This window comes from Halomonas sp. AOP22-C1-8 (assembly GCF_052378905.1).
Lineage (GTDB): Bacteria > Pseudomonadota > Gammaproteobacteria > Pseudomonadales > Halomonadaceae > Vreelandella > Vreelandella citrativorans.
Genome location: NZ_JBQSYD010000013.1, coordinates 56,741 through 111,376 on the forward strand (window position 1 = coordinate 56,741; position 54,636 = coordinate 111,376).

The 54,636-nt window shown below is 55.4% G+C and carries 53 protein-coding genes and 1 riboswitch (1 of these 54 running past the window's edge); of the genes, 32 read left to right on the top strand and 21 right to left on the bottom strand.

Features of this window, described 5'->3' with window-relative positions; translation table 11 throughout:
- Both ACT3TY_RS09045 and ACT3TY_RS09050 read left to right on the top strand, forming a co-directional pair.
- Positions 1-199, top strand: the 3' end of a protein-coding gene (locus tag ACT3TY_RS09045; protein ID WP_444627966.1) for an MFS transporter. Its footprint begins 560 nt before the window's first position; 199 of the gene's 759 nt are visible here — the last part of the coding sequence; the start codon falls outside the window, past its left edge; it ends in the stop codon at positions 197-199.
- Positions 196-564: an MFS transporter gene (locus ACT3TY_RS09050; protein WP_444627967.1), complete on the top strand. Its 369-nt coding sequence runs from the start codon at positions 196-198 to the stop codon at positions 562-564. The genes ACT3TY_RS09045 and ACT3TY_RS09050 overlap by 4 nt, the downstream gene beginning before the upstream one ends.
- A 32-nt stretch (positions 565-596) precedes the next feature.
- On the opposite strand, the gene ACT3TY_RS09055 is transcribed toward ACT3TY_RS09050, so the two are convergent.
- The 9 genes from ACT3TY_RS09055 to ACT3TY_RS09095 all read right to left on the bottom strand — a co-directional run bounded on the left by ACT3TY_RS09055 (position 597) and on the right by ACT3TY_RS09095 (position 12,792).
- Positions 597-1,376, bottom strand: a complete 780-nt coding sequence (locus ACT3TY_RS09055) for a TSUP family transporter (RefSeq protein ID WP_444627968.1) — start codon at positions 1,374-1,376, stop codon at positions 597-599.
- A gap of 31 nt (positions 1,377-1,407) precedes the next feature.
- Positions 1,408-3,720: an ATP-dependent DNA helicase gene (locus tag ACT3TY_RS09060; RefSeq protein WP_444627969.1), complete on the bottom strand. Its 2,313-nt coding sequence runs from the start codon at positions 3,718-3,720 to the stop codon at positions 1,408-1,410.
- On the bottom strand, positions 3,717-5,411 hold the full coding sequence (locus tag ACT3TY_RS09065; RefSeq protein WP_444627970.1) for a VRR-NUC domain-containing protein: 1,695 nt from the start codon (positions 5,409-5,411) through the stop codon (positions 3,717-3,719). The genes ACT3TY_RS09060 and ACT3TY_RS09065 overlap by 4 nt, the downstream gene beginning before the upstream one ends.
- Before the next feature lie 44 nt (positions 5,412-5,455).
- Positions 5,456-5,821 (bottom strand): hypothetical protein, encoded by a 366-nt coding sequence (locus ACT3TY_RS09070; RefSeq protein ID WP_193053600.1) that lies wholly within the window; start codon positions 5,819-5,821, stop codon positions 5,456-5,458.
- 57 nt (positions 5,822-5,878) lie between these two features.
- Positions 5,879-6,922 carry a histone deacetylase family protein gene (locus ACT3TY_RS09075; protein ID WP_444627971.1) on the bottom strand — a complete coding sequence of 348 codons (1,044 nt, stop codon included), beginning with the start codon at positions 6,920-6,922 and terminating at the stop codon, positions 5,879-5,881.
- Positions 6,923-6,992: 70 nt separating this feature from the next.
- Positions 6,993-7,271, bottom strand: a complete 279-nt coding sequence (locus tag ACT3TY_RS09080; RefSeq protein ID WP_444627972.1) for a GIY-YIG nuclease family protein — start codon at positions 7,269-7,271, stop codon at positions 6,993-6,995.
- 9 nt (positions 7,272-7,280) lie between these two features.
- Positions 7,281-11,252, bottom strand: coding sequence for an EAL domain-containing protein (locus ACT3TY_RS09085; RefSeq protein ID WP_444627973.1), 3,972 nt, complete (start codon positions 11,250-11,252; stop codon positions 7,281-7,283).
- 37 nt (positions 11,253-11,289) lie between these two features.
- Positions 11,290-12,282, bottom strand: a complete 993-nt coding sequence (locus ACT3TY_RS09090; protein WP_444627974.1) for a tripartite tricarboxylate transporter substrate binding protein — start codon at positions 12,280-12,282, stop codon at positions 11,290-11,292.
- Positions 12,283-12,318: 36 nt separating this feature from the next.
- On the bottom strand, positions 12,319-12,792 hold the full coding sequence (locus tag ACT3TY_RS09095; protein ID WP_444627975.1) for a YchJ family protein: 474 nt from the start codon (positions 12,790-12,792) through the stop codon (positions 12,319-12,321).
- 185 nt (positions 12,793-12,977) lie between these two features.
- Between ACT3TY_RS09095 and ACT3TY_RS09100 the strand changes: the two genes are divergently transcribed.
- Positions 12,978-13,292, top strand: a complete 315-nt coding sequence (locus ACT3TY_RS09100; protein ID WP_444627976.1) for a hypothetical protein — start codon at positions 12,978-12,980, stop codon at positions 13,290-13,292.
- A 109-nt stretch (positions 13,293-13,401) separates the two neighbouring features.
- Here the strand turns inward: ACT3TY_RS09100 and argE are convergent, their stop codons facing one another.
- On the bottom strand, positions 13,402-14,574 hold the full coding sequence (gene argE, locus ACT3TY_RS09105; RefSeq protein ID WP_444627977.1) for an acetylornithine deacetylase: 1,173 nt from the start codon (positions 14,572-14,574) through the stop codon (positions 13,402-13,404).
- Positions 14,575-14,793: 219 nt separating this feature from the next.
- Here argE and ugpB point away from each other — a divergent pair, with 219 nt between their 5' ends.
- The 8 genes from ugpB (at position 14,794) to ACT3TY_RS09145 (ending at position 22,129) form a co-directional block, all read left to right on the top strand.
- Complete coding sequence (gene ugpB / locus ACT3TY_RS09110; RefSeq protein WP_444627978.1) at positions 14,794-16,122, top strand: sn-glycerol-3-phosphate ABC transporter substrate-binding protein UgpB; 1,329 nt, start codon at positions 14,794-14,796, stop codon at positions 16,120-16,122.
- A 161-nt stretch (positions 16,123-16,283) separates the two neighbouring features.
- On the top strand, positions 16,284-17,168 hold the full coding sequence (gene ugpA / locus ACT3TY_RS09115) for a sn-glycerol-3-phosphate ABC transporter permease UgpA (protein ID WP_193053612.1): 885 nt from the start codon (positions 16,284-16,286) through the stop codon (positions 17,166-17,168).
- A gap of 18 nt (positions 17,169-17,186) precedes the next feature.
- The gene (gene ugpE / locus ACT3TY_RS09120; RefSeq protein WP_193053613.1) at positions 17,187-18,035 is read left to right on the top strand and encodes a sn-glycerol-3-phosphate ABC transporter permease UgpE; all 849 of its coding nucleotides are present in this window, start codon (positions 17,187-17,189) and stop codon (positions 18,033-18,035) included.
- Position 18,036: 1 nt separating this feature from the next.
- Entirely contained in the window at positions 18,037-19,092 is a 1,056-nt protein-coding gene (locus tag ACT3TY_RS09125) for a sn-glycerol-3-phosphate import ATP-binding protein UgpC (RefSeq protein WP_444627979.1), read from the top strand.
- 132 nt (positions 19,093-19,224) lie between these two features.
- Positions 19,225-20,442: an RNA polymerase sigma factor gene (locus tag ACT3TY_RS09130; protein ID WP_444627980.1), complete on the top strand. Its 1,218-nt coding sequence runs from the start codon at positions 19,225-19,227 to the stop codon at positions 20,440-20,442.
- Between the two features lie 105 nt (positions 20,443-20,547).
- Positions 20,548-21,390, top strand: a complete 843-nt coding sequence (locus tag ACT3TY_RS09135) for a VOC family protein (protein WP_444627981.1) — start codon at positions 20,548-20,550, stop codon at positions 21,388-21,390.
- Positions 21,387-21,764, top strand: coding sequence for a YciI family protein (locus ACT3TY_RS09140; RefSeq protein WP_172117669.1), 378 nt, complete (start codon positions 21,387-21,389; stop codon positions 21,762-21,764). The genes ACT3TY_RS09135 and ACT3TY_RS09140 overlap by 4 nt, the downstream gene beginning before the upstream one ends.
- Positions 21,761-22,129 (top strand): DUF1428 domain-containing protein, encoded by a 369-nt coding sequence (locus ACT3TY_RS09145; protein WP_193053616.1) that lies wholly within the window; start codon positions 21,761-21,763, stop codon positions 22,127-22,129. The genes ACT3TY_RS09140 and ACT3TY_RS09145 overlap by 4 nt, the downstream gene beginning before the upstream one ends.
- 77 nt (positions 22,130-22,206) lie before the next feature.
- On the opposite strand, the gene ACT3TY_RS09150 is transcribed toward ACT3TY_RS09145, so the two are convergent.
- Positions 22,207-23,853: a bifunctional metallophosphatase/5'-nucleotidase gene (locus tag ACT3TY_RS09150; protein ID WP_444627982.1), complete on the bottom strand. Its 1,647-nt coding sequence runs from the start codon at positions 23,851-23,853 to the stop codon at positions 22,207-22,209.
- A gap of 305 nt (positions 23,854-24,158) precedes the next feature.
- Here ACT3TY_RS09150 and fdhF point away from each other — a divergent pair, with 305 nt between their 5' ends.
- On the top strand, positions 24,159-27,140 hold the full coding sequence (fdhF, locus tag ACT3TY_RS09155; protein WP_444627983.1) for a formate dehydrogenase subunit alpha: 2,982 nt from the start codon (positions 24,159-24,161) through the stop codon (positions 27,138-27,140).
- Positions 27,140-27,673 (top strand): DUF1641 domain-containing protein, encoded by a 534-nt coding sequence (locus ACT3TY_RS09160; protein ID WP_444627984.1) that lies wholly within the window; start codon positions 27,140-27,142, stop codon positions 27,671-27,673. Before fdhF ends, ACT3TY_RS09160 begins: the two co-directional genes overlap by 1 nt.
- Before the next feature lie 45 nt (positions 27,674-27,718).
- On the opposite strand, the gene ACT3TY_RS09165 is transcribed toward ACT3TY_RS09160, so the two are convergent.
- On the bottom strand, positions 27,719-28,717 hold the full coding sequence (locus ACT3TY_RS09165) for a mechanosensitive ion channel family protein (protein WP_444627985.1): 999 nt from the start codon (positions 28,715-28,717) through the stop codon (positions 27,719-27,721).
- Between the two features lie 487 nt (positions 28,718-29,204).
- Here ACT3TY_RS09165 and ACT3TY_RS09170 point away from each other — a divergent pair, with 487 nt between their 5' ends.
- The 4 genes from ACT3TY_RS09170 (at position 29,205) to ACT3TY_RS09185 (ending at position 32,430) form a co-directional block, all read left to right on the top strand.
- On the top strand, positions 29,205-30,368 hold the full coding sequence (locus ACT3TY_RS09170; protein ID WP_444627986.1) for a glycosyltransferase family 4 protein: 1,164 nt from the start codon (positions 29,205-29,207) through the stop codon (positions 30,366-30,368).
- Entirely contained in the window at positions 30,331-30,870 is a 540-nt protein-coding gene (locus tag ACT3TY_RS09175) for a phosphatase PAP2 family protein (protein ID WP_444627987.1), read from the top strand. Before ACT3TY_RS09170 ends, ACT3TY_RS09175 begins: the two co-directional genes overlap by 38 nt.
- A gap of 114 nt (positions 30,871-30,984) precedes the next feature.
- Entirely contained in the window at positions 30,985-31,320 is a 336-nt protein-coding gene (locus tag ACT3TY_RS09180; RefSeq protein ID WP_444627988.1) for a hypothetical protein, read from the top strand.
- Positions 31,321-31,338: 18 nt separating this feature from the next.
- Positions 31,339-32,430, top strand: a complete 1,092-nt coding sequence (locus ACT3TY_RS09185) for a sodium/glutamate symporter (protein WP_444627989.1) — start codon at positions 31,339-31,341, stop codon at positions 32,428-32,430.
- Positions 32,431-32,530: 100 nt separating this feature from the next.
- On the opposite strand, the gene ACT3TY_RS09190 is transcribed toward ACT3TY_RS09185, so the two are convergent.
- Positions 32,531-32,701 (bottom strand): hypothetical protein, encoded by a 171-nt coding sequence (locus tag ACT3TY_RS09190; RefSeq protein WP_441678142.1) that lies wholly within the window; start codon positions 32,699-32,701, stop codon positions 32,531-32,533.
- A gap of 726 nt (positions 32,702-33,427) precedes the next feature.
- Here ACT3TY_RS09190 and ACT3TY_RS09195 point away from each other — a divergent pair.
- Positions 33,428-33,559 carry an entericidin A/B family lipoprotein gene (locus tag ACT3TY_RS09195; protein WP_087108872.1) on the top strand — a complete coding sequence of 44 codons (132 nt, stop codon included), beginning with the start codon at positions 33,428-33,430 and terminating at the stop codon, positions 33,557-33,559.
- Positions 33,560-33,564: 5 nt separating this feature from the next.
- Positions 33,565-34,101, top strand: coding sequence for an alpha/beta fold hydrolase (locus ACT3TY_RS09200; protein WP_441678140.1), 537 nt, complete (start codon positions 33,565-33,567; stop codon positions 34,099-34,101).
- 17 nt (positions 34,102-34,118) lie between these two features.
- Here the strand turns inward: ACT3TY_RS09200 and ntrC are convergent, their stop codons facing one another.
- From ntrC to ACT3TY_RS09220, 4 genes are all read right to left on the bottom strand, one after another.
- Positions 34,119-35,546, bottom strand: a complete 1,428-nt coding sequence (gene ntrC / locus ACT3TY_RS09205; RefSeq protein ID WP_444627990.1) for a nitrogen regulation protein NR(I) — start codon at positions 35,544-35,546, stop codon at positions 34,119-34,121.
- Positions 35,543-36,601, bottom strand: coding sequence for a nitrogen regulation protein NR(II) (gene glnL / locus ACT3TY_RS09210; RefSeq protein WP_441678233.1), 1,059 nt, complete (start codon positions 36,599-36,601; stop codon positions 35,543-35,545). The genes ntrC and glnL overlap by 4 nt, the downstream gene beginning before the upstream one ends.
- Positions 36,602-36,871: 270 nt before the next feature.
- The gene (gene glnA, locus ACT3TY_RS09215; protein ID WP_172117682.1) at positions 36,872-38,278 is read right to left on the bottom strand and encodes a glutamate--ammonia ligase; all 1,407 of its coding nucleotides are present in this window, start codon (positions 38,276-38,278) and stop codon (positions 36,872-36,874) included.
- 486 nt (positions 38,279-38,764) lie between these two features.
- The gene (locus ACT3TY_RS09220) at positions 38,765-39,793 is read right to left on the bottom strand and encodes an acyltransferase family protein (protein WP_172117683.1); all 1,029 of its coding nucleotides are present in this window, start codon (positions 39,791-39,793) and stop codon (positions 38,765-38,767) included.
- Between the two features lie 165 nt (positions 39,794-39,958).
- Here ACT3TY_RS09220 and ACT3TY_RS09225 point away from each other — a divergent pair, with 165 nt between their 5' ends.
- The 6 genes from ACT3TY_RS09225 to ACT3TY_RS09250 all read left to right on the top strand — a co-directional run bounded on the left by ACT3TY_RS09225 (position 39,959) and on the right by ACT3TY_RS09250 (position 45,054).
- On the top strand, positions 39,959-40,834 hold the full coding sequence (locus ACT3TY_RS09225; protein WP_406565426.1) for an alpha/beta hydrolase: 876 nt from the start codon (positions 39,959-39,961) through the stop codon (positions 40,832-40,834).
- A gap of 64 nt (positions 40,835-40,898) precedes the next feature.
- Entirely contained in the window at positions 40,899-41,204 is a 306-nt protein-coding gene (locus ACT3TY_RS09230; RefSeq protein ID WP_193053628.1) for a hypothetical protein, read from the top strand.
- Between the two features lie 232 nt (positions 41,205-41,436).
- The gene (locus tag ACT3TY_RS09235; protein ID WP_172117691.1) at positions 41,437-42,090 is read left to right on the top strand and encodes a hypothetical protein; all 654 of its coding nucleotides are present in this window, start codon (positions 41,437-41,439) and stop codon (positions 42,088-42,090) included.
- 293 nt (positions 42,091-42,383) lie between these two features.
- Entirely contained in the window at positions 42,384-43,118 is a 735-nt protein-coding gene (locus ACT3TY_RS09240) for a metal ABC transporter ATP-binding protein (RefSeq protein WP_444627991.1), read from the top strand.
- Positions 43,102-43,992: a metal ABC transporter permease gene (locus ACT3TY_RS09245; RefSeq protein ID WP_172117693.1), complete on the top strand. Its 891-nt coding sequence runs from the start codon at positions 43,102-43,104 to the stop codon at positions 43,990-43,992. Before ACT3TY_RS09240 ends, ACT3TY_RS09245 begins: the two co-directional genes overlap by 17 nt.
- 21 nt (positions 43,993-44,013) lie before the next feature.
- A complete protein-coding gene (locus tag ACT3TY_RS09250; RefSeq protein ID WP_444627992.1) occupies positions 44,014-45,054 on the top strand; it encodes a metal ABC transporter substrate-binding protein in 1,041 nt (346 codons plus the stop codon).
- Here ACT3TY_RS09250 and ACT3TY_RS09255 read toward each other — a convergent pair.
- Entirely contained in the window at positions 45,051-45,923 is an 873-nt protein-coding gene (locus ACT3TY_RS09255) for a LysR family transcriptional regulator (protein ID WP_444627993.1), read from the bottom strand. The two genes, ACT3TY_RS09250 and ACT3TY_RS09255, sit on opposite strands and share 4 nt — an antisense overlap.
- Before the next feature lie 147 nt (positions 45,924-46,070).
- On the opposite strand from ACT3TY_RS09255, the gene ampC reads away from it, so the two are divergent.
- Both ampC and ACT3TY_RS09265 read left to right on the top strand, forming a co-directional pair.
- A complete protein-coding gene (ampC, locus tag ACT3TY_RS09260) occupies positions 46,071-47,234 on the top strand; it encodes a class C beta-lactamase (RefSeq protein ID WP_444628000.1) in 1,164 nt (387 codons plus the stop codon).
- Positions 47,235-47,365: 131 nt separating this feature from the next.
- Positions 47,366-48,031 (top strand): cupin domain-containing protein, encoded by a 666-nt coding sequence (locus ACT3TY_RS09265; protein ID WP_444627994.1) that lies wholly within the window; start codon positions 47,366-47,368, stop codon positions 48,029-48,031.
- Here the strand turns inward: ACT3TY_RS09265 and ACT3TY_RS09270 are convergent.
- On the bottom strand, positions 48,028-48,393 hold the full coding sequence (locus ACT3TY_RS09270) for a DUF6164 family protein (protein WP_087108910.1): 366 nt from the start codon (positions 48,391-48,393) through the stop codon (positions 48,028-48,030). The genes ACT3TY_RS09265 and ACT3TY_RS09270 overlap by 4 nt on opposite strands.
- 1 nt (position 48,394) lies before the next feature.
- A complete protein-coding gene (gene gloA / locus ACT3TY_RS09275) occupies positions 48,395-48,928 on the bottom strand; it encodes a lactoylglutathione lyase (RefSeq protein WP_087108912.1) in 534 nt (177 codons plus the stop codon).
- Positions 48,929-49,157: 229 nt separating this feature from the next.
- Positions 49,158-49,253, top strand: a riboswitch (TPP riboswitch).
- A 24-nt stretch (positions 49,254-49,277) separates the two neighbouring features.
- Here gloA and thiM point away from each other — a divergent pair.
- From thiM to ACT3TY_RS09300, 5 genes are all read left to right on the top strand, one after another.
- Positions 49,278-50,078 (top strand): hydroxyethylthiazole kinase, encoded by an 801-nt coding sequence (thiM, locus tag ACT3TY_RS09280; protein WP_444627995.1) that lies wholly within the window; start codon positions 49,278-49,280, stop codon positions 50,076-50,078.
- Positions 50,078-50,692, top strand: a complete 615-nt coding sequence (thiE, locus tag ACT3TY_RS09285; protein WP_444627996.1) for a thiamine phosphate synthase — start codon at positions 50,078-50,080, stop codon at positions 50,690-50,692. The genes thiM and thiE overlap by 1 nt, the downstream gene beginning before the upstream one ends.
- The gene (locus tag ACT3TY_RS09290) at positions 50,689-51,609 is read left to right on the top strand and encodes a LysR substrate-binding domain-containing protein (RefSeq protein ID WP_444627997.1); all 921 of its coding nucleotides are present in this window, start codon (positions 50,689-50,691) and stop codon (positions 51,607-51,609) included. The genes thiE and ACT3TY_RS09290 overlap by 4 nt, the downstream gene beginning before the upstream one ends.
- Before the next feature lie 86 nt (positions 51,610-51,695).
- Positions 51,696-52,112: a DoxX family protein gene (locus ACT3TY_RS09295; RefSeq protein ID WP_444627998.1), complete on the top strand. Its 417-nt coding sequence runs from the start codon at positions 51,696-51,698 to the stop codon at positions 52,110-52,112.
- A 104-nt stretch (positions 52,113-52,216) separates the two neighbouring features.
- Complete coding sequence (locus ACT3TY_RS09300) at positions 52,217-52,954, top strand: DODA-type extradiol aromatic ring-opening family dioxygenase (RefSeq protein WP_444627999.1); 738 nt, start codon at positions 52,217-52,219, stop codon at positions 52,952-52,954.
- A gap of 114 nt (positions 52,955-53,068) precedes the next feature.
- On the opposite strand, the gene ACT3TY_RS09305 is transcribed toward ACT3TY_RS09300, so the two are convergent.
- Positions 53,069-54,370 (bottom strand): D-alanyl-D-alanine carboxypeptidase family protein, encoded by a 1,302-nt coding sequence (locus ACT3TY_RS09305; protein ID WP_444628001.1) that lies wholly within the window; start codon positions 54,368-54,370, stop codon positions 53,069-53,071.
- Between the last annotated feature and the right edge of the window lie 266 nt (positions 54,371-54,636).

Sequence of the window (54,636 nt, forward strand, 5' to 3'; positions counted from 1 at the left end):
GCGCACCGGAATTGCCTATTTGGCGGGCATGCTGAGCATGATGATGTTTTATATGTTCCCGGCGCAGTTGCCTTTCTTGCTTTCAGAACAGGGTGAGGTCAGCGGTTTAGCCATCGGTATTGCGCTCTCCACCGCCGCCTTTACCGCCAGCATCGTGTCGTTCTGCTATGGCTACTACAAACCCTTTTGTCGGTTATGACGATCTATGTGGCGGGCTTTGTATTGGCCGCGCTGGGCTTTCTGGTGGTGGGCCTTACGCAGAGTTATGCCATGGCGATTGTCGGTGCGGCCATTTCGGGGCTTGGCCTGGGCGCTTTTATGCCCAACACCACGGCCTGGCTAATGCGTATTACGCCACAGCGAGTGCGTGGCCGCGTGTTTGGTGGCTTTACCGCCACCTTCTTTCTTGGTCAGTTTATCTCGCCCATTGCGGTCGCCCCTGCGGTTACCTGGCTTGAGTCACTGCGCAATGTTTATACCGGCATGGCCGTGCTCTGCTGCGTGTTGGCGGTGATACTGGTTATCCTGGGCAGGACGCTGCTACGCGCTGACAGCACGCTTTAAGCGGTAGCAACGTTTTCATGCCAAGCCGAGAATCAAGAAGGCGAAAATACCAACCCAATGATGCTGACAAAGATCAGCACCGCGCCCAGCACCCGGAAAAACACGCCCGTATCGGCTTTGATGATATAGCGGTGCGCCCGCTCACCCACCAGGTGCCCGGCATACGCGCAGGGCAATAGCCATAGCTGATGGATCAGCTGTAGGTCCACACCGGCAAACACAAACGAGATCATCTTGATCACGACCAGAATGAACCACAGCACGAACATGGTATCGCGCAACTGCTCCTTGGCGACATGTGAGGCAAACACCGCCACAATCAGCGGCGCACCAATCAGCGACGTACCGCTGACATAGCCGCCCAGGGCCAGCAGCACATAGTCGACGTACTTGTTGTTGCTTTGAAACGGCTTATTGAGCACATAGCCAATAGCGTAGACCAGCACGATGCCGAAAATGATGCTGGTCATGATATTGGCAGGCAGCGTTAACAGGCCCACCACGCCAACCAGCTTGGGGATGATCATGATTTTCAGGGCCTTGCGTAAATAGGCCCAATCAATATTGCTCTGTACCGGCGCGTTGCCACTCTCCCGCTTTATTTGGCGATTACCCTGCCAGGCAATCCAGCTGGAGAAGATCAGCAGATGAATGGCGATAATCGGCAGGAAAAGCAGCGGATCGTTAACGACCAGCAGTAGAAACGGCAACGCCAGTACAGCGCCGCCAAACCCCAGGCTGGTTCTAACAAAACCGCTCCAGGCAAAAATCAGCCCGATCAACGCATACTGATACCACAACAAATCCGCCATTCACTTGCGTCCCTGGTTATCACGCTGGTTATCAAAATGATGATCCGCCTATCGCCCACCAGCTGGGTAACAGCGCCTGCACGCGGGTGTGGGCAAAGCGATCATCCATTAATACCACAACCCCTTCGTCGTTGGGGCTGCGGATCACTCGCCCGGCGGCTTGTACTACCTTGATCATCCCCGGAATGCGGTAGGTGTAGTCGTCGCCCTTGCCAAACCGCGCTGTGAGGCGCGCTTTAAGCGCTTCGTTGAAGGCGTTAAATGGCGGCAAGCCCAGCGTTGCAATAAACGCTCCAATCAGCCGGTCGCCGGGCAGGTCGATGCCTTCAGCAAAGGCGCCGCCCAGTACGGCAAAGCCGATGCCCTGCCCACCCGGCGTAAAACGCTGCAAGAACGCTTCGCGCTCGGCTTCACGCATGCCCGGCGTTTGGACAAATGCAGGGATGTCAGGGTGCTGTTCACAAAACCGCTTAAGCGCGGCTACGAGGTAGGTGAAACTGCTAAAAAATGCCAGGTAGTGGCCCGGCGCCTGCTCGTACTGCTGGGCCATTTCGGCCACCATCGGCGCAAGCGACGCCTCCCGGTCGCGAAAGCGGGTCGAGATATCCCGGCGAATGCGCACTTCAAGCTGGCGGGCCACAAAGGGCGAGCACACTTCGCGCCATACCGTGTTCGCTGGCAGGCCCAGCAGGTCACGGTAATAATGGGCAGGCGTTAGGGTGGCGGAGAACAGCACGGTGCTATGCGCAGCGTTGAAGCGTGGCGCTAAAAAGTCCGCCGGTATCAGATTACGCAAACCGATTAGCGCCTTCCCTCGGCCTTTTAACGTGAGATCACACAGCGAGTGATCGCCGAAATTCTCCGCCAGGCGGCAAAATGCCAGCGCCTCAAACAGCAGCTCCTGCAACTCATAAGAGATATCTTCGGGGTGCTCGCCCAGGTGGTTGGTGATCGAGGCGGCAACGTTCTGAAGGGCGCCCACCAGTTTATCGGGTAGCGACTCAAGCAGGTGATAGCCTTCCCGTTCCGTATCATCCGGCTTACTTTCGGCGACGTCTTTCACCACGGCCTGCCACTGCCGGCCAAGGCTTGCCAATGAGCGGCTCAGCGCTTTCGGGGCGCTACGCTGAACGCAGTTAAAACGCTGCCGGTCAAGCTCGGCGCTATACATGCCACGTGCCCGCTCGACCAGGTTGTGCGCTTCATCCACCAAGAGTCCCACTCGCCAATCATTAGCTTGTGCTAGGCCATGCAGCAGCGCATGACGATCAAACCAGTGGTTAACGTCGCCCACAATCACATCGGCCCAGCGCGCCAATTCCTGGCCCAGGTAATAAGGGCAGACGCTGTGAGCAAGCGCCACCTTACGCAGCGCATCGCGATCCCACCAGCTTTCAGCCACGGCGGCCTGGCGTGCAGCGGGCAGGCGGTCATAGAAGCCAGCCGCTAACGGACAGGCATCACCATGGCAGGCGGTTCCCGGGTATTCGCAGGCCTTTTCACGGGCAATGAGTTCCAGCACACGCGGCGCGCTGTTATCAGAATGTTCGGCGGATTGTACAGAAGGGCGAAGCTGAGCCAGGGCGTCCAACGCCAAGCGGCGCCCTGGCGTTTTCATGGTCAGAAAAGCAATGCGATCAAGCTGCTGGCGAGGCATGGCGGTGAGCATGGGAAACAGCGTGCCCAGCGTTTTGCCGATCCCGGTAGGTGCCTGTGCCAGCAGGCAGCGCCCGGTGCTGGCGGCCTTGTAAACATCTTCGGCAAGCTCACGCTGGCCGGGGCGAAACGTGGCATGGGGAAAGCTGAGTTTTGTTAACGCTAAATCACGCGCCTTGCGATGCACCGCTTCCTGTTCGGCCCAGGCAATAAAGCGCTCACACTGGATGATAAAAAACGCCTCAAGCTCGGCTGCCTTGGCATTCTGGTGGAGCAGCGTCTCTTTTTCAGTGGCGATATCCAGATACACCAGCGTGAGCGTGACCTCCTCCAACTCGCGCGCTTTGCATAACAGAGCGCCGTAGATCTTCACCTGCGCCCAGTGCAGCGCGCGCTGGTTATCAGCCATGCGCTCAAGGTTACCGCGGTAGGTCTTGACCTCCTCCAAACGGTTTTCGGCAGGATCGTACCCATCGGCGCGTCCGGTGACGGTGAGGCTTTTGTAGATACCGGAAAGCGGCATTTCGGCAATGTAGTCATCGCCTCGGCGGCTGGCGACCAGGGTATGCCCGGCAATGCCTTCCTGGGCGCTGGGCGATGGGGTAAAGCGGTGGTCCAGATCGCCTTCACGGGCGGTAAAATCACACAGTGCGCGAACGGCTATCCGATACTCCGTGGCGCTACTCATAACGTACCTGGCGAGCCAGCCAACCACTGCACGTAACACACCGCAACCGGAATACGATGCTGATGAAAAAACGCCAGCCAGCGGCGCTGATTATCCTGAAGCCGGTCACCAGGGCCTTTCACTTCGATAAGCCGATAGCGAGGCTCATTTGGCGGCGCGTTTGGCAGAAACTGGATCAAGTCGGGCAGCCCTGCCCGGTTGGCTTTAATATCTTGTAAAAGCCGCCCAAAGCAGGCTTTCAAGTGGGCAGCGGGCAGGCACTCAAGCGCCAGCGCTAAAAGCGTTTCGTCCAGCAATGGCCAGTGTACAAAGGGGGACGCTAGGCCATATTTTTGCTGCCAGGTTGTGTGAATCGTCTGCCGGTAGCTGCCATCCTCTAGCTGTGCCAGGCACTCATCAAATAAACCACGCCGCCGGGCGACGAAATCTTCACGATAGAGATCCGCGGGCCCGCTATGAAACGGATGAAAAAACGCCCCTGGCAGAGGAGCAAAGATAGCGGGCCAACAGAGCAGGCCAAACAGTCCGGTAATGAGCGTGTTTTCCGCATAGTACACCGGTGCTTCAGGCGTACCGACGTGCTGCCCAACGGCGCGCTCTACCGGCTGAGGGCCGGGAAGCGTTAACTCCCAGCGCGTGTAGACGGGCTCATGCACCGGCGGCTGCGCCTCCATTTTCAACTTTTTACGCAGCCGAGGCAGCAACCGAGCGAGTGCCTGCGCTTCGGTTTCATTGGGCGTAAGTTGCTGGGCATTCATTGCCAGCTCAAATGCCTCCTGATACCTACCCAGCCGCTCCAATACGCGCAGCTGGCGAACGCGGGCTTCACTGCTATCCGCTTGTGCATAAAGTAAAACGGCCTGCTCGGTTTGGCCACTGCGCTCCGCTTCGCGGCCCATCTGCAACAGCACGCGGGCGTGCCGAGTCGCTAACCAGGCGTTAGCAGGTTTGGGCGGTAGCTCACGCTGTAGATGTTCAAGTGACTCGCCCTCTTCAAGGCGCTGCCTAAGCCTATGCAAGACGAAGTAAGCACTCACTTCCTCGCGTTTCTGAAAGGCACGTGAGGCGGCGGTAAACGGTACGTTTTCAAACCGCTGAAGCCCAAGCTCCGTCAGCACGAACTCGGCCCAGTCCTGGCGCAGGTTGCCAAAGAACATCAGCCGTAGCCGGTCGCACACGTCCATTACATTAAGGCGCACGATGCTGTCCGACGCTTTTGGCCACCACTCGGTTAACGGTTTTATCTCGGTGAGCTGGGGCGTTAGCGTGGCCTGGAGTACCGCTTTGCCAGCAGACGCGGGCAACCCCGCATCGCGTATAGGCGTTGCCAAGGCAGAGCGCAGCTCGGCCAAGCGCAGTTGATGAAACAGCTCATTCACACTCAGCGCCGGGGCAGTATCCACCCAACCAAGCGAGGCCAAAGGTGCGAGGGCATCTGCCGTGTCGCCTATTTCCGGGTAGTTGAGTTTGTAAAGCCGGAACAGCTCGCCCTTGCGCATTACCATACGGGTAAGCAACGCCTGGGAAGAGCGCGGCAGCGTATCAAAGCGGCTTATAAAGGTGAGTTCGTCAGTATCTAGAAGGTCAGCGTGGCGCTCACCCACCCACCCCAGCACGAAGCGGAAGTTCGTCAGGTAGTAGAAGGGGTCGTCGAGCGAAGCAGTAACGGAAGTGGCAGAAGCACTGTTCATGCATCCATTGTATCAGCGCGATTTGCCCCGCGTCATGGGCTATTTCAGCCCACGCGGTGCTGCCTTAACACCTCAAGTGCATCATCCACTTCGTCATGGGAAACGCTGGAAGACACGGGGGATTGGCGGGTGGTGCGAGGCTTCGCACTATCACCTACCAGTACGTACCATTCGGCTTCGGTGAGGTAGTGCTGACACCAACGACCCAGGCCGTCGGCGACTACGTCACGGCTCTGCTCGCCACCGCGAAAGCCGTGGGCCAAGTAAAGCAGGTCCTGCCGGGCGGTGCGCGCACGGGCATTGCCGCCATGCACCTTGGAAAGCGGGCAGCGCCGGTCGTAGGCCGCGTTGGTTAACGCATTAAGCCAACGCTCCAATTCATGCCCCTGAATACCGCCGTAAACTGCCACGCCTGCGCTCCCTGCCCGTTAGTGGGGGCGTTAGCCTGCCCTAATAAAGGCCAGCTGTCATCTATCTCGCGAGTTTATCTGCTCAAACCCTTGTAGCACATTGACGACGTTGACACCTATTTCTTCAACCGCATAGCCTCCCTCCATTAAAAAGGTAGTGGGTAGACCGGCTTCTGCCAAACGCTTGCCCAAGGCAATAAAGTCATCACGCTTGAAAGTGAACGCGCTAATAGGGTCGCCTTCGAAGATATCCACGCCGAGCGATACGATCAACAGCTCACACTCATGGGTTTTGATGGCGATAAGCGCCTGCTCCAGCGTTCGCATCCAGGTGGCTACGCTAGTGCCAGGCGCCATTGGGTAGTTGAGGTTGAAACCCTGCCCTTCGCCCGTACCGGTTTCATCGGCGTAGCCTAGATAGTAGGGAAAGGTCACATCAGGGTCGCCATGTAGCGAAGCAAACAGAACGTCGTTACGCGCATAGAAAATCTGTTGGGTGCCGTTACCATGGTGGAAGTCGACATCCAGCACCGCCACGCGGCGTCGGCCTGCATCCAGCGCGTGCTGGGCAGCAATCGCGGCATTGTTAAAAAAGCAGTAGCCACCAAACTGATCAAATGCAGCGTGGTGCCCCGGCGGGCGGCACAACCCAAAGCTGGGCTCTCCTGTGGCCAAGGTATATTCCACGGCGCCCAACGCGGCATCCTTACTCGCCATGGCCGCTTCAAAGGTGCCTTCACAAATAGAGGTCTCCGCCGCAAGCGCATAGTAGCCAAGCTGACCACTCACCGAGTGCGGAATTTTATCCTGTCGCAGGGTGCGCGCTGGCCAGATATTGGGGATCGCCTCACCGCTATGCCCAGCTGCTTGCCATGCCTGCCAGCAGGTTTCAAGGAAGCTGACGTAACTGGCGTCGTGAACCGCACATACCGGCTCTAGGCCATAGGCGCCAGGAGCGCATACTTCGAAACCGGCCTGACGCAGTTGTTCGAGCACTAGGTCAACACGCTCGGGGCACTCAAAGGGGCTGACAAGCGCCCCGTCATGAAGCTCAGTTCGCGCCTGGCGCAAACGGCTATCCTCAGAGAAAAACGTCAGCATGTTGGCTCCTGAATAACCGGGAAAGGCGGGCAGGCTCGTATAAAAACGAGCGCTTTAGCTTTACGTTAGCTTAATCCACTTCTATAGAAAGCGGCCAGCGCGTTGCCCAATGACGTTTTTGAACAGAGGTTTTCTGTTTCAACTGATACTCTGCCCGGCTGGCGGCGGCCCTATCTTCAAACGGCTGGGCGCCCAGCAGAGCAACCGGTGGGTTAGCACGGGTATAACGCGCCCCTTTGCCCGCACAGTGGGTGCGATAGCGTTTGGCGATATTGTTGGTGATGCCCACATAAGTCCCGCGTCGGCACTCTAATAAGTAAACATACCAAGGGGTTGAGGGTAACGACATCCCAGCTCCTTAGGGAGATAAATGGGCAATAAAGGCTTGCAGGGCTTCCACTGGCATCGGCTTGGCCAGTAAATAGCCCTGGAAAATATCACACTGATAGCCCAGCAGGCGCTGATACTGCTCTTCAGTCTCCACTCCTTCAGCCACGACCTTGAGCCCCAAATGGTGAGCCATGGAAATAATCCCCTGCACAATCGCCGCGTCATCGTAGCTATTGGTGAGTTCATTAATAAAGCTGCGGTCAATTTTCACCGTGCTAATAGGCAGGTCCTTAAGATAACTAAGGCTTGAATAGCCCGTACCAAAATCATCAATCGACACGCCAATGTGCATACTGCGCAGGGCATGCAGCGTATCAATCGCACCTTCGGCGTTATCCGTCAAAATACCTTCGGTCAGCTCCAGACTCAGCTGTTCCGCCGGTAGGCCGGTGGTTAGCAGGGTTTGGCGCAGCGTGGCGAGAAAATTGGAGCGCTGGAACTGGAGCGGTGAAAGATTAACCGCCACACGTATTTTACCCAGCCCTTGTTGCGCCAGTGACTGCATATCCTGGCAAGCACGTTGGAGTACCCACTCGCTGATCGGAATAATTTGCCCGGTGGTTTCTGCCAGCGGAATAAACCGCGCAGGAGAGATAAAGCCTTTTTCCGGATGCTCCCAACGCAATAGCGCTTCCACACCAACAAGCTTTCCCTCCCGATTCATTAACGGCTGGTAATGCAGTGCGAACTCTTCGCGCTCAATGGCTTCCTGGAGATCATTACGCAGCACCATGCGCTCGCTAACCGTATCGGTAAACGCGTGGGCAAACCACTCGTAGGCATTACGCCCTTGCTGCTTGGCCTTGTACATCGCCATATCGGCTTGTTGAATCAGCGTTTGTGGCTGAAGTGTATCTGGCTGGCTCATCGCGATACCGATACTCGCGGTCAGGTAAAGCTCTTGGGATTCAATACGGTAAGGGCGCGCCAACATAGGTAGCAACCGCTCCACCAAATCAACAACGTCAGACTCGTCGTTAATCGCCGTTTGCAGAATAACGAACTCATCCCCGCCCATACGGGCAACCGTATCCTCAGGCCTGACCGCATTGATAAGCCTACGGGCAACTTCGACCAACACCTGATCACCCACTGCATGCCCCAAATTGTCGTTAATGGGCTTGAAATCATCCAGATCCACAAACAGCACGGCCAGGCGCTTTTTATCCTTACCCAGCCTGGAAAACTGCTTTAACAGCATTTCCTCAAAGAATGTACGGTTAGGCAGGCGGGTCAGGTCATCATGTGAAGCATTGTGAGCCAAACGCGCCTCGTACGCTTTATGCTCGGAAATATCTTGCTGTACGCCGACAAAGTGCGTTACCTGATCGTCCTGGTCGCGTACCGGTGCTATATACAGATCATTCCAGAATAGCGTGCCATCTTTGCGGTAATTGCAGATAGTGACGTTGACGTCTTTCTGCTCATTAATACAAGCACGAATGCGTTGGATAACCACCGGGTCGCTGCCAGGCCCCTGAAGCAGGCGACAGTTTTTACCAAGGATTTCCTCCTGGCGATATCCCGTTATTAACGTAAACGCTTTATTGGCATAAACAATGGGCAAATCAGGCTGTCCAGCATCGGCGATCACAATGCCGTTAACGCTGGCTTCCACACTGCGCTCCAGGATACGCAGGCGAGACTCCTGTTGACGAGCAGCCGTCACCTCCTGAGCAATGGCATGCACCCCTTGCACGGTGTTATGCACCACCATCGGCAGGTGAATAATATCCAATTGATGCAAACGACCCGCGCGGTCTTTCAGACTGAGTTCATATCGGTCAATCCCCCCTTGCAGGGCCGTTTCGATATAGGCCTCTACTCGCGTCACATCCTGCTCAGCAATAAAGAAGGTGAACGGCTTGCCGAGCATTTCCTCAACGGAGTAACCGGTCAGCGACGCGCAGGTGGCATTGGCCGTTACAAAGCAGCCCGCCTCATCCAGGGTAAATACCGCATCAGGATGATGGGTAAACAATGAGCGATAGCGCTGCTCGCTCTCCTCCAACGAGCTCCGCACCTGAAAACGCTCAACAGCCAGCGCCATCAAGCCCGCCGCTTTTTCAATTCGCGCCGTATCGGCACTGTCTGGGGTGCTGGGCTTTGGGTAGTAAACCGCAATAGTGCCTACCAGTTGGCCCTCGCCACCGTAGACAGGGCTCGACCAACAGGAGGCAAGCCCGGCCTGTTTGGAAACGCCATGATAGCCCCGCCAGCGCTCGTCCTCGGCAATATTAGCGCATATCACCGTTGCCCCCTGGTAGGCGGCACTACCACAAGCGCCATTATTCGCGCTGATCAAAATGCGTTGTATCGCGCTGCGGTAGGCGGCGGGCAGCCGGTCTCCCGCAATGAACTCCAGGTGAGTACCTGTATCGTTAGCCAACATGACAGAACAGAGTGCCGAAGGTAACTCGCGCTCCAACATAAGACACAGACTTTCCAGCGTTTCCTTTAGGGGCTGCTCTTGGGCAATCATGTGCTGAATCGCCTGCTGGTCTTCCAGTGACTGACGCGTCTGAACAAGCTCGCGGGCACGAGCAACACTGACGCTCACAACGCCAAGACTAAAAGCCAACAAACCACTAAGCAGCAAGCTACCTAACGCAACCGCAAACGACAGCAGGTTCAATTGATGCCAGTTGTGCTGGTTACCTGGGTAGGCATAAAGCACCAGGTTAATGCCGCCGGGCAAGCCGATATAGCGTGACGCCAGCGCAAGCTCTGGCGTTTCCATACGGTCGGCAGCAAAGCCAGCGGGGTGTAGCTTCATCAGCGGCATGTCATCACGATTCACGCTCACCTGGAAAGGGCCCACCTCTAGGCGTAACTCGTTTTCCAACATGGTGGCCAGGTTAAAACTGGCGAACAGGTAACGATTGTTAGCGGGAACCGGGATAACAAATATCGCTTCGTGGGGGCGGCTGGTATCCGTCATCAACATCCTTGGACGACCGAGCGGAATTTGCATCCAGGCACGTGTTTGCTCTTCCTCCAACTGCTGACGCAGCCATCGTTCCATTTCAGCCGTCCGCCCCTCTCCCCACTCCCAGGACAACTGCTGCTGATCAACTATCGCAATGGCGCTAATACTGGGGATGTCCCGCAGATAGTGTTGTGCGTCATTATCCAGCAGGCTCACATCCCAGTCTGTGCCCATGGCGTTCAGCCGTTCCGCCATTCGTTGCATTAATCGCAAGCGGTCTTGTGTTGCCCGCTCGATATTGAGTTGAACGTTATCCAATAGATAGGCGGCTTGCTGTTGCAGCGACGTTTGTTGATAGGCGTTTAACAATAGCCAGATAAAACAACTGATCGTAACGCCCCATAGCGAGGCGACGACGGTCACCCGGCCTGGATTTAGACGTTGCGGTTTACCCCGTAAGCCTGCTGCCAGCATGGCGGTACCTAAAAAGCAGGTAATGACCAATGCACTCATGGGCGACGATGAGAACAGAGGAGATGCACCGCTTAGCGTAAGCCATAGTTTTCCAACCACAAAAAGGGCAAGCCCCCACAGGCTTAGCCCACCGGCTATCCATAACCAGCGCCGCCATGCGGTAGAAAGCCCCAACCAAAAGCACACCCCAATCATTAAAAAAAAGCCTGCCGACAAGCTGGTGATACGCGGCCCATTGCTGAGCCATGAGTCGCCTCGACCGCCTTCCAGGCTATTATGTACCAAGGTGTAGGTGACAACCAAAAACAGAGATAAGATACTGATAGTTCTTGTTTTTCTCCACCCCTGAAGCGACGCCAGCAGCGCAATGCCGACCAGCAGAGTGACCAGTGCTCCATCCGGCACTAGCGTTGCAAAAAATGGCCGTGTCGGCACACTGAGACCGACCACCACCCCGACGACTCCCATGCAAACGAGGGTTGCCGATATCATAAGTAGCAGGGTTTCCAACGCCAATTGGCGCGTATTTATCCGCATGGTTCTACGCCCCATCAGGCCTTGGCATTGATATCTTTCACCGTCCCAAGTGTACCCGTTCTGTGAGTGATACCAGCTCATTAAATTGCTCATCCAAATAGTCGCGATAAGTGCTCAGCGACCGATAATCAATTAATGAGCCATACTCATGTGTAATCCGATGACGTAATGGCTCGCTGGCAAGCGCGTAAGCTAACGCATCGTTCAAAACGGCAAGCTCTCCCGATGGTGTTCCTGCAGGCGCAAACACTCCTCGGTCGCTCGTATGGACCAGATCAATTCCCTGCTCACGAAGCGTAAGAACGTCCGGCAACCCAGAGAGTCGCTCACTCCCCGCTACGGCCAGTGGCACCAAGGCACCCGAGACAAAAAGAGTGCCCGCCGAGGGCAGATTAAGCATGGCGAAATCAATTTCTCTAGCCACCAAAGCTTCTACCTCGGAGGCCGTATCAGGAAAATGAACCAACTGTACATCCGAGAGCGAGATACCGCTTTGTTCAAAAAACTGCAGCCAGAACAAGTGGTCGGTGGAGTTAGCGATAACGCCAAACTTGAGCGGGGTTGAGGAAGTCTGCACTAACGCGCCAATATCGCTGGCTTGTTGGGCCGCATGCCCTGCATACGTGGCGGGAATATTAATCGTGCGAACCAGCAGTGACACCGGCGCAAAGTCTGCATGGGAAAACGAAGCGAGCCCCGCCAGGTACGAAAGATCAATTGTTTGATGACTGCCGAGCAACGTATAACCATCGGGCGAGGCATTTTTGACATACTGAGCGCCCCGCATGGCTTCACGACCGGGCATATTAACCACAAGCACAGGCTGGTCTAGATAAATTTGTGCCGTGTCAAAAATATCCCGAAACAGCACATCGGTCGCCCCTCCTAAACCAAAGGGAATGACAACGGTAATTTCTCTATCCGGGTACCGATTTTCAGCAAACGCGAACGTCGTTCCCCACAATAGCAACCCACTGACAAACCCTAATGTGATGCAATAACGAGCGAGTCCCCTGCCACTATATGCCATGACATCAACCCCTCGTTTTTATTAGTTAACGCATAGCTACTCTTTGCAACATAGCTTTAATTTTCGGCCGCTACCACAAAAGCAGGGATCGTTACGCCGCGGCTTGAGACGCACGACATCAGGCGTACCATCCACGTACCACCACCGGCTCTGCTCAAACACGAAACGCGAGTTTTCTTCAAGCATGTGCCAGCGGCCACGCTCTTTGAAATAAGCGCGAAAATGAACATAACCTTTATCAGCATCGGGGGGCGTCTCTTCGGATGCTGCTTTAACAATGATGAGAGCCTTCCACTCGGTATTAAGGTCCGGTGATAGCGCTTCAGGGCGAGTGCTCACGTGCCAAGTGGCAAGCACGTAGTCGCATAGATTCAGCGCAAAGGCACTGTAGCGAGAGCGCATTAGCGCTTCCGGGGTAGGGGCTGGCGCGCCATCGTGGTAACGGCCGCAGCATACGTCAGTCGACAACCCTGTACCGCAAGGGCAACTTTTTTCAATTAGAGACATCATAGAAAGGCTCATATATCACGGTCACTTAAGCCTAACCGATAATCCTTAAAACCGTCCTACACATGGCCTATGTTTTCGTTCGATTTTGGCCCCATATTAAGCGTATAGTGACTGAGCAAGATTTTTTTGACTTACGGAGTACGAAACACGACCCAAGATTCTTTCCAAATGCAGCGGAGGTTCTCATGAAGGTTTATAAACCCGAATGGCAGTGCACGTTTAGCGTAAACGAAGGCGCAGAAGAATCAGCCAACTGGAAAGAGCGAGTCGCCTGGCGACTGCGGGCGATAGCCGACCGTTTGGACGGTGCTGGTCGGACGCTGAAGGTTAATTGTCATGTTTCTCCTCAGGTCAGCCAGGAGGAAATGGATACCTGCCTGGGCAAAGGGTTTGAAGTGACCCAACAGCTGTTAACCCAGTTGGCGCATCAGCAAGCGTGTGAAGATGTGATGCGCAATGCCAAAGCCGAGCTTTTCGAACAGAACCACCAGCATCATTAACATGGAGGAGGCTCCCACCCGTTGAGCGGGTGGGTTGAAATGCGTCCATTCACATCGTTTTCAAACACGTTCTCAGATACCTTTCCCCACGACGTTTTCAAGTGCTTGTCTAATCAGCGTGATAGGGCTGGTGTAGCGCGTCTCCCAAACGCCCCATAAACGCCAGGCACGCTTCAAGTTCGCTTTTCTCAATATACTCATCCGGCTGATGCGCTTGAGCGATACTGCCCGGACCCAGAATAATCGTTTGTAACCCTTGGCCTTGAAATTGCCCCGCCTCGGTGGCGTAGGCCACTGCGTGGTTGCAGCACTCACCTGGCAGGTGGTCCTTGGCCAAGCGCAGTACGGCGTGATTATCTCGGTCGGCAAGGCCTGGCACCGTTACATTCAGCGGCTCGGTCGTAATCTGGACGTCCTTGCCACGCGCCCTTAGCTCGGCACTTAACGCGTCGGCATACGCTTCAAAACGAGCGAACACCTCATCAAACGTCTCGGTGGGCAGGTGGCGTATTTCCCACTCAAACTGGCACTCACGCGCCATGATATTGATCGCCGTACCGCCCTTGATCTTGCCTACGTGGAGGCTGGTGTGGGGTACGTTAAAGGCGTCGTCTACCTTGCCCTCCTCCACCAACGCCGCCATGGTGTCTTCGATGAAGGTGACCAGTCGCGCTGCCACATGAATGGCCGAAGTGCCCTGATTCACCTGACTGCTGTGCGCTTCGCGCCCTACGACGGTGGTGCGCAGATTAGTGGCGCCCTTCTGGGCCACGACGGGCTGCATGCTGGTCGGCTCACCAACAATGACGTGCGCGGTGGTTGAGTAGTGCTCGTAGAACCGTTTGATCAGCGCAGGCGCACCGACACAGCCAACCTCCTCGTCATAGGAAAAACCAAAATAGATCGGCTGCTGCAAAGGCGTTTTCACCCACGTGGGCACCATGGCAAGAGCGCAGGCAATGAAGCCTTTCATATCACAGGTGCCACGGCCGTAAAGCTTACCGTCTTGGCCGTCATGCAGGGCGAAAGGATCTGTCGACCAGGGCTGGCCTTCCACCGGCACCACATCGGTATGGCCGGAGAGCATCACCCCACCTGGCGCATCAGGGCCTATACGGGCAATCAAGTTCGCCTTGGTGCCGCAGGGGCTCATCACCCGTTCGGAGGCGACGCCGTACTCTTCAAGATAAGCTTCGACAAATTCGATCAGCGCCAGGTTAGAGCCACGGGAGGTAGTATCGAAAGAGACCAGTTTGGTTAATAGCGCTATTGCGTCACTCATACGACTCTCATTAGTTATGCACATTGTCTCAACCCTATCATCGCCCTCGCAGAGCGCCTACTACCAATGCCCTTGGATAAAACCCAAAGCTTTTATAAAACCTTGGTCCAGTTAGCATTCATCAAAATGTCATCTACACTCATTATTGTTCAGTGCACCCACAAATCTTAAAAAACGCATTGTGCCACCTGGCTCGCGCCAGGCCCAAAAGGAGCTCACATGTCTCGTTTTATGTTACGCGCGTTATCTACTGGCATCACCGCGGCTACGCTGAGTGTTTCCGCCCACGCCGCTACCGAGATCACCTGGTGGCACTCCATGGGCGGCGAGCTGGGCGAGCGCTTGAGCGCGCTTGCCGAAGACTTCAATGCCACCCAGGATGGGTACCGTGTTACGCCCTCCTATCGGGGTGAATACGAACAAACCATGGTTAACACCATTGCCGCTTTCCGCGCAGGCGAGCAGCCCCACATCGTACAAATTTACGAAGTGGGCACCGGCACCATGATGGCCGCCCAGGGCGCTATCTATCCGGTGTTTGAGCTGATGGAAGAGCACGGCAACACCTTTGATCCGGCTGATTATCTGCCCGTGGTAACCGGTTACTACACCGACACCAACGGCAACATGCTCTCCATGCCGTTCAACTCGTCCACACCGATTCTTTACTACAACAAAGCCATTTTTGAAGCGGCTGGCCTCGACCCTGAATCACCGCCTACTACGTGGGCTGAGATGGGCGAGATGGGTCAACAGATTGTCGATGAAGGCGCGGCCTCTTGCGGCTTCACCATGGCCTATGCGGCCAACTGGGTCGGCCTTGAGAACTTCTCAGCGCTGCACAATCAGTCCATCGGCACCCAGGAAAACGGCTTCGGCGGTCTGGACACCGAGTTTGCCTTTAACGGCGACGTACAGGCGCGCTTTTGGGATCAGTTGAAAGAGTGGTCGGATAGCGGCGTCTACAGCTACGCAGGCCCAGCAAACGGCCCGGACGCGGCACCCTCGTTCTATTCCAGCGACTGCGCGATGTACATGAACTCGTCAGCGTCACGCGCCGATGTGTTGGCTAACTCCGACTTCGACGTAGGTTTTGGCATGCTGCCCTACTACGACGACGTAGACGGCGCACCGCAAAACTCAATCATCGGCGGCGCGACTCTGTGGGTACTTTCCGGCCATGAAGACGACGAGTACACCGGCGTTGCTGAATTCCTTGAGTATCTCTCCTTGCCTGAGATTCAGGCCGAGTGGCACCAGGGAACCGGCTACCTGCCGATTACCACTGCCGCTTACGAGCTGAGCCAGGAGCAGGGTTACTACGATGAGAACCCAGGCGCGGATATTGCCATCGAGCAGATCAACTTAAACGAGCCGACAGAGAACTCCAAAGGCCTGCGCTTTGGCAACTACCCCCAAGTGCGCATGGTTCTGGACGAAGAGTTCCAGGCCGTACTAGCCGGCAACAAGAGCGGTCAGCAAGCCCTGGATGATGCGGCAAGCCGCGGCAACCAGATCCTGCGCGACTTTGAGGCAGCCAATAACTAAGCGCTTCGCGTTACTTGTCAACAAACCCCGGCTTTTATAGCCGGGGTTTGTTATAGGAGCCATCCCATACGCCCAAGTCACCGGGGCCTATGGGATGGCTTACTTCCTGGCAGCTGAGCACAGCGGCCAGCCGCACCAACGCCCGTACGACAGGATGTGTCATGCAGACCAAACGTTCCACCTATCAAAACCGGTGGCTCCCTTTCTTACTGTTAGCGCCGCAGTTGGCGATTACGCTGGTGTTTTTTATCTGGCCGGCAAGCCAGGCGGTTAAGTCGAGCTTCGAGCGCACCGATGCGTTCGGCTTTAAAACAACGTTTGTCGGTCTGGAGAACTATGCACGCGTTCTGGCCGACCCCAGCTACCTGAACGCGCTGGGGCGCACCGCGATTTTTTCCGTCTCGGTGACGGTACTTTCCATGAGCCTGGCGCTTTTACTGGCCGTTTGCGTCAACCGTGTGCTGAAGAGCGCCAAGTTCTACACCACGCTTCTGGTATGGCCTTACGCCGTCGCCCCAGTGGTAGCAGGTGTGTTGTGGTGGTTTCTGTTCAACCCCACCATCGGCCTCCTGCCGCATCTGCTCGACTGGTTCGGTATCAGCTGGAATCACCGCGTTTCGGGCTCTCAAGCAATGATTTTGATCACCATTGCCGCCGCTTGGAAGCAGATCTCCTATAACTTCCTGTTCTTCCTGGCAGGGCTGCAATCTGTTCCGCAGTCACTCATGGAGGCAGCGGCCATTGATGGCGCGGGCCCCTTCAAGCGCTTCTGGACCATCGTGCTCCCGCTGCTATCGCCCACCACCTTCTTTTTGCTGATCATCAACATCAACTACGTGATGTTCGATACCTTCGGGGTGATTGATGCCACCACCGCAGGCGGGCCTGGCCAAGCCACCATGACATTGGTCTACAAGGTCTACACCGATGGCGTAGCGGGGCTGAATATAGGCTCCTCATCCGCCCAGTCGGTCATGCTGATGGGCATCGTGATTATCTTGACGTTTATCCAGTTCCGATACGTGGAACGCCGGGTCAACTACTAGTGCGTTAAGGAAGTAAACATGGTTGAAAACAGACCCTTTCTAAATATTCTGACCCACCTGGTGCTGATTGCAGGCGTATTGGTGGTGGCGTTTCCGGTGTACGTGGCCTTTATCGCCTCGACCCACGAATCCAGCGCCTTCGTGCGTGGGGTGCTGCCGCTGCTTCCCGGCGACAACATGTTTGCATCCTACCGGCAGATGCTCAGTTCCGGTTGGCAGGTAGGCGGCACGCCGCCGGTCTGGCTGATGCTGGGTAACTCGCTGATCATGGCGCTAACCATTGCGATCGGTAAGATCGCCATTTCGATTCTTTCCGCTTTTGCGATTGTCTATTTCCGCTTTCCGTTTCGCATGCTGGCGTTCTGGATCATTTTTATCACGCTGATGCTACCGGTCGAAGTGCGCATCATCCCCACCTACGCCGTTGTGGCAGATCTCGGCATGCTGAACTCCTATGCGGGCTTAACCCTGCCACTGATTGCCTCCGCTACCGCGACCTTCCTGTTCCGCCAGTTCTTCATGACCGTACCGGAAGAGCTGATGGAGGCCAGCCGAGTGGATGGCGCCGGGCCGATGAAGTTCTTCAAGGACATATTGCTGCCGGTATCGATCACCAATATCGCCGCTCTCTTCGTGATCATGTTTATTTACGGCTGGGTGCAGTACCTGTGGCCACTGCTGGTCACCACCGATGAAGACTTCTACACCATCGTGCTGGGCATCAAGCGCCTGATGGCCTCGTCCGACCGCGTACCCGCTTGGAACCTCATTATGGCGACCGTCACGCTCGCCATGCTGCCGCCGGTATTAGTGGTGCTGTTTATGCAAAAACTGTTCGTGAAAGGCCTGACCGAGACGGAGAAATAAGATGGCCAGTATTACCTTGGAAGGGCTTAGAAAAACCTACGCAGGCGACGTCCATGCCGTTAAAGGCATTGACCTGGCGATTGAAGACGGTGAGTTTGTGGTGCTGGTAGGCCCTTCAGGCTGCGGTAAATCCACGCTGTTACGTATGGTAGCCGGGCTTGAAACGATTACCGACGGCACGCTCAAGATTGGTGATCGGGTGGTCAACAATCTCGAACCCGCCGAGCGCGATATCGCCATGGTGTTTCAGAACTACGCGCTCTATCCGCATATGACGGTGTACAACAACCTCGCGTACGGGTTGAAAAACCGTGGCTTTAAAAAGCCCGAGATCGAAGAGCGGGTACGTAAAGCGGCCAAAATGCTTGAAATCGAAGAGTATCTGGAGCGCAAGCCGCGCAAGCTCTCCGGCGGTCAGCGCCAGCGCGTGGCCATGGGCCGGGCATTGGTGCGCGAGCCCGCGGCCTTCTTGTTCGACGAACCGCTCTCCAACCTGGATGCCAAGCTGCGCGTGCAGATGCGTGTGGAGATCAAGCAGCTTCAGCGCCGCTTGAAGACCACCAGCCTCTACGTAACCCACGACCAGTTAGAAGCGATGACGCTGGGCGACCGTTTGGTGGTGCTTAGCGCTGGCAAAATCGAGCAGGTAGGCACGCCCATGGAAATCTATGCGCGCCCTGCGTCGATGTTTGTAGCAGGTTTTATCGGCTCGCCTGCGATGAATATGGTACCGCTTGAGTACCTGCAAACGCGCGGCACTCATGACCTGCTAAACGATCTTCCCGCCGATACCGACACAGTCGGCATTCGCCCGGACGATATGCGCCTATCGCCACCCGATGCACCCCACCTGGTGGTCGACTCCACGCTGGAGCTTTTTGAAGCCGCCGGCGCCGAGAGCCATCTTTACGTGCGGCTCGCCGACAGCGACCAGCCCACCGTGATTCGGGTAAGCGGCCAGCCGCCGGTCAACGAAGGCGAAACACTACGTTTCTATGTCACCCGCGAAGCGCTGCACCCGTTTAACAGTGTAACCGGCCAGCGCGCGGGGGATTGACTCGCCTTTTACGAAAACAACAGCCAGTAGAAAAAGAGCAAGTAAAAAGGGGCGCTATAGGCTAGGTTTGAGAAAGCATTATTGACTATTATCCACTTTGGCGCCCCTATAGATGCGAATGGGTCTTCTACCATGCGTCCTAAACCCTCCTTACTCGACACCCTTTATCGTACTCATGCCAGACGTGTTCAGGCGACCCTGATTCGTCTGCTGGGCGATTTCGAGCTTGCTGAGGAAGCCATGCAAGATGCCTTTGTAGCCGCGGTTCAACAGTGGCCTGCCAAAGGCTCCCCCGATAACCCTCAGGCGTGGCTGATCCGCACCGGCTATTACTGCGGAATCGATCAAATTCGTCGACGCAGTACAGCACGACGCCGGGCACATTTGCTATTACCGATGGAAGAAACCTGGGAATTCGACGATGTCGCTATCGCAGATGACTCACTGCGGCTGCTGTTTACCTGCTGCCACCCAAGCTTAAGCATAGAAGCACGCCTTGCGCTAACACTACGAGAGATGTGCGGGCTAACCACCGAACAAGTCGCCCGTGCCCTACTGATGAAACCTTCAACCGTGGCACAGCGCATCGTACGGGCAAAACGCAAGATTCGCGATGCGCATATTCCCTATGCGGTACCTGCGCCGGAGGCATTGCCCGAGCGTTTGCCGGACGTACTCCAGATTATTTACCTGGTTTTCAATGAAGGTTATTCAAGCAGTAGCGGCACGGCGGTGGTCGATATCAGCCTGACCCGCGAGGCGCTACGTCTTGGCGAGGAACTGGCAGCGTTGCTACCCCAGGGTGAAGTGTTTGGGCTACTGGCACTCATGCTGCTTACTAACGCCCGCCGGGATGCCCGCCAGGATCAACAAGGCGGCCTGGTCACACTGGAAGCGCAAAACAGGCGCTTATGGCACCAGAAGGAAATTCACACAGGTATTGAGTGGCTCGAACAGGCACTCGCCCTTACCCCTGTTGGTTTTTATACCCTCCAAGCCTCAATTGCCGCCGTACACGCCCAAGCCCATGACCCTGGGCAAACCGACTGGGCACGGGTTGTCCGGCTGTATGACGCTTTATGCCGCCATTACCCATCGCCTGTCCTGACCTTGAATCGCGCGGTGGCCGTTGCCATGCATGATTCCCCAGCAACCGGATTGAGCCTGCTTGATGAGCTATCTCATCATCCTCAACTCTCTCGCTACTATTTATTGTATGCGGCACAGGCGGATTTGCTACGTCGACAGGGCAACAATGACGCCGCGCGCGATGCCTACCAAAAGGCCCTGACATTAACCTCTCAGTATCCAGAAAAACGCTTTTTGCTCGACAGATTGACCGAACTTTAAGCATCGCTATAAAAACATCGTTATAAAAAAATAATCTGCAGGCCTGTCGATTTGCGAACACGCCAGACGTCTAGAGAGTATCCACCACAATAAAAGAGACTCTCAATGAAATTCATGCTGATACGGCGTGCCGATGCGGCCACCGAAAATGGCGTTATGCCATCCCAGGAAATGCTTGCCGCCATGGCTGATTACAACGAGCGCATGATGCAGGCAGGCGTACTCGTAAGCGGCAACGGCTTACATCCAACAAGCGATGGTTGCCTGATCCAGTTCAATAACGGCACTCCCACTATCCTCCCCGGCCCTCTGGCTCCTGCCAGTGAGCGTATCGCTGGTTATAGCGTGCTGGAGACACCTTCACTTGACGTCGCTTTGGAGTGGGCACAACAGTGGCCAACGCTGGATGCCGACGGCAACGTACTCCTTGAGCTAAGGCGCTACTTTACACTTGAGGAGTTTGAGCCCGGCACAGGCCTGGATAAGCATCACGACCATGCTCGCGTATCGGATGCCATGAATGTGTATGTCGCCTTTCCTGGCACCTGCCGGGAAGCCATGCAGTTCTATGCCGACGTGCTCGGCGGCCACATAGAGTGCTTGCTGACTTACGCAGAAACCCCAGCGGCGGAACATGCGCCCCCTTCACTGCATGACCGCATCATCCACGCCTCGCTGAACCTACGCGGTCGTCGCTTGATGGGCGCCGACATGGCGCCTGAACAGCACATGCCACCACATGGCGTGCAGATTCAGCTGGAGTATCAGGAGATCGAGCAAGCCTCCCTAACCTTTACACGGCTTGCCGAAGGCGGAGAGGTGATCATGCCTTTTGAACCAACATTCTGGTCTGCAGGGTTTGGCATGGCCACTGACCGCTTTGGCGTACAGTGGATGATCAATGTGTCGGCGGATAGTTGCCTTTCTACTGAAGGAGAAACGCCATGAAATATGCGGCCTTAGTGTATTACCAGGAACAACTTATTAGTGCCATGAGCGACCAGGCGTGGCATGACCTTAATCAGGAGTGCATCGCGGGGGTAGAGCGACTGAGCGCTCAAGGAAGTTACCTGGCCGGTGAAGCGCTGCAGCCAATAGACACCGCTACCACGGTGCGTGTACGCAATGGCGAGACAGTGATTACCGACGGTCCGTTTGCGGAAACCAAAGAACAGCTTGCCGGTTTTTACCTGCTCGAAGCGCGTGATTTAAACGAGGCGCTACAGCTAGCCAGCCGCATTCCACCCGCGAGACTCGGCAGCATTGAAGTACGCCCCATTCGAGAACTCCCGCCCAAAGCCCAGACTGGAGAAGCATCATGAGCACCACCACTCAACGCTATATTGATGGTTTTGTCGCGGCCGTGCCCACGGCTAATAAAGAAATATTCATCGAGCACGCCCGTGTTGCTGCCGAAGTTTTCAAAGAGCATGGCGCGCTGCGGGTAGTCGAGTGCTGGGGCGAGGATGTCCCCGAAGGGGAAATCACCTCTTACTCCATGGCTGTTCAGCGCAAGGATAATGAAACCATTATCTTCTCGTGGATCGAATGGCCATCCCGCGCCGTGCATGATGAGGCGATGCCCAAGGTCATGAAGGACCCACGCTTACAGCCGGATATCAATCCAATGCCGTTTGATGGCAAGCGGGCGATATTCGGTAGTTTTGCCACGCTTATCGATGAGTGACCAAGCTTCTGCCTGGCTTTCATGACTCTGAATAAGGGCCGCCTCTACGTAACGTCCAGACGGCCCGTCATCCGCGTTTAATGCTGGCGAGCCTGGTCAGTGATGCGCCCTTCAACCTGATAACCCACGTCACCTAACGAAACCATATAGTCGCGCAGCATCTCCCAGTCGGTATTGCCGACAATGGTGCTGCGCTCATCATCATAGGCGGCTTCTAACGCGGTATGGCTGTCGCCACCAGCTGCGGTAAAATGGTTGGTGGCGATGGTGTAGGTACTTTCAGGGTCTACCGGCTGCAACATGCCATTCTGCGTCACCTTCAGGCTTACAACGCGCTCACCAACGGGCTGGCGGCTGTCATACACCAACTCGGTACCGTTCGACACCTGCAGGAAACCGCCGTTTTCATCCGGGGCATTTGCCAGTCCAATCTCGAACGTTTCCAAAAGCTCCGCGCCCGTCACGCTCACCAGCGCCAGTCGATTGCCAAACGGCTGCACGGCAACCAGCTCACCCACACTCACATCACCCTGGGCGATGGGCTCACGAATACCGCCGCTATTTTGAATGGCCAGCACGGTTTCCGGGTTCACCCGGCGGGCAGCAGCAAGCTGACCATCGGCAATCAGATTGCCCAGCGCCGTTTCATCGGCACGGACGCTTTTTTCATCACCATTGCCGTGGCGCGGGTTGGGCAGGGCTGAAACCACCCGAGCGCCCACCAGCGTATCGCGTACTTCTTCAATTTTCGCGGTATACGGCGCCAAGAGGGCGGCAGCTTCGGCGTCTGGCTCGCGCTCGGCGGAGGCAAGCAGCTCCCCGTTGGCCTCCAGTACGTTGCCATTATCATCGAACGTTACCTGCATGACGCCCAGATGCTGACCGTACTCGCCTGCCTGACCAATCACGGTGGGTGCCATCGGCTCGCCCCGGTCGTTTTCGGTCAGCATAACAGGGGCTTGCAAGTGAGTATGGCTGTGCCCACCGATGATCACGTCCACCCCCTCCACGTGCTGGGCAAGTAACAGGTCGTTGCCCATACTCGGGTCGCTGTCGTAACCCAGGTGAGTAAGCGCGACGATCTTATTGACCCCTTGGGCTTCAAACGCTTCCACCATCGCCTCAGCGGCCGCCCTATAATCGTCAATAGCTACCTTACCAGGGCTGGAGACGGTCTCGCTGCCTTGCGTGCTTAGCCCGAAGATGCCGATTCGCTCGCCACCTTGCTCTACCACAATGCCATCGTAAAGGTGGCCAGGCTTAGGCTTATGTTCGGGCTCGGCACCGATCGAATCACCGAGTAGCTCGGCAAACTCCGGCGAGGTAGAGAAATCCAGATTCGCGCCCACAATAGGAAAGTCTGCGGCAGCAAAGAAGGCCGCAAGAGCCTGATGCCCCTCTTCCGGATCGCCCAGGTCGAACTCATGGTTACCGGGCACGAACGCGTCATAGCCCATCAGGTTCATGAACTCGACGGCGTCTTGCCCTTGGTATTCGGTGAAATAGAGCGTACCCGAAAAGATATCCCCAGCGTCCAGCAGCAAGCCATCGCCGAACCGCTCGCGCGCCTCGTCCAGCGTGGTGATGAGCTGAGGGTAGTGGTCGGTACGTCCGTGCAGGTCATTGGTATGAAAAATGGTCAGCGTATAGGGCGCAGCATACGCCGAGGTAGTCAGCAGCCCCGCCGCTATCCCTAGCGCAATACTGTGAGGAATAAGACGCATCAGTATGGTTCCTTTTATATAAGCGTTATAGCAAAACGATAGCGTGCCCTAAAAGCCTGACAAATTGGTGACGGCAGAGAGCACCCCGCCATGCCCTTACGGTAACCAACGGCAGCTTCCGCGTCATGAAATACGCCGTTGGGCCGTTAAAAAACACGTCTCTGGCACGCTTTAACTTAAGTTCAATCCCGGGCCGCCCGCTTTTACAACCCTCCCCCCTTGACTACCTTTTGACCAATACATCTGCGCATTAAAGAGGACTGATACCAGGATAAAAAACAAGGGATCCATGGAGGAATGCCCACATGAACCGACCGTGCACGATTACGTTTGATGATAAAACATTAACCGGCAACGCCGATGAACCGCTAATCGACTTTCTAAAAGCCCAAGGCATTAACTTACCCAGCGTCTGCTATCACCCCTCCCTGGGGCCTATCGAAACCTGCGATACGTGCTGGGTTAATGTTAACGGCGAGATAAAACGAGGCTGTACGCTGCGTACCGAAGAGGGTCTTAACGTTTCCAGCCAAGACAGAGAGGCCGAAGCCGCTCGCCATGAAGGAATGGATCGCTTGTTAGCCAAGCACGAGCTTTACTGCACCGTATGCGAGAACAACAATGGCGACTGCACGGTGCACAATGCACTGGTAGAAATGCAGATACCCATCCAGCGCTACGAATTCACGCCCAAGCCTCATGAAAAGGATACTTCTAGCCCTTTCTACACCTACGACCCGGACCAGTGCATTCTGTGCGGCCAATGCGTGGAAGCGTGCCAAAACGTCGAAGTTAATGAGACGCTGAGCATCGACTTTTCCAGCGAAAACCCGCGCGTACTCTGGGATGGTGGCGAAAAGATCAACGACTCAAGCTGCGTACATTGCGGCCACTGTGTAACGGTTTGTCCGTGTAATGCGCTGCAGGAAAACAGCATGTACGGCCAGACAGGCCCGCTGACCGCACTGCCCTGGTCGCTTAAACGGCCGATGATTGAAATAGTCAAGGAAGTCGAAAACACCACCAGCGCCATACCCATCACCGGTGTTTCAGAACTGGATGCCGCTTTGCGCGAGCCGGGCATCAAACGTACAAAAACGGTATGCACCTACTGCGGTGTAGGCTGCGCGTTTGAGATGTGGACCCGTGATCGCAACATTCTTAAGGTTCAGCCCACGCCAGATGCCCCGGCTAACGGTATCTCCACCTGCATCAAGGGCAAATTTGCCTGGGACTTTGTAAACAGTGAAAAACGCCTCACGACACCGCTGATTCGGGAAAAGGGTCAGTTCCGTGAAGCCAGTTGGGACGAAGCACTGGATCTGGTGGCGAGCCAACTGATAAGCGTGCGCGACACCCACGGCCCACAGAGCGTGGGCTTTATTGGCTCCAGTAAAGCCAGCAACGAAGAGGCCTACCTAACGCAGAAAATTGCCCGGCTGATTATTGGCACCAACAGCGTGGATAACTCATCCCGCTACTGCCAAAACCCGGCGACTAAAGGGCTTTTCCGCACTGTGGGTTACGGTGGCGACGCCGGTACCATCAAGGACATAGAGCAGGCTGAAGTAGTGGTGCTGGTAGGCAGTAATACCGCCGAAAACCACCCAGTGATTGCCTCGCGCATCAAGTCCTCACAGAAGCTGCATGGCCAAAAGCTGGTGGTGTTCGACCCGCGCAAACATGAAATGGCCGAGCGGGCGAATCTTTTCATGCGCCCCAATGTCAGCACCGATTTAATCTGGGCGTCGGCGCTATCACGCTATATGTTCGATAACGACCTGGCCGACCATGAATTCCTCGGGCGCTGGGTCAATAACGTCGATGAGTATCGTGAATCGCTGACGCCGTTTACGCTTGATTTTGCCGAGCAGAAAACCGGCATTCCCAAACAGCAATTGATTGAGGCCGCTGAATTAATCGGCCGGGCAAAACGTGTCTGCCTGCTATGGGCCATGGGAATTACGCAGCATAGCCACGGTTCGGATACCAGCACCGCGCTTTCCAACTTGCTGCTGGTCACTGGTAACTACGGCAAGCCGGGTACCGGCGGTTATCCCATGCGCGGTCATAATAACGTGCAAGGCGCCAGCGACTTTGGCTGCTTGCGCAACATGTACCCAGGCTATGAAAAGGTCACCGATGAAGATGCCCGTAAACGGTGGGCCAAAGGTTGGGGCGTTAAGCCTGAACAGCTCTCCAGTGAAATCGGTTATGGCAACTTCCTGATGGTGCAAGCCGCCGCCGAGGACAAGCTTAAAGCCATGTACATTATTGGCGAGGAAACGGCCTTCTCCGACTCCAATACCCATAACGTCCATTCCGCATTTGAAAGCCTCGACTTTATGGTCGTGCAGGACATGTTTTTAAGCCGTACCGCTGAGTTTGCCGATGTCGTGCTGCCCGCCTGCCCCAGCGTCGAGAAAGACGGCTCCTTTGTTAATACCGAGCGGCGTATTCAGCGCTTCTACCAAGTGCTTGACCCACTGGGCGATAGCCGCCCGGACTGGCGTATTTTAACGGACCTTGCCGCGCAAATGGGCCACGACTGGGGCTATAACCACCCCTCCGAGATCATGGCAGAGTGCGCATCTATATCCCCCATGTTCGCCGGGGTCAGCTACGAGCGCCTGGAAGGCTGGAAGTCGTTGCTCTGGCCGGTTGCCGAGGACGGCACCGATACGCCACTGCTGTATACCGATGGATTTCCGACGGAGGATGGCAAAGCTAGCCTGTTTCCACTGGAGTGGAAAGAGCCTTCAGAGGCCTCGGATAAAGAGTACGACCTGATGTTGAACAACGGTCGTCTGTTGGAACAGTTTCAGGGAACCAATCAGACTGGCCGCTCGCCGGGTATTTGTGACCAGGTAGCCCATGGGTTTGTTGAAGTTAGCCCCGAGCTTGCCGCCGAGCGCGGGATCGAAGACGGCACATGGGTCAAGATAGCTTCACGTCGGGATAGCATTGAGTTTCCAGCTATCGTCACCGAGCGTGCCGCAGGAAAAACTCTTTTTATGCCCATTCACTTCGGCAAACTGGGGGTTAACTCGCTGACCGGCGAACATAACGACCCCGATGTGCAAACACCTGCCTATAAGGAAGTTGCCGTAAAGCTTGAAGTGCTCGACAAACACACCGCCCTCCCGCTCCCCAGTAACAACTACCGCTACGGCCACCGTACGCCCAATAAGGGCGTTGCGGTCGAGGTCAAATGGGCAAAGGATGACTACCAGCTTCCGCCTGCCCAGCTTCCGCCTGCCCAGCAAACCAATCCGAGGAAAATGTGATGGCCGAACGAATTTCCTACGACGTGCCGCCGCCTACTATCGGCCCGGATGCTCAGGAGGAACTTGATAGGCTGGTGCAAACGCTCCATGAGCACGGTCTGCTGCGGTTTGCCAATGACATGGTTGCCTCTAATCATGAGCTAATGCGTATTGCGGTAGACGGGTTAAATAAACCCGGCTCGCTTAACACTATTCAGAACTTATCGGTCATCGTGATGACGCTTTCAACGCTACCACCAGATCGGTTTTACCAAGTGATGTTTGCGCTTAAAGAGGGAATTGAGCAGGTTGGCAACCATCGCCATGAGGACAAGGCCAAGCACAAGGAGCAAGCACGAAGCCAGGACAAAGAGAAAGAAGAAAAAGACAGCGCCCCCGGCATCACCGGGGTGTATCACATGCTCAAAGATGACGAGCTGTGGTATGCCCTTAAACCGATTCTGGCAGGCCTGCGGGCTTTTTCCGAGCGGCTGGACCAGCCCATAGATAAACCGGTGACGGATTTCACCGGCAAGCCTACCGAAGGGCCTTAAACATATTGCTTAAGGCTGTGTAGGGTTATTAACGGTGGCGTGAGTTTAATCCTTCTCAAGATAGACAGTCCGAGAGGGAAAGGCAAAATCGGCGTCATGACCATGCACGATGGTAATGATATTAAGGTAGATATCTTGCTGGATCGCCAGCCATTCAGCCCATTTCGTGGTCCTGGTAAAACCATAGACCATAATATTGAGTGAGGAATCCGCAAATTCGTTGAAGTAGACGAGGAGAGTCTGCGTGAAATCAATGCCGTCGTGCTTCTGAAGCATCGCGCGAATATCGTTGACGACGGCGGCAACCTTGTCAGCATCCTCGTACCTGAGGCCGATCGTAGTACTGATGCGCCTGTTACGCATCTGCCCCGGATTTTCGACGCTGATCGTTGAGAAAACGGAGTTAGGGACGAAGAGCGGGCGGTTATCGAAGGTGATGATCTTCGTCATTCTCCAACCGATTTCCTCGACGGTACCCTCAATATTACGGTCCGGAGACCGAATCCAGTCACCAAACTTGAAGGGGCGGTCGAAATAGAGCATCACGCCGGAGAAAACATTGCCTAGAACATCCCGTCCGGCAATACCGATGGCGATACCGCCGAAGCCGCCAAAGGCCAAGAGGCCTGAAAAGCTCAGGCCCAGATGTTCACCGAACAAAAGCAGTAACACCAGCACCATTGCAAGTTTAAGGATGCGGGCGATGCTTGTGGCCGAGGTTTTATCACTTCCCTTCGTTACCTGAGCGGCCGTCAGGCGGTTGATCAGCAGGAAGGTTTGCTGCATGGCAGTTAGACCAATAGCTACCAAGGTCAGGTCGTCAATGATGTCTGGCTTTATGGCGGAGACCTTCCTGTCGACCAGTATCTGATTGATGGTCTTATTAAGAGTCAGCAGGAAACCCGCATTCGCGGCGAACAGAACAACGTGAACGGAAATGCTGTGGGACCAGCTCTTTCTTTTCCGCATGATAAAACCGGAGGCCAGCGCGACCGTCAGAAAAGCTATCAAGAGCCCCGCATTTATCCAGTCGTTGATCATCATGTTTCCGTTCCTTGTTCCAGGAGCCGCCAATTTCGCCCAGCTTCATCGCCATGTAAAACCAGTGTTCATTCATGAATACCCATCCAAGCATAGCAAATCTTCTTTATTAAAACGTCATTAGAGCCTAATAAAACATACCACTTCTTAGCAACGCACTACCAATATGCTCAAGCAACATCACAGAACGTAGTGGCATGCGCCCACGGCCCTTTTTAGTTGTCCGTGAAAACCCTATTGTCCTAATAACACTGCAGCACACCCAACGGTAAAAAAAATAGCCAACGAATCTTTTATTATAAAATTCCTCTTTCAGTTGCTTTTATCAGGTTGTAATCTATTAATAATAACGCCGTTAAAAAGCAGGCCTATCAATAAGTAAATAAACGGCGATTGATATTTATGTCACTAGTTTTTCACTGTCCTGACTTGGCAATGTCATCGTTACCGGCCACACTAAGTTAAAATATGATTAAGGGGCGTATCGTTTATGCGGCTATGTATTGTGAGTGAAACGTGGTCACCCGATATTAATGGCGTTGCGCACACGCTAAGCCGCATTAACCACGAACTGCACCAGCAGGGCGTAACGGTCGACGTGATTCGCCCGCGCCCCAAAGTACCCGGAAGTGCTACGCATATAGCCCAGGAAATGCAGGTTAAATCTGTCGCTTTACCTGGCTATGCGGAAGTACAGGTAGGCTTGGTAACGCCCGCTAAGCTGCGCCGTTTCTGGCGTAAGTACCGTCCTGATACGATCTATCTTGCTACCCAAGGCCCGCTTGGCTGGGCGGCACGACATGCGGCGAGGCAACTCAATATTCCTCTGGTGGCGGGCTGGCATACCAACTTTGACCACTACTGCCACGATTACGGTGTGTCGTGGTTATCCTCTGCCACGCGGCGCTATTTACGCTACTTTCATAATGGTTGTACCACCACGCTGGTCCCCACCCATTTACAAGCCGAGACGCTACGCCGCCAAGGCATTCACGGTGTTAAGGTGCTGTCGCGCGGGATCGACGGAGAGTGCTTTTCACCCGCTTTTCGTGATAGCGCGTTACGCCGTCAATGGGGAGTGAGTGACCATCAGCCCGTGGCCATTTATGTCGGTCGTTTAGCCGCTGAGAAAAACCTCACGCTACTCCAGGAAACACTGCAAGCCATGCGTGAAGTGCGCCCGGATATGGCCCAGGTCATTGTGGGCGATGGCCCAGCGCGTACGCAGCTTGAAAAGGCGCTACCTGATGCACACTTCACCGGGTTCATCGATAAACATGAATTAGCCCGCCACTATGCTAGCGCCGATATCTTTGTCTTCCCTTCGCTGTCAGAAACCTGGGGCAATGTGATTACAGAAGCCATGGCCAGTGGTCTGGCTGTTGTGGCCTATCGATACGCAGCAAGCGCTGAACTGATCGAAAATGATCAAAACGGAATGACGATAGCGCTTGATGATGGCGACGCGTTTCAGCAAGCAGCGGTCGAGCTTTGCCAACACCCCGCCGACTATGCACGGCTAGGGCGTGTTGCGCGCCTTCGCGCACTTGAGCAAAGCTGGTCGGGCATTGCAGACCAGTTTATGCAGTACCTTCAGCAAGCCCAGGAGAATTACCATGCGTCCGCGCCCGCTTGTCGTATTCGATCGTCTTGATTTACTGGAGTGGCGCCTCTGTCAGCGGGTGACACGACTCAATCTGTTTCGCCCGTGGCGAATTCTCTTGCAAGCCGCCAGCCGAATAGGTGACTGGCCTATCTGGGTACTGCTGATAGCCGCTCAGCCTTGGCTACAACCGGATGGAACCTGGCGTATGGTTCAATACACCAGCATCGCACTGCTGGCGATGGCGGCTTATCGCTTAATCAAAACGCGCCTGTGCCGCGAGCGGCCTTTTATCACCTACCTTGGGGGCGTGCATTGCGGGGAGCCTGCGCGTGACCGTTACAGTTTCCCCAGTGGCCACACCATGCATGCAATGATGTTCAGCGTACTGGTGGCAGTCCATACGCCGTGGTTGCTTCCTTTAGTAGTGCCTTTGGCCTTACTGATTGCGGTTTCTCGTGTTGGGCTTGGATTACACTACATTAGCGATGTTCTTGCAGGCGCCGCTATGGGTTATGGCTTTGCTCTACTTAGCCTCTATTGGGCAGGCTAAACATTAACTATTCGCCAATTTAACCACGACGCACTACGTTAAAACCAACCCTGTCATTTACTTGGTCTTGTGAAGACGGCATACGCCCTCTCGCATTCATTAAGGAGTGATGTGATGACCATGACGGTTGGTGAGCTTTTTATTGCACTGGTGATTATCTCTCTCGCGCTCGTCGCAAGTAATGCGCTGCGGCTTCGGATTGGCTGGCTACGTAGGCTATTCTTACCCAGTTCCGTCATTGCTGGTCTTGTGCTTTTATTGATGGGCCCAGACGTTATCGGACGCTTGCTGCCTACTTTTTTTGAAGAAAGCCCCGGTCTTTTCCCCACGTATGTACAAGAGAGCTGGTCTGCGCTACCTGGCCTTTTGATCAACGTGGTATTTGCTGCCCTCTTTATCGGTAAAACGATTCCTGGCATTCGTACTATTTGGCTGCGCGCAGGCCCCTAGGTCGTTGTTGGACAAACAATGGCGTGGGGCCAATACGTGGTGGGTCTGACGCTGGCGCTGTTGATACTTGCCCCCTTGTTTAATATGAACCCCATGGCGGGTGCCCTTATTGAAATTGGCTTTGAAGGCGGCCATGGTACGGCCGCTGGCATGGCCGATACGTTCTCTGACCTGGGGTTTGAAGAAGGCGCTGACCTTGCACTTGGTCTCGCCACCGTGGGCATTGTTTCCGGTGTACTCATTGGCACGCTCATGATTAACATTGCCGCGCGCCGCAACATCATTACGCCCAGCAACGAGAACGATGAACCTGATGACATGATCCGTGAGGACAGTCGTCCTTCTACTGAAGAGTTTAGCGAATTTAAAAAAGACCTCATGCATGAAGCAGGAACCACTGACCCGCTTAGCCTGCATATTGGGTTGGTGGGCATTGCCATTTTAATAGGTTGGCTGCTGCTCTCTGGCCTGCAGTGGGTTGAGCAAGCCACTTGGGCAAGCAATGGAGGTCTTGAGATATTAGCGCACGTGCCGCTATTTCCTATCGCGATGATTGGCGGCGTCATCGTCCAGTTAGTGATCACGCGCTTTGGCCTGGAGCACCATGTTTCCACACGTACCATGGCGCGAATTGCTGGCACCGCGCTTGATTTCACCATTGTCGCTGCACTTGCCACGCTGTCACTCACCACCCTGGGGGAATACTTCCTGCCCTTTTTACTGCTTGCCGTCGCCGGCATTGCTTGGGGGTTATTCGTTCTTATCGTGATTGCCCCCCGAGTGATTCCAGAAGGCTGGTTTGAGCGAGGCATTGGAGACTTTGGGCAATCCATGGGGGTCACAGTGACGGGCTTATTGCTGATGAGAATGGCTGACCCCAGCAATAAATCCGGCGCGCTTGAGAGCTTTGGCTATAAGCAGCTCATGTTTGAACCGGTAGTAGGTGGTGGGTTATTTACCGCCGCTGCTTTGCCCTTGATAGGCGAGTTTGGTGCGCTCGCCATACTGGGCTTTTCAGCTATTTTAACCGTCGGCTGGTTAGTCTTTGGCCTGCTGTACTTCGGACGCATGGTGCCCGACAGAGGCCGTGGCCGCTGGCAGAAAAAGTAGCCCGCCGCGTTATGCTCACCCCAAACGATCATGCCCACTTGCGTGGGCATGATCGTTTGTGTACGTATTCTTTTTAGAACGCGCCGTTGGGCGGTAACCATCAAATATCAGGCGGCATATCTTCGCGATCTTCTATTGTGATCATAAAAGAGGTTTTAAACATCATGTATAACCCGATAGCTGAAAATCCCAAGAACAGCACAAACATGCATAACATCAATCCCATCGCCATAACGCTTGTCCCTGAAATGCGCGGCTGCTGCATTGGCATGTTCTAACCGCTTAGATTTAGTATGCTGCAAGGATAGACTATATCGGTGGCTTCATCTGTACAAAGCTTGTGCAAATTATAATTAATAAACAAAACTTTATAATTTTCAATGGCTTAAAAAATACGCAACGCAAAAAGACCACACCGCTTACGCGAAATGGTCGTTTTGCATCTCTGCCGATCCTTGGCTTCGACGATTGGCATATCCTTACGCCAATACATATGAGCGGATGAGTGTCCTTTAACGTCCTGTTCTCTACTTGGCTCCTGCCTTCCCTTGTTTCCTATCAATCCGCTCATGTTGTTCCTACTCATAATACTGCAGGCTTTAGGCCAACTGCCAGAAAATAAACAAAAAGCCAACAAAATCAAAAATTTGTAATAAAAACACTTTCCTAAAAACAACGAAAAACTCTCTTTAACCGTGTGCAAAAAAGGCACATGCGACAAAAATACCTGCTCATCGAATGGTCACCGTGACACCAATCACCACTTGGGAAGCTGAACGTTTGGCTATTGCTCACTTTATTTCGGCAAAAACGTACTACTTCTTACCCTAACGTGTTATTGCTGGCTAATATAAAGAGAAGGCAAGATACTTCGAAGGCGCGCTTGGTATGGGCTACTGCGTTGCTGATGGCAGCCTTACTGTTTTATGCAAGAATGGTTTTACGCAGGACTGTTTCTACTCACGACTATTTCTGATCAACAAGAAGGGATCATTCAATGAAACGCACATGGGCGATGGGTGTAGTGCTATTAACCACACTGCTGGCGATCAGCGGTTGTAATACGATTCATGGCGCGGGAGAGGATATCTCGGAAGGCGGCCAGGCGATTGAAAGAGCAGCGGAATAACCATAATGATGACCGTCTATCTTTCACACGGCCTGGAAAGCGGGCCCGGTGCCTTGAAAATTCAGGCACTCAAAGGGATCGCCGAAACGCTCGATGATTGTGAGCCGGTCGTTATGGATTACCGTGGCATGGCAGAGCCCCCCAGGCGGCTGGATCACCTGTTGGATACTCTGTCAAAACGCAATGATAATCCCGCAGCGTGTGTGCTAGCGGGTTCTAGCTTGGGAGGATGGCTGAGCGCTGCGGTTAGCGCTCAGCATCCCCTTTTAGGTTGTTTTTTACTTGCCCCTGCGCTTGGCTTACCGGCGTACCCTGAAACCTCGCCGATGATTCAGGCTCAGCTTACCCATATCATCCACGGCTGGCAGGATGATGTCGTGCTGCCCGGCCCCGTTATTGAACGCGCCCGATTACAGCAACTCTCGTTACGGATGGTCGATGACGACCATCGTCTTCACGCTAGCCTGGACACCATACTGAGCGACTTTGAGCGTTTTCTAACGCAGTGCCAAGCGCTTACCAAGCAATCAATGCTCGTTTAGCGCGCACAGTGGCAGCGTTATTCGTCTGCCAGGGCGGGTAGCAACGTCTTTAATTTACGCGTTAGTGTATTGCGCCCCCAGCCTAACAATTCTGCTGCTTCTCCTTTACGCCCACCGGTGTGCTTTAACGCCGTCTCAATCAGAATTTTCTCAACGTCGGGTACGGCCTCTTCCAACAGATGTGTATGCCCTTCGGCCAGAGCACGGTCGGCCCATTCCCGAAAGGCGCTGCGCCAGTCGCCATGACCGCCGCTTTCAGTTGCCTGGGGGGAGCGTAGCTCTGGCGGTAAATCCTCCACCAGAATTTCACGCCCAGACGCCATTACCGTTAACCAGCGACAGATATTTTCCAGTTGGCGCACGTTACCCGGCCACGCCAGGCGCGTCAGGTGCTCCTCGGTTTCGGCCGTGAGTACCTTGATGTCGGTGGCAAGTTCTTTGGCGGCTTCAGCAAGAAAATGCCGTGTGAGGCGTGGGATATCCTCACGGCGTTCGGCAAGGCGCGGCAAGTGAATGCGGATAACGTTCAGGCGATGGAAAAGGTCCTCACGAAAGCGCCCGTCATCCACCAGCGACTCAAGGTTCTGGTGCGTCGCGGCGATAATCCGCACGTCAACCTTGACCGGGGTGTGCCCGCCCACTCGGTAGAACTCACCGTCGGCCAATACGCGCAGCAAGCGAGTTTGGGTTTCAGCCGGCATATCGCCGATCTCATCCAGAAACAGCGTGCCGCCGTTGGCCTGCTCAAAGCGCCCCTGGCGCTGGGCAGCGGCCCCGGTAAACGCACCTTTCTCGTGGCCAAACAGTTCAGACTCAATCAGATCACGCGGGATGGCCGCCATGTTCAGGGCAATAAACGGCTTGCCCGCCCGGGGGCTGTGCTGGTGGAGTGCCTGGGCTACACGCTCTTTACCGGTGCCCGACTCGCCATTGATGAGCACAGTAATATGCGAATGAGAGAGTCGCCCAATGGCCCGAAACACCTCCTGCATGGCCGGCGCTTCACCAATGATTTCTGCGTTCAAACCTTCGGGAACGCTGATCGGCCGTTGGCGCTCGCGCGCATGAGCCACCGCCCGGCGCACAAGCGCCAGCGCTTCATCCACATCAAACGGCTTGGGCAGGTACTCAAACGCACCGCCTTGATAAGAGGCCACTGCGCTGTCGAGATCCGAATGAGCGGTCATGATGATGACCGGCAAATCCGGGTGCGCCTCACGGATGTGCGACATAAGATCCAGCCCATCAATGCCCGGCATGCGAATGTCAGTCACCAGCACATCCGGTGGGGTTGTCAGCAGTCGTTCCAGTACGGTATCGGCGCGTTCTATGCACTCTACATCAAGATCCGGCTGTGCCAATGCACGTTCAAGCACCCAGCGGATAGCGCGATCGTCATCCACAACGACCACCCGTGCAACCTCGTTACGTGTCGCCTCTATCATGATGCTTCTCCGGTACAATTAATAACCAATGGAATCAGTAAGCGGAACTCGGTGTGCCCGGGACGTGAGTCACATTCAATCAACCCTTGATGCTGATGCAGGATCGACTGAGCGATGGACAACCCCAATCCGCTGCCTTCAGCACGCCCTGACACCATCGGGTAGAAGAGCGTCTCTTTAAGTCCTTCCGGGATACCAGGGCCGTTATCGATCACACCCACCTCGCTCACTAACCGGTGGCGCTCAGCACCCAGGGTGAACTGACGCCGGGCACGGGTGCGCAGCATCAATTTGGGCACAGGGGTCTCGGCATCGCTCATGGCCTGCACGGCGTTCCTGGCCACGTTAAGCACGGCCTGGATCATCTGCGCCTCATCCCCGGAAAGGTCCGGCAGGCTAGGGTCGTAATCGCGGTGGATGGTGATATTCGGATGTTCAGCCACCAGCAGCGTTCTTACCCGCTCCAGCACTTTGTGGATGTTCACCGGCGCGTGCTTAACAATGCGATTCGGGCCAAGCATCGAATCCACCAGATCACGCAAGCGGTCAACCTCCTCCACGATGATATGGGTAAACTCACGCAATTCAGGCTTATCCAGGTCACGCTCTAATAGCTGAGCCGCCCCGCGGATGCCGCCCAGCGGATTTTTCACTTCATGGGCCAAGCCTCGGGCTAGCACTTTGATGGTTTCCTGGCGCGTGGTTAGCGCTTCCTCGCGGGAAATTTGCATCAAGCGGTCACGAGGCTCTACTTCCAGCAGAAGCTCGTCTGCCGACAGGGGCGTCACGGTGTAATCCACCGTCAGCGCTTCACCGTTAACCGGGGTAATGCGCGCCTCGCGCTGGGTGTAGGGATGAAAGGCATCCCGCGCCTTGGCCAACACCTGGTCAATACTTTCATCACCGCCCAGCAGGGTATCCTGGCTGCTCCCCTGCACACGGCTAAAGCTTACTGCCAACAGCGCTTCGGCGGCAGGGTTCATCCAGCGTACGCGGAGCTCACCGTCCAGCAGCAGCACTGCCATGGAGAGATGTTCTAGTAAACGCTGATACATGAAGTGTCCTGAATGTCGCTGATAAAAACGTTCAATACGCAAGAGAAACTGCAAAAAGCACGCCAGGTTGGCCCCTTTCATCAGCATGCACGCCTTATGGGCGCCAAGCCTTGATTCAACGAGCGTTAAGCGCGCAACCTGCCATGGTGCGATCCACCACATGCACTATTTTAGTGCATGGAGTACCGTTAAGGCGCACCCTCTCACTGGTTAAGTGCAATAAAAAACCCCGCCGAAGCGGGGTTTTAGGGCTATCGCGTCAAAACGCGATTAGCAGCTGTAGTACATATCAAATTCGATAGGGTGCGTGGTCATGCGAATACGCTCCACTTCTTCCATCTTGAGTTCGATATAGGCATCAATCATATCGTCGGTGAACACGCCACCTTCGGTCAGGAACGCACGGTCAGCGTCGAGCGCTTCCAGAGCCTGGTCCAGGCTGTTGGCAACGGTCGGTACCAACTTGCCTTCTTCTGGCGGCAGGTCGTACAGGTTCTTGTCCATGGCATCGCCAGGATGAATCTTGTTCTTGATGCCGTCGATACCTGCCATTAGCAGGGCAGCAAACGACAGGTACGGGTTAGCGGTCGGGTCAGGGAAGCGGGTTTCAACGCGCTTGCCTTTGGGGCTGACCGTATAGGGAATCCGGATAGAGGCGGAACGGTTACGGGCGCTGTAAGCCAGCATAACCGGCGCTTCAAACCCCGGCACCAAACGCTTGTACGAGTTGGTAGAGGCGTTGGTGAAGGCGTTCAGAGCGCGTGCGTGCTTGATCACACCGCCGATGTAATACAGCGCCATTTCCGACAGGCCTGCGTATTCATCACCGGCAAACTGGTTCTGACCATCTTTCCAGAACGACTGGTGAATATGCATACCAGAACCGTTGTCGCCAACCAGCGGCTTGGGCATGAAGGTCGCGGTTTTGCCGTACGCGTGGGCCACGTTGTGGATCACGTACTTCATTTCCTGAACTTCGTCCGCCTTCTTCACCAGCGTATTGAATTTAACGCCGATCTCGTTCTGCCCCGCATTCGCCACTTCGTGGTGGTGAACTTCAACGGTCTGACCAATCGCTTCCAGGGTGTTACACATAGCGCCACGGATATCGTGGAAGCTGTCGACCGGAGGAACCGGGAAGTAACCGCCTTTAACGCGCGGACGGTGCCCCAGGTTGCCGCCCTCTACCTGATTACTGGTCGCCCAGGCGCCCTCGTCGGAAGAAATCTTGTACATGGAACCCTGAATATCAGACTTCCAATGTACTTCGTCAAAAATAAAGAACTCAGGCTCCGGACCGAAGAAAGCAGTATCGCCCAGGCCTGTGGACTCCAGGTACGCCTCAGCGCGCTTAGCAATAGAACGCGGGTCACGATCATAGCCCTGCATCGTGGCTGGCTCAATGATATCGCAACGCAAAATCAGAGTAGCGTCTTCGGTGAAGGGGTCGAGGAAAGCAGTGCCATCTTCCGGGCGCAGGATCATGTCGGATTCGTTAATGCCTTTCCAGCCCTCGATTGAGGAGCCATCGAACATTTGACCATTTTCGAAGAACTCTTCGTCTACATCGCGGGCAGGCACGGTAACGTGCTGCTCTTTACCACGAGTATCGGTGAAACGCAGGTCCACCCACTTAACATCATGTTCTTCAATTAGCGCGAGAGTCTTGGCTGACATTGTGCCTCCGATATGGGCGTGGCTTAAAGCATGTAACAGTAAGCTATCGATAAAAGTGTTATTAGACAAACCCCGTCATTCAATAAAGTACGTGCCTGACAGGCCTATCCTTTTTGTTCGCTTAACATTTGCCTGAAATTGAATCACACATCGCCTAGCGATCATTTCAAACCGGCTATTGTTGTAGCACGCCGAGAGGCATCTGCCTACGGTGGCTAGCCGCTGACAAATATAATGCAGAGAACATGCCAATCCTGCACCAACATGACCGAAACAATTACTAACCTGTTGTTTTAAGGCATATAAAAGCTGCGTCTGCATGCCTCTCTATGACGCATAAGTATTTCCCGAGGCTTTTAAACACACACGGACCTGTTTTTTTGACCCAAAATAGATCAAACACAAGCATAAGCGCACCTAATTGGTGCATGAAAGACATAGAGCGCCCCTCTCGGCTTCCAACCCACCGCACAGCGCGTCAACGCCCTACACTTTTAGCCGCTTGCCAAACATCATGGCCCCGGCTTTTGTGGTGTTCGCCATTTTACTGAGCAGGATAGAGCCCGTGGCGCCCGTCACTATCAGCAGCAGCACGTAAACCGTTATAGGCAACGCCAACGGCATCACCAACGCATCGGTAATGGCAAAAAACATGGGGTGCGCCAGGTAAATACCAAACGAATACTGGTTGATATAGCGCACCCAGCGAGGCGCTGTGATGTCTTTTAAATAACGCATCGCTACAAGCGTTGAGAGTATGAACAGCGGTATCACCCACACTTCCTTGGATGAGAACTGCAGCCACCCCGCCACACTGGCCGCGACCAGCAGGCAAACCAACACGACCAACCACAAAGGCCACGACAGGTACTGCATCCATAAAGGCCGCAGCGGTGCCTGGGCTCCACTATCAAAGGGGTAGTAACGCACTAGCGCCAGGGCCAGAAAGAACAGATATATCCAGCCCAGAGGCGCTACCCAGAGCAGATACCCCGGCAGCGCCACACCCAGCCAATACGCCACTCCCCAGTACGCCATACTCACCCAACAGCTCACCCACAGCCACGGCACCGGGTTAAAGCGCCACAGCTGCCAACGGGTAAACAGCCAATAAGCGATATAAAACTGCATGGCGATAATCAAGAAATAACCGTGCCACCCGGCGAAAACAAAGTACTCCAGCGCATTGGCGACAAAGCCTACCGACTCCCCTGCCATGTACAGCCGGACCCACTCGGCCGTCGAGTAGATAAAGCCATATACCAGATAAGGCAGCATGACGTACTTTACCCGTTGGGCCAAAAAGCCAGGCGGCACTGCCTTGTCATAGCGCATGGCAAACACAAACACTGAAATGAACAAAAAGATCGGTGTGCCCAATACCAGCGGCAGGCGCATCAGGTCGGTGGCCAGGTTATCCACACGCTGATTAACGTGGTCCAGCAAATGAAATAAAAACACGGCCACGCAGCCGTACGCACGCAACCAGTAAATTTCCTCTATCCTTTTATGCATACCTGCTCCGTGTATGCCTGACATTCGCCTGCGCTGAACAGTGTCGGCGGGTACGGGGTACGACGCTATAACCTTGCGATAATTCCCGGAGGCTGTTTGTCGCTCTTCTCATTTTCAAGTGTATTTCACGGGTTGTTACGTTTCTTGTTGACCAGCCTGACAGCCCTGGCGGGCCTATGGAGCCTGTTTAACGCCGCCGTTGCTGGCGAGGTGCACTACGCCACCTTTGACTCGCCCACGCTGGGCCACGCCTACCCTTACACCGTGTATCTACCCGACCATTATGACGCCACTGCCGCCGAGCCTTACCCAGTGGTTTATCTGCTCCATGGCTCTTTTGGCAACGAACGAGACTGGCTAGCCAAGGGCAACCTTGCCCAAACTGCTGATCGTTTGATTCGCGCTGGACACATTCCGCCGGCCGTTTTCATCATGCCCGGTAGTCGCAGCTGGTGGGTAGACGGCCATAATGAGGCCGCCCGCAGCGCCTTTTTTAACGACTTGATGCCGCATGTTGAAAACCAGTACCGAGTGGGCGCCACGCGAGCGCTTCGCGGCGTAGGCGGGCTATCCGCCGGAGGGTTTGGCGCGCTTAATTTTGCCCTGGAAAAGCCCGAGATGTTTGCCGCCGCCGCAGCGCTAAGCCCGGCAAGCTATCTTCCGTATCCGCCGAGCAACTCCTCAGCACACCGCCATCCCGCGTTTTTGGATGAACAAGGCCATTTTGATACGGCTTTATGGGACCAGCTCAACTACCCCGCTTACCTTGAAGCGTATCGCATTAACGTAACGCCCCGGCCCAGCGCAGAAGAGAGCGACATCCCGATCGTGCCACTTTACATTAGCGCAGGCCGCAGCGATGTGTACGACGCCGAGTTTCACGCCCGTAAGCTACGCCAAGCCATGGAACGCATTCAGCCTAATGATGTACGCTTGGACCTCTACCCCGGCGGGCACACTTGGCGCGTTTGGCGTGCCAGCCTACCTGCGGCCTTAACCTTTATGTTTCAGCATATTGGCAAAGGTCCCATTAACCAATAACTAGCAAAACTAATAAAAACCAAACTACACTTGTGTTTTTCGGCCCACTTACAAGGAAACCACGATGCATCGACATATCGAATGGGAAGACCCCGGCAAAGACAGCGTATCCAAACTGTTTGCTAACGACCATCATGAACACGCCCGCATTGGCACCGGCGATATTTTATCCGCCCGCTACCAAGGCCACATTGTTCACGTAAAAGTGGAAGCCTACCGAGAAGAAGACGCCGTGAGTATTGGCAGCGTTGCCGCCATCATGGACACCAAAGGCCACCATCTTAAAGGCCTTCCTGATCTCAACATCGGTGACATTGTCCGGCTCCCCGACGACAAGCGCGCCTTTGAACACTGGGACAAGGATAAATAAGCGGTTCCAGCACTGTTATTTCAAAGAGCCTCCATCGAGGCTCTTTTGCTTAAAGCTGAACGCTAGCGTTAATTTCAATTATGGGCGCCTCTTGCTCTTTTCAACATCTAACCATCCTTCGCCTTTAAGCGCCATTGACCTTAGTCATACGTAACGTCAGGCTTCCGTGAAAATCCCCTTCCAGTACATGCTACGCTTAATGCCATCCCCCTTTGATGACAGGACTTTCCCGATGCGTTTACACCCTCTTTTAGGCGTACTGCTGTGCGTTGTGGCACTGCCAGCCTTGGCGCAAACAACCGATGAGTGGGCGGGTTACGACGATGTATTTGAGCGCGGTGCGCGGCAGGCCAATGTGTGGGAGTGGGGGTGGACAGGTATTTATGGCGCAAGCCTTGTGGTGGATGCTTACCAGGCAAGCGAAGCAAGCGACCGCGATGACCGTTTTGATGCGCGGATCGGTGTGGTGAAATCAGCCTTGGCGCTTGGCGGGGTGTTGCTGGATAGCCAGCCACACCAAGCGGCGTTGGCGCAGTACGAGCGTTTAAAAGCCCGTGGTGAGCTAAGCGGTGTGCAAGCGCTAGGGTTGGAACTTGCCCAGGCCGAGCGGGCACGCCGTGGCTGGGGTGAGCGGGTGAACTCACTGGTGATCAACAGCATTGCGGGCGGTATTATTGCGGCCGATGGCCGCGAGCGCGACGGGGCGATGAACTTTGCCATGGGCATGCTGGTCAATGAGCTTCAGATTTGGACCCAGCCCAACCAGGCGTCATCCGCTATTAACCGTTTTCAGCCCGCCCGCGTTTCGCTTGGCCCAGTGACGATGGACGGTGAATATGCGCTGCTGGTCTCTCCCCAGCAGATTAGCGCTACATGGCGTTACTAAAACGCCCTGTGGATAAGTTACTTTGGGATGAGTGTGTGAGCGCGTTTGTCATTGTCACGACGCGGTAAGCACGTAAAATATTCAGCAATTTTTTTGGCTTCGCCAATTGTTATGTTATAACTTATTCTATTATTAAGAGGGTACTCTGTGAGTCATCGCACGCACCGCCATAACCGGGAGGGGCCTTGCCACTTCTCTTTAATGTCATTGTCGGCCACGAAACGGCTGCTACTGGTGACGATACCGCTTGTGGCGCTGTGGGCGCTGGTGGTGTGGGCTGGTGGGTGGCCTAAATGAGTCAGCGCACAACATCACGCTTACAGCTTAAGAATTTGCACTTGGCCCAGGGGCATCGCACCGTGCTTGAGCATGTGGATGGCGATATCAGGCCGGGGGCTATTACGGCGTTAGTGGGTGCCAATGGGGCCGGTAAAAGCACTCTGATCCAGGCCATTATGGGCGAACTTCGCCCGGCAGGTGGCAACGTCATATGCAGCGTTCCTTCTGAGCGCCGTGCCTGGCTGCCCCAGCAGTTGGCGCTGGACTTAACCTTTCCCATGAGCGTGGAGGAGTTGGTCATGACCGGCAGTTGGCCAAGCCATGGGGCACTAAAAGGCTACTGTGCGGCGCACTACCGTAAAGGTCGCGACATCATGGCGCGCTTGGGTATTTCGCACTTGGCTCACCGCCCGTTAGGCGAGCTTTCCGGTGGCCAGCGCCAGCGGGCCTTGATTGGGCGTACGTTGATGCAGGAAGCCGAGCTGTTACTGCTGGATGAGCCTTTTGCCAACGTGGACAGCGACACGGTCGATATTTTAATCCGTATCCTGCGCCAGATGGCCGATGACGGTACGACGATTATTATTGTTCTGCACGATATGGACCATTTACGCCGCTTGGCCGATGAAATATTGATGTTAAACGGCGGCCATGCCCGCTGGGTGGCACCCAGTGAACTACATCATCAGCCACTGCCCGCCCAGGCAGTACCTTTTACACTGGGGGAGCACCATGCTGGAACTGCTTAACACGTGGCTAATTGCGCCGTTTGATTATGGCTTTATGCGCCGCGCGGTAGTCGGCGGGTTAGCGCTGTCCATTGCGGCCCCGCCCTTGGGCGTTTTTCTGGTGCTACGCGGCATGAGCCTGATTGGCGATGCCTTGGCGCACGCCATTATGCCAGGCGTGGCAATCGGCTTTCTACTGGCCGGGTTCTCGCTGCCCATTATGAGTATTGGCGGCGTATTGTGCGGGTTAATGGTGGCGCTACTTGCCGGAGCTGTATCGAAGATAGGCGGCCAGCGTGAAGATGCGGCCATGGCGAGCTTTTTTATTATCTCGCTGGCGGCGGGGGTCATGCTGATCTCTATGGGTGGCAGCAGCGTTGATTTAACCCATGTTCTGTTTGGGTCGATTTTGGCCGTTAACGCCACCGCATTACTACTGATTGCAGGCATCAGCACGCTGATTTTGGTGACCCTGGCCATCATCTTCCGCGCACTGGTGGTGGAGTGTTTGGACCCGCTTTTTTTACGCGGCCAAAACCGCCGCAACGGCTGGGTGCATAGCGTGTTTTTAGCCTTGCTGGTACTCAACATGACGGCGGGCTTTCAAACGCTGGGCACGATGATGGCGGTGGGTTTAATGATGCTGCCCGCCACCGCCGCGCGTTTTTGGAGCAGGCGCCTTGAGGGGCTAATGGCGATTGCCGTCGTGATCGCCATGGTCGCCAGTACCGGTGGCTTGCTGCTCTCTTTTCATCTGGATATTCCCTCGGGGCCCAGCATTATTCTGCTGGCCGGCGTGGGCTATCTTTTCTCGGCGATGTTTGGGCGCTACCACAGTCTGGCTGCCCGGCTAAGGCGTAAAACAGCCCCGCTCAGCGCTGAGGCATCTACGTAACATCATTCAACAGGAGTCGGTATGTCTTTACGGTTATCTTCGCGCTTATTGGTTGGTGTATCCGCCATGTTGGCACTGCCCGCGGCCATCGCAGCAGACCGTGTTCAGGTGGTGACAAGCTTCTCCATCCTGGCCGATATGGTCGAGAACGTGGGCGGCGAGCACGTTGAAGTAACATCGCTGGTGGGGCCTGACGGTGATTCGCACGTCTACTCCCCTCGCCCAAGCGATGCACGCGCACTGACAGAAGCGGACCTTGTGGTGTTCAACGGCCTACTGTTCGAAGGCTGGATGGAGCGGCTCATTGAATCCAGCGGCTACAACGGCGCATTGATAACGGCCACCGATGGCATTAACAAGCTCGACTACCATGATCATGGACACGACCACGATCACGACCATGGGCATGACCATGATCACGACCACGACCATGCGCATGGTGAATTTGATCCTCATGCCTGGCAGGATATGGCCCAAACGCGGATTTACGTTGCCAATATCCGTGACGGCCTGATTGAGGCCGATGAGGCTAACGCCGATGAGTACCGGGCTAACGCCGATAACTACCTGGCCAGCATGGCAGAAGTCGATGCTGAAATTCGTGAGCTCATCAGCGAAATCCCGGCCTCAACCAGCGTGATTACTGGCCACGACTCCTTTGGCTACTTCTCGAATGCTTACGGCGTCAACTTTTTGGCACCTACCGGCTTATCGACCGAAGTAGAACCCAGCGGCGCCAGCATGGCCGAGCTGGTGGACGTGATCAACGACCAGAACGTACAAGCCCTGTTCCATGAAAACATGACCAATCCTGCGGTCATTCAGCAGCTTTCTGAAGAGACGAGCCTGCCGATTGCCGGAACACTGTATGCCGATGCGCTTTCTTCCGAGGGCGAAGCGAGCACCTACCTTGGCATGATGCGCCACAATGCGGTAGTGCTGCACGACGCACTGGCCCAGCCGGGCCATGATGACCATGCGCATGACGGCCACGACCATACACATGACGATCATGACCATGACCACGGGCATGATCACAGCGAGCATAGCCATAGCCACTAGGCATTGGTTGCCAGGGTCAGCCACTCTCTAAAACAGGCCATGGCCTGGGTTTCTGGCCGCGATTGTAAGCGCGTCAGCCAGTACCCGCCTAAACTCACCGCGGTGCTGAACGGTTGTACCAAAGCACCGCTGGTGAGCGGGCGTGAGAACATTGAAGGCGGCGCCAGGGCAATGCCTACGCCCTGCTGTGCGGCTTCTATCATGGCAATAGAAGAGTCAAACACGATACTTCTTGGCACAGAAACACTGCTGGATAACCCCGCCGCCAGTAGCCACTGCGTCCACTCATCGGTGCGATAAGAGCGTAGCCATGTTTCACCCACGACATCGGCCGGCGTCTTTAGCCGGGTGGCGATGTCGGGCGTGCACATGACCGACAGCGAGGCTGGCAACAAGGGCTGGGCCGCAATACCGTGCCAAGCGCCCGTTCCAAAGCGGATAGCAAAGTCAAACCCGTCCGCGGCCATATCCGTGCGATTGTTATGGGTCGAAAGGCGCAGATCAATAAACGGATAGCGCTCCTGAAAGTCAGCAAGCCTGGGCAGCAACCAGCCGACGGCGAACGTGCCCACCGCGCCCACATTCAATACCTCCCGATAGTTCTGCTCGCCTAATTGATCCAGCGTGTGTGTAATCTGATCAAACGACGCCTTGAGGACCGGCAGTAGCATTTCGCCCTCTTGCGTTAACATCAGCCCGCGCGGCAGGCGGGTGAACAGTGCTACCTTCAACTGGCCTTCCAGCAATTTTACGTGATGACTAACGGCCGCTTGCGTCATGCACAGCTCGGCAGCCGCTCGGGTAAAACTCAGGTGCCTGGCCGACGCTTCAAAGGCGCGCAGGGCTTTTAGTGGTAAGTAGGGACGCACGACACAGACCCCCAAATTTTTCTAATGGCTTATGCAAAATATCGCTGTTTGTCACCTTGTACGGTTCGCCGTAACGTAAGCAACGAATCAGCGGGGCCAACGCCCGATGTTAATCAACAACACGTAACGGGTTTTCTGATGAACAAGATGTTAACAGCAAAGAATGCGCTTATTGTGGCAGGTTCGTTTCTTATCAGCGCTTTTGGCTATGCGAATGATGATCCGCGCAGTCTGCCGGTGGCGTCGGTGGTCAACGACACTATCGTAGCCTTGATGGACGCGCACAGTATCCCGGGCATGGCCGTAGCGGTGAGCGTTAGGGGCACACCCTATTACTTTAATTATGGGGTCGCCGATCAAGAGGCTGGCGTGCCGGTAACTACCGATACGCTGTTTGAGCTGGGCTCCGTCAGCAAGACGTTTACGGCGACGCTGGCGGCTTACGCTCAGGCCAGCGGTGCTCTGTCACTTTCCGACCCCGCCAGCCAGTACCTGCCAGCCCTTGAAGGAAGCGCCTTTGATAACATCAGCCTATTGGAACTGGGCACCTACACGGCGGGTGGGCTGCCGTTGCAGTTTCCAGATAGCGTCAACAACGAAGACGACATGGTCGCCTACTACCGCCAGTGGGCACCGACGTATGCGCCAGGCACTCATCGGCTCTATTCAAATCCGAGCATTGGATTACTCGGTTACCTGACCGCCCAGCGGCTTGGAAAACCTTACGCCCAGTTGATGGAAGCGCACGTGTTTTCAGCACTCGGCCTTGAACACAGCTACCTGCAGGCACCTGAAGACGCGCAGGCGAACTACGCCTTCGGGTACTCAAAAGAGGATGAGCCGATTCGGGTGAACCCCGGCGTACTGGATGCAGAGGCCTACGGGGTAAAGTCGAATAGCGCAGATATGCTAGCGTTCATTAACGCCAACATGGACAACTCAGCGGTGGATGAACCGCTGCGCGAAGCACTGGAAGCAACCCGGATGGGTTACGTCAATATGGGCGATATGACCCAAGGCCTCGGTTGGGAGCGCTATGCCTACCCTGTTTCGCTTGACCAGCTACAAGCAGGCAATTCGATGGAGATGGTGCTGGAGGCTAACGAGGCCGAGCAGCTTCAACCACCGTTACCGGCAGATGACGAGGCGTGGTTTAACAAGACGGGCTCAACCAATGGCTTTGGCGCTTATGTCGCCTTTGTACCCAGCCAGCAAATAGGCATCGTGATGCTCGCCAACCGCAATTATCCCAACCAGGCACGTATTGAGGCCGCCCACCATATTCTGACGACGCTTGCAGCGACGCCCTGAAAAAAACCGCCTTTATGCAACGAGCCTTCCTAAAGGCTCGTCATTAAAGCGCTCTTTTATGCATTGCATTTTGGGTGGTGGATAAGGAGACTTGCACTACCGCGATCCCCCCACTGCAAAGAGCCAATACCATGCGCCTTAACGCCGACTTTAGCCACTTTGCTTGCGTAACGCCGGACCAATATCAATGGGTCGATTCGCCCAGTGCGGGCGTTACGCGCATGATGCTTGATCGCATCGGCGAGGAAGTTGCCAGAGCGACCAGCCTGGTACGCTACGCGCCCAACAGCCAGTTCACCGCACATACCCACGACGGCGGGGAAGAGATTCTTGTACTAGAGGGCGTGTTCGGTGATGAGCACGGCCGCTACCCCGCGGGCACCTATCTGCGCAATCCTATCGGTACGGGCCACACCCCGCACATAGGCGATGAGGGCGCGCTCATCCTGGTGAAGCTTCACCAGTTTGCAGCCAATGACATTCTTCAACTGGCCGTACCTGCCCACCGTTTACCTTGGCAGCCGGACCGTCGCCCAGGCATTACCTATAAAATGCTGCATACCTTTGGCCAAGAGCGCGCCAGCCTGGAGCGGTGGGAGGCGGGCGTGACGATTGTCTACCCAACGCTGGGCGGTGGCCTGGAAGCGTTTGTTCTGGAAGGCACCTTGTGCGACGGCGATACCGAATACCCGACGGGCAGCTGGTGTCGCTACCCTCCCGGCGCCGCTCCCCAACTTAGCGCGGGCAGCGAAGGGGTCAAGCTCTACTTAAAACGAGGGCACCTGCGGCTTGATTAACGTGTCAGGCCAAGAAATGGCAACAGCGTAAGCAGTGCCACCATGACGACCGCCACCATTACCAGGGTGACCTGAAAGGGATGCGCCGCCAGGCGGCGCCATAAGGTAGGTGCATCGCCTTGGCTCACGGCCTCGGCGTGCGCTTGCCGAGCCTTGGTGAAGCGCTCGGCTTGATACACCGCCAGTGCTGCTTCGGCCGCCTCACGCTGGGTTTCATCACGCAGCCAGATCGCGTCCACCCCTAAGCGGAAAAAACCGGCCTGCGTTTCATAGGTATCAAAACCATGTTCTGCCAGTAGTGAGCGGACTTCCATGGCTTCTTCATCGGTAACGTAGCGCAGCCGAAACAGCAAGTGTGCCATATCAGTCGCCCATCGCCGCCATTAGGTCGGCCTGGATAACTTCGATCCAGTAGCCGTCCGGGTCTTTCACAAAAATGACGCCCTGCATTTTGCCTTGATCCGCCCGCTTTATGAACGTTACATCGTGCTCATCAAACCATGCCTGGGCCGCTTCCAAGTCCGGTACGCTAAAGCAGATATGTCCAAAGCCCTGCGGTTCGGCATTGCCATCGTGGTAGGCAAAATCGTCCTGGTCTTCGGTGCCCCAGTTATGGGTAAGTTCTAACAGCCCCTTTTGGCTGAAGGTCCAGGCTGTACGCGCCTGGGTATCTTCCGGTACCTGGTCGCTGGCTTCCAGGTTCGCCAGAAAGTAGAGCGAAAACTGCATCTCTTCGAAATCCAGCCGACGCAGTACCTGCATGCCAAATACCTGGGAGTAAAAGGCCAATGAACGCTCGGGGTCTTTCGCCCGCAGCATCGTATGGTTTAAGCGAAACCCTTGGGTTTGCGCAGGGGCCGGACGAACGCCTTTATGCTGTTCACCTTGCAAAGTCATCTTGGGCTCCTTGTGGGGAATTATGCTGTTAAATGAATTGATTGAGCGGTTATCTTTGACAAAAACCATACCGTGTACAAGCCTATCGCTAACCGTTTCACACCGCATGATGCCGTTGTGATGACATACCATGAGGGCAGAGCAGCCATTATTCCAGCCCCGCTTACCCTACCGGCCTCCCCTTACACATCGCCTGCGCTTTACAGCACCGCCCAAGGCAAGGATAGTAGCCTGACGACAGGGGCGCTTGAGACGCTCAAGCTGAGATGCACCCTTAGAACCTGAACCGGATAATACCGGCGTAGGAAGTCGCGGTGTCATCACACCCGATCTACGCTGTGAGGTGGCCATGACATCACTCCCGCTGAGCGACGCGCTTTCCGCTGTACAACGCACCACGCCGTTAGTGCACTGTATTACCAATTTTGTAGCGATGAACAGCACAGCTAACTGCCTGCTGGCTGTCGGCGCTTCCCCTGCCATGCTGCATTCAACTGAGGAAGTCGCTGAGTTTACTCGCTTGGCCGGGGCACTTTCGATCAATATCGGTACACCTTCACCACACTGGGCAGAAGGTATGCAACTTGCCGCCAAAACGGCCAACGAGCGCAATACCCCCTGGGTATTGGACCCGGTTGCGGTGGGCGCCACTTACTACCGTCAAACGCTTTCACAAACGCTATTGGCTTTTAAGCCCAGCGTGATCCGTGGCAATACCTCAGAAATCATGACGCTTTCCGGCTTGACCCACGCGGGCCGTGGGGTGGATGCCACAGCCTCTACGGATGAAGCGCGTGAGGCCGCCATTAACCTCGCCAAGCAGCAGCGCTGTATTGTCGCGATGACCGGCGTGCAGGACTTTATTACCGATGGCACTCAGCACTGGCGCTTGAACGGCGGGCACGCGCTTATGCCGCGTGTCACTACGCTTGGCTGCGCGTTAAGTGCCACCGTTGCCGCCTTTGTAGCGGCCAGCCCCGGAGCTCCCTTGAACGCCACGTTAGCCGCACTTACAAGCTTTGCTATCGCGGGTAGCCGCGCTGGACAACAGGCGGCAGGCCCGGGTAGTTTTCAGGTAGCCCTGTTGGACGCCTTGTATCAGCTAACACCTACAGACGTCCGTCAGTTTACCGGGCTGGAGGAAGGCTAATGCGTTTTGATCTTTCGCTTTATCTGGTCACTGACGCTCAACTCTGTCAAGCCGCAGGGCTAGAGCGCACCGTTATTGAGGCCGTCAAAGGGGGCGTCAGTTTTGTTCAACTGCGCGATAAACACGCAAGCGATACCGACATGATTGAACAGGCCAAGCGCTTGAAAGCCGCCCTGGCGGGTAGCGGGGTACCACTGGTGATTAACGACCGCTTGAACGTTGCCTTGCAAAGCGGCGCCGATGGGCTGCATGTCGGCCAAAGCGATACAGCGGCTCAAGAGGCGCGCACGGCCATGGGGCCAGAGGCAATCATCGGGCTTTCGATTAATACCCTTGAGCAGCTTCACGCAGCCCCCGTAGCACTGCTCGACTACGTGGGCCTGGGCCCGGTGTTTGCCACCCAAAGCAAGCAGGACCATGCTAAACCGTTAGGGTTTGAAGGCCTGGCTCAGCTAGCCGCGGCCTGCACCTTGCCAAGCGTGGCCATCGGCGGGCTAAAGGCTGATCACACCCAGCAGGTCGTTGCAGCCGGTGCCAATGGCTTGGCGGTTATCTCCGCCATTTGTGGCCAGCCTGACCCTTACCAGGCCGCACGGGCGTTTGCTCGACCATGAACCAGCTCGACCATATTGCCGCCTTTGTGAAAGTTGCCGAGCTTGGCAGCTACACGCGGGCCGCCGAGGCGCTGGATCTTTCCCGCACGCGGGTATCGCGCATTGTCATGGCCCTTGAAGAGACGCTCGGGGTGCGGCTTATTCAGCGCACCACGCGACGCCTGCATTTAACCGCCGTGGGCGAGCGCTACCTTGCGCATGCCCAAGCAATTTTACAGGCGCTTGATGAGGCTGCCGCCGACGTAGGCAGCGGTATTTCTGAAATAAGCGGCCGTTTGCGCATCAACGGCCCCATGAGTTTTGGCATGCGTCACCTCTCCCCGCTGGTAGCGCGCTTTATGGTGGCGTATCCTGGCCTGGATGTACGCCTGGATTTAAGTGACCGCCGCGTGGATCTTCTCGAAGAGGGCTACGATGTGGCCATTCGTATTGGCAGCCTGCCCGACTCAAGCCTGGTTGCCAGGCGTCTGACACGCTGTCAAATGCTGTTTTGCGCATCTCCGGCGTACCTTGAAACCCATGGCGTGCCGGCAAACGCTGAGGCGCTTTCGCACCACCGCTGCCTGCGTTACCGCAGCGGTTTAGCCAATAACGACTGGCGTTTTGAGAATATGACGCTGACACCCCAAGGCCCGCTTGAAAGCAACAATGGCGATGTTTTAACCCATGCCGCCGAGGCAGGCATCGGTATCGCTCATCAACCCAGCTTTTTGGTAACGGAGAGCATTATCGCTGGGCGCCTGGTTCAGGTACTGCCACAGATCCCTCCTAAAATGCTGGATATTCATGCTATTTACCCTGCGCGGCGCTTTTTACCGGCCAAGGTAGAACGGTTTATTGAAGTGTTAGCGGATGCGTGGGGCAGCCCGCCTCACTGGGAACAGGAGATGGGATTGTCGCCTATTTCGCAACAGTGATGTCTAATACGCGTGGATTATCTCTGCCGCAAACGGACGTAAAGTATCTCCATTGCACTTGCACCACAGCCCAATGGAGATATCCCATGAATGCATCTACTTCCACCATGAGCACCAATCTTCAGCCCCACGCCATCGCGCTGCTGCGCATATCACTTGGCGTGATGGCACTCGCCCATGGCCTGACCAAAGTGTTTGTGTTTACCCTGCCAGGCACGGTCGGCTACTTTGAGTCACTGGGCCTGCCAAGCTTTATAGCCTACTTAACGATTCTGGGCGAAGTTGGCGGCGGCCTGGCCTTGATTCTGGGTATTTATACGCGCTGGATTAGCCTTGCGATGATTCCTTTATTGCTGGGTGCTACGTCCGTGCATCTTGGCAACGGCTGGATGTTTTCCAATGCGGGTGGTGGTTGGGAATTCCCAGCGTTCTGGACCGTTGCCCTGCTCGTGCAGGCTGGCTTAGGCGGCGGCAGCTTTACACTGAATCCCCGCGTTAGCTAATCGCTTTAGGCGCACCCTAGCGACTTTTATTTATCAAATTTTCTCCGCCATACCTTTGCTCGCGCCCCGCTAACTGCCGGGGCCTTCTGCCAGGAGACGTTGTTATGCTACCCAGTCTTTTTATATCCCACGGCTCTCCCATGCTGATCCTCACCCCGACCCCTGCCCATCACTTTTTACGTGCGCTGGGCAAGCGACTGACGCCCAAGGCGATCATTGTGGTTTCGGCGCACTGGGAAAGTCAGACACTGAAAGTCAGTACCAGCCCTTGGCCAGAAACCCTTCATGACTTCGGCGGTTTTCCCCGCGAACTGTTCGAGCAGCAGTACCCGGCACCTGGCGAGCCTGCACTGGCCAACCGCTTGGCCAAATTACTGGGTGCCTCAGAAGTGGAACGAGGATTCGACCACGGCACCTGGGCACCTCTTTCGTTGATGTTTCCCAAGGCGGATATTCCTGTCGTTACGCTATCGCTGCCTGTGCGTTGGTCCAACGACAAGCTGATTGACCTAGGCAAGCGCCTAGCACCACTGCGTGAAGAAGGCATTCTGGTAATCGGGTCGGGCAGCCTGACCCATAACCTTTACGAAACCATGCCGCTCGATAACCCAATGCCCAACTGGGTCGGCACTTTTGCAGAGTGGGTCGATACCCAGCTTGTGAACAATGACCGTGAGGCGTTGCTTGCCTGGCAAGCGGCCCCTGAAGCGAGCAGAAACCATCCAACGCCCGAGCATTTTCAGCCGTTACTGGTGGCCATGGGCGCAGGCGGTGATGTCACACCGCTCCACCGCAGTGTTGAGCATGGCGTGCTGGCAATGAACGCGTACGCCTTTGCCTAAGCGGTTGTGCGCGTACGCGTGCATGGGTGAAAAGCCGTTGTGGGTCGTGGCATCAACCATAAAAAACCCCACCAGCTTTATGCTGGTGGGGTTTTTTTACATTTAAAAGAAGGCTTAAAGGCTTGCGTTGACCACCATGCACTCCATGCCTTGCAGTTGTAGTTCACGGCAGGCCTCACGGGCGCGGCGCTCATCCAAAGCCACCAGGCGAGCACGGTATACCGGCGTTTGACCTTCAAGCGTGTCCACCTCTACGCGCCCGGCTAAATTTTGCGTTAAGCGTTGGGCCGCTTGTTGTGCCAGCTGCTGAGCCTGCCCTTGCTGGCTAAATGCACCCACTTGGATACCCCAGGCGCCGGTCGGGGGGGCTTCCACCAAGCGCTCACTTTGAATAAAGGCCTGCAAAGGGTCAGCGTTAGACGCGCGAGCTCCCTCGGCTGGGCCTTCAACGGTGATCGTGGCCAGTTGCTCATCTACACTAGTACTGGGGGCAGGTGACAGCGCGGTCGTTTCAATACTGGCAAGCATTTGGCTTGGCGCGGGTGTTGGCACCTCGGGAGGAGCCACGGGAGGTGTAGAACCACCAAACCCCATAAACTCCTGAGAAAAACTGGTATTGGCGATCCACGTACGATGATCGCGCAGCTCAGCGCGCATAAAGCCTCTGTCCAATAAATTGGCCATATGAGTGTCACGCGATGCAGCGCTAAAGCCGCCCATTACAATGGCGACTAAACGGCGGCCGTCATGCGCCGCTGTCGTCGCTACGTTAAAGCCAGAGGCACGAATAAAGCCGGTTTTTAAACCATCGGCGCCGGGATAGTCACGTACCAGACGATTATGGCTGGTATGACGCTTATCCCGATAGGTAAATTCCTGAAGCCCAAAATAGTGGTAATACTGTGGAAAATCTTGCATGACACGCACCGAGAGCGTGAGCATGTCCCGCGCGGAGGTGATTTGCTGGTCATCAGGAAGTCCCGAGGCATTGCGGAAGGTCGTGGCCGTCATACCTAACTCTCGCGCCTTTTCGGTCATAAGCCGCGCAAAGCGCTGCTCGCTACCGCCCAACGCTTCAGCCACCACAACGGCCACATCATTCGCCGAACGCACAGCCAGGGCGCGGATAGCGGTATCGACAGGAATAGTGCTGCCCGCAGAAAGCCATAACTTGGTAGCGGGCATAGCCGCGGCCTGGGCAGAAACAGCGAGGGGTTCATTGAGCGTTAAAGTGCCGCTTTCCAGCGCCTCAAAGGTCATGTACAGCGTCATCATTTTGGTCAGCGAAGCAGGATAACGCGGTGCATCCACATTTTCTGCGTATAAAACTTCACCGTTATCAAGATCGACCACAATACCTGCGTAACGTGGATTCGCCTGCACGGTCGAGGTGGTGATGATCAATAGCAGTAACATCGTTACCGCTAGCCATGCCCTCGACGCCTTGTTATCGTTTACTCCCCTCGTCACCATGTCTGCCCCTTGATGATTCATTTACGCTGGAAACGAGACGCACACTTTTTCCTCGGCCTGCACGCGTACACCCCCGCATTGAATAATGCGCCATGAATCAGTTCCCAAGGGTAAACAACTGCAGCGCCAATGGCCCCGTCAATTCACTCTAGACTAGCACGCTCGTCGGACAATTTAACGTTTATAGCGGCATTACTCGATACGCCAGG

Bases quoted from the DNA above. Each gene is read 5' to 3' on its own strand.
- ACT3TY_RS09305 (WP_444628001.1), bottom strand. From the start codon at position 54,370: ATGTTACTGCTATTGATCATCACCACCTCGACCGTGCAGGCGAATCCA.
- ACT3TY_RS09135 (WP_444627981.1), top strand. From the start codon at position 20,548: ATGAAATTCATGCTGATACGGCGTGCCGATGCGGCCACCGAAAATGGC.
- ACT3TY_RS09175 (WP_444627987.1), top strand. From the start codon at position 30,331: ATGCGTCCGCGCCCGCTTGTCGTATTCGATCGTCTTGATTTACTGGAG.
- ACT3TY_RS09160 (WP_444627984.1), top strand. From the start codon at position 27,140: ATGGCCGAACGAATTTCCTACGACGTGCCGCCGCCTACTATCGGCCCG.
- ACT3TY_RS09200 (WP_441678140.1), top strand. From the start codon at position 33,565: ATGATGACCGTCTATCTTTCACACGGCCTGGAAAGCGGGCCCGGTGCC.
- ACT3TY_RS09250 (WP_444627992.1), top strand. From the start codon at position 44,014: ATGTCTTTACGGTTATCTTCGCGCTTATTGGTTGGTGTATCCGCCATG.
- ugpB (WP_444627978.1), top strand. From the start codon at position 14,794: ATGTCTCGTTTTATGTTACGCGCGTTATCTACTGGCATCACCGCGGCT.
- ACT3TY_RS09050 (WP_444627967.1), top strand. From the start codon at position 196: ATGACGATCTATGTGGCGGGCTTTGTATTGGCCGCGCTGGGCTTTCTG.
- ACT3TY_RS09100 (WP_444627976.1), top strand. From the start codon at position 12,978: ATGAAGGTTTATAAACCCGAATGGCAGTGCACGTTTAGCGTAAACGAA.
- thiE (WP_444627996.1), top strand. From the start codon at position 50,078: ATGCGTTTTGATCTTTCGCTTTATCTGGTCACTGACGCTCAACTCTGT.
- ACT3TY_RS09230 (WP_193053628.1), top strand. From the start codon at position 40,899: ATGCATCGACATATCGAATGGGAAGACCCCGGCAAAGACAGCGTATCC.
- argE (WP_444627977.1), bottom strand. From the start codon at position 14,574: ATGAGTGACGCAATAGCGCTATTAACCAAACTGGTCTCTTTCGATACT.
- fdhF (WP_444627983.1), top strand. From the start codon at position 24,159: ATGAACCGACCGTGCACGATTACGTTTGATGATAAAACATTAACCGGC.
- ACT3TY_RS09085 (WP_444627973.1), bottom strand. From the start codon at position 11,252: ATGCGGATAAATACGCGCCAATTGGCGTTGGAAACCCTGCTACTTATG.
- ACT3TY_RS09185 (WP_444627989.1), top strand. From the start codon at position 31,339: ATGGCGTGGGGCCAATACGTGGTGGGTCTGACGCTGGCGCTGTTGATA.
- ampC (WP_444628000.1), top strand. From the start codon at position 46,071: ATGTTAACAGCAAAGAATGCGCTTATTGTGGCAGGTTCGTTTCTTATC.
- ntrC (WP_444627990.1), bottom strand. From the start codon at position 35,546: ATGATAGAGGCGACACGTAACGAGGTTGCACGGGTGGTCGTTGTGGAT.
- ACT3TY_RS09265 (WP_444627994.1), top strand. From the start codon at position 47,366: ATGCGCCTTAACGCCGACTTTAGCCACTTTGCTTGCGTAACGCCGGAC.
- ACT3TY_RS09190 (WP_441678142.1), bottom strand. From the start codon at position 32,701: ATGCCAATGCAGCAGCCGCGCATTTCAGGGACAAGCGTTATGGCGATG.
- thiM (WP_444627995.1), top strand. From the start codon at position 49,278: ATGACATCACTCCCGCTGAGCGACGCGCTTTCCGCTGTACAACGCACC.
- ACT3TY_RS09150 (WP_444627982.1), bottom strand. From the start codon at position 23,853: ATGCGTCTTATTCCTCACAGTATTGCGCTAGGGATAGCGGCGGGGCTG.
- ACT3TY_RS09130 (WP_444627980.1), top strand. From the start codon at position 19,225: ATGCGTCCTAAACCCTCCTTACTCGACACCCTTTATCGTACTCATGCC.
- ACT3TY_RS09290 (WP_444627997.1), top strand. From the start codon at position 50,689: ATGAACCAGCTCGACCATATTGCCGCCTTTGTGAAAGTTGCCGAGCTT.
- ACT3TY_RS09055 (WP_444627968.1), bottom strand. From the start codon at position 1,376: ATGGCGGATTTGTTGTGGTATCAGTATGCGTTGATCGGGCTGATTTTT.
- ACT3TY_RS09060 (WP_444627969.1), bottom strand. From the start codon at position 3,720: ATGAGTAGCGCCACGGAGTATCGGATAGCCGTTCGCGCACTGTGTGAT.
- ACT3TY_RS09300 (WP_444627999.1), top strand. From the start codon at position 52,217: ATGCTACCCAGTCTTTTTATATCCCACGGCTCTCCCATGCTGATCCTC.
- ugpE (WP_193053613.1), top strand. From the start codon at position 17,187: ATGGTTGAAAACAGACCCTTTCTAAATATTCTGACCCACCTGGTGCTG.
- ACT3TY_RS09235 (WP_172117691.1), top strand. From the start codon at position 41,437: ATGCGTTTACACCCTCTTTTAGGCGTACTGCTGTGCGTTGTGGCACTG.
- ACT3TY_RS09095 (WP_444627975.1), bottom strand. From the start codon at position 12,792: ATGATGTCTCTAATTGAAAAAAGTTGCCCTTGCGGTACAGGGTTGTCG.
- ACT3TY_RS09170 (WP_444627986.1), top strand. From the start codon at position 29,205: ATGCGGCTATGTATTGTGAGTGAAACGTGGTCACCCGATATTAATGGC.
- ACT3TY_RS09165 (WP_444627985.1), bottom strand. From the start codon at position 28,717: ATGATGATCAACGACTGGATAAATGCGGGGCTCTTGATAGCTTTTCTG.
- ACT3TY_RS09240 (WP_444627991.1), top strand. From the start codon at position 42,384: ATGAGTCAGCGCACAACATCACGCTTACAGCTTAAGAATTTGCACTTG.
- ACT3TY_RS09140 (WP_172117669.1), top strand. From the start codon at position 21,387: ATGAAATATGCGGCCTTAGTGTATTACCAGGAACAACTTATTAGTGCC.
- ACT3TY_RS09080 (WP_444627972.1), bottom strand. From the start codon at position 7,271: ATGTCGTTACCCTCAACCCCTTGGTATGTTTACTTATTAGAGTGCCGA.
- ACT3TY_RS09125 (WP_444627979.1), top strand. From the start codon at position 18,037: ATGGCCAGTATTACCTTGGAAGGGCTTAGAAAAACCTACGCAGGCGAC.
- ACT3TY_RS09090 (WP_444627974.1), bottom strand. From the start codon at position 12,282: ATGGCATATAGTGGCAGGGGACTCGCTCGTTATTGCATCACATTAGGG.
- ugpA (WP_193053612.1), top strand. From the start codon at position 16,284: ATGCAGACCAAACGTTCCACCTATCAAAACCGGTGGCTCCCTTTCTTA.
- ACT3TY_RS09295 (WP_444627998.1), top strand. From the start codon at position 51,696: ATGAATGCATCTACTTCCACCATGAGCACCAATCTTCAGCCCCACGCC.
- ACT3TY_RS09245 (WP_172117693.1), top strand. From the start codon at position 43,102: ATGCTGGAACTGCTTAACACGTGGCTAATTGCGCCGTTTGATTATGGC.
- ACT3TY_RS09270 (WP_087108910.1), bottom strand. From the start codon at position 48,393: ATGGCACACTTGCTGTTTCGGCTGCGCTACGTTACCGATGAAGAAGCC.
- glnL (WP_441678233.1), bottom strand. From the start codon at position 36,601: ATGTATCAGCGTTTACTAGAACATCTCTCCATGGCAGTGCTGCTGCTG.
- ACT3TY_RS09180 (WP_444627988.1), top strand. From the start codon at position 30,985: ATGACCATGACGGTTGGTGAGCTTTTTATTGCACTGGTGATTATCTCT.
- gloA (WP_087108912.1), bottom strand. From the start codon at position 48,928: ATGACTTTGCAAGGTGAACAGCATAAAGGCGTTCGTCCGGCCCCTGCG.
- glnA (WP_172117682.1), bottom strand. From the start codon at position 38,278: ATGTCAGCCAAGACTCTCGCGCTAATTGAAGAACATGATGTTAAGTGG.
- ACT3TY_RS09220 (WP_172117683.1), bottom strand. From the start codon at position 39,793: ATGCATAAAAGGATAGAGGAAATTTACTGGTTGCGTGCGTACGGCTGC.
- ACT3TY_RS09065 (WP_444627970.1), bottom strand. From the start codon at position 5,411: ATGAACAGTGCTTCTGCCACTTCCGTTACTGCTTCGCTCGACGACCCC.
- ACT3TY_RS09195 (WP_087108872.1), top strand. From the start codon at position 33,428: ATGAAACGCACATGGGCGATGGGTGTAGTGCTATTAACCACACTGCTG.
- ACT3TY_RS09145 (WP_193053616.1), top strand. From the start codon at position 21,761: ATGAGCACCACCACTCAACGCTATATTGATGGTTTTGTCGCGGCCGTG.
- ACT3TY_RS09075 (WP_444627971.1), bottom strand. From the start codon at position 6,922: ATGCTGACGTTTTTCTCTGAGGATAGCCGTTTGCGCCAGGCGCGAACT.